Raw genomic sequence first — 56,795 nt, 5'->3', positions numbered from 1 at the left:
CGGTCGACGGCCAGGGGCAGGAATCGGCCCGATTGCTGCGTTTCACAGGGCCGGGGCAGGCCATCGTGACCGGACCCGCGATCGATCTGTCGGGGCCCGACTATTCGAACCTGGCGCTGAGGTTCCGATACCGGTTGGACGCCGGTGACGCTTCGGCACTCCGGATCGGGCTCGGCAACGGATCCGTCCGGCTCTCAGGTGGTCCGGGCTGGCGAACGGCCTTGATCCCCCTGACCTGTTTCGCCTCGGCCGGGGGTAGATTGATCGGGGTCGATCGCGTCTGGATTCTGGAAAGCCAGGCCGCCGCCGTGGTGGCCGTCGAGGACATCCGTCTCGACGCGACGACCGCCGCCGGCTGCCCGGCGGACGACTGAACCGGCATCACTGTCGAGCGGCGGTCGAACCGCGGATCTCCAGCCCGAAAGGCAGCAGATGGTCGGACGGCGTCGCGTCGCCGGTCTTGCTGACGCCGATCAGCAGTTCGGCGGCGCGCGCGGCCATGTCCGAGATCGGCTGCCGGATGCTGGTCAGGCCCGGCACGCTCAGCCTCACGCCCGGGGTATCGTCGAAGCTGACCAGTGACAGGTCCGGCACTCCGATCCCACGCCGCGAAGCGACGTGGAGGGCCGCCAGGGCCATCTCGTCATTGCTGGCCAGAATCGCCGTGGGACGGTCTGGGAGGGCCAGAAGACGTTCGGTCGCCGCCACGCCGCTCTCGAAGGTGAAGTCGCCCGGCGCGATCAGGGCCTCATCGACCGTCAGGCCGGCGGACCTCAACGCGTCGGCATAGCCCTCGCGGCGCTGCCGGCTGGCCTGAAACCGGGGGCTGCCGGCGATGAAGCCGATGCGTGCGTGCCCTAGTCCGATCAGATGTCGCGTCGCCTCTTCGGCCGCCCGGCGATCGTCCATGAACACACCAAAGCCGAGGCCCTCGCCTCGCACCCCCATTCGCGCCACCGGCACCTGGCGGCGCGTCAGCATTTCGACCAGGGCCCGATTTTCAGAGTGCGGCGGCGTGAGGATGATCCCATCGGGCTGGAGCGCCGACAGGATGGCCACGACCTTGCGATCGAGGTCGTCCGAGCCCGCCTCGACCAGCTCGAACAGCATACGGTAGCCATGCGCCTCGCATGTCAGCATGGCCCCGTGCAGCATCTGGTCGATCCAGTCATTGCCGCGACCGCTTCGCCAATTGTTGATCGTGTTCAGGCGGTCGTTCAGCGCCACCAGCAGAAAGGACCGGCTGCCGCCCATGCGACGGGCCGCCATGCTGGGGACATAGCCGAGCGCGTCGACGGCCTTCATCACCCGGTCCTGAAGGTCCCGGGTCACATTCGGTTCGCCGTTCATGACGCGCGACACCGTCTTGACCGCGACGCCGGCGGCTTCGGCCACATGGCGGATGGTGACCTTCGACATCGCACCTCTCGAGAGCCGTCCCCGGCGAGCCCCAGCGCCGACGTCCCTGTGTTGCACCAATCCCACCCAGAGACACCAGTCGAAAACGCGAGGTTGACAACGTTGTCAGATAATGGCGCATTGAAGGCAAGCGGAATGTTCAAAGGTCCGCATCGGGAGGACGATCCAATGCATAACCGGAAGACGGCACTGCTGTGCGGCGCGGCACTGGCCTTCGCGCTACCGGGCCTGGCGATGGCCCAGACGGCGGCCGCCCCCGCGCCGGCGACTCAGCAGGACGAACAGCAAGAGACGGTTCTCGACGACATCGTGGTCACGGTCGAGCGCCGCGAACAAAGCCTGCAGAACTACGCCGGCACCGCCGTTGCCCTGACGGGCGAGGATCTGAAGGCCGTCGGCGTTCAGGACATTTCGGACCTCGAGGGGCGGGTGCCCGGTCTATCCGTCGCCAACAACGGCGGGAATATCGAGATCTACATCCGCGGCGTCGGCTCGTCGAACAACACCGAGCTGGGCGATCCTGCGGCTGCGACCCACTACGACGGTGTCTACCTGCCGCGCCCTGCCGGCATCGGCTCGGCCTTCTTCGACATCCAGCGCGTCGAGGTGAACATCGGCCCGCAAGGCACGCTGCGGGGCCGCAACGCCACGGCGGGCACGGTCAACATCGTCTCGTGGAAGCCTGGGCTGAACATCTGGGACGCCGCCGCCGAGTTCGAGATCGGGAACTACCAGCAGCGCGCCTTCCAGGGCATGGTCAACATCCCCATCGGCGATACCGCCGCCGTGCGCATCGCCGGCTATCACCTGGAGCACGACAGCTACTACGAGGACGTCGGACCGGCGGGCGTCGGCGTGGCGGAGGCCGAGAACAATGATGCGGGCCGCGTCCAGTTTCTGTGGGAACCCACCAGCCGCCTGTCGATCCTGCTGGGAGCCGACTACGTTCGCGAGACGGGCACCGGATACACCGGCACCAACTACGCCAATCCGCTGGGCGAGGGGATCGATCCGGATGACATCGAGGATCCGCGCCGCGTCATCGGCCGGGCCCAGACCCCGGACCTGAACACCCGCCACTGGGGCGCCCGGGCGCACATCACTTATGACGGCGACCTGTTCGATATCGAATACACCGCCAGCTATCGCGACCTGGTTTATGACTACCGGGCCGTGACCCCGCTCTCGCCCTTCTATCCGGGGGTCATCGCCAACCTGACCGGGCCGGGCGGGATCGGCGAGACGCTGGACAATTTCTCGCAGTTCCAGTCGATCACGGACAGCCAGTCCAAGACGCATGAACTGCGCTTCTACGACAACGAAGGGCCGCTGATCTGGAGTCTGGGTGCCTTCTATCTGGAGGAGGACCAGTACGCCTTCCTGGGTTCGACGGGCGATCGAGGGCTGTTCTTCCAGGGCGTCGAGTTCAACATGCCCGACGTCGATACGACGTCGTATGCCGTCTATGGCGACATGACCTACAGCGTGACCGACCGATTCCGGATCACAGCGGGCCTGCGCTACACCGAGGACGAGAAGAGCCGTCGCGGCGTCGCCGCCCGATATGGTTTCGCTCTCGGTGCCGGCGACTTCAACTGCTGCGGCGGCGTGCGGGTGGGCACCGAGGGCTTTGAGTTCGCCGGCCGCGATCGGACCATCATCAACCCGGACACCAACAACAACGGCACGATCTCGGAACAGGAGATCATCGACTTCTATTTCAACGGCGTCAGCCAGTTCGGTGCGCGCGACAACATCGACGACATCTTCGCCAACGGCCCCGTTCCGGGCGGCGCGCCCAACCGGCCGGCGTGCCTGGACACTGTGACGGGGGATTTCTGGAACTGCGCCGCCGATGGCCGGCTGACCTATGCCGTGCCCTTCACCGGCCAGATCTTCCAGCAGGTCGGCGAGAGCCAGATCGACTTCGTCGACTGGCGCCTGCGGGCCGAGTTCGACGTCACGCCCGACAATCTGCTGTATGGTCTGATCGCGACCGGCAACAAGTCCGGGGGGTTCAACGACAACATCGGCAACGCGGGCCTGGCTCCGACCTATGACGCCGAAAAGGTCACCCTGTACGAGCTGGGGTCCAAGAACGAGTTCTACATCGGCGATCTCAGGGCGCGGTTGAACGCCTCGTTGTTCTACAACGACTATGAGGACCAGGTCCTGACGTCCCTGCTGTCGGTGGCCCAGATCGTCGAGTTCCTCGGCGGCCCGCAGCAGGTGCCGGTGCCGGTGGACTCCTCGCTCGCGCTTGTGGTGTCCTACTCCTACAACGCGGCGTCCTCGCGGATCTACGGTGCTCAGTTCGATGGCGGCATCGACCTGCCGTGGAACATCGGCCTGGACTTCAATCTGCTCTATCTGAAGGCCGAGGTCGTCGAGGCCGAAGAGATCCAGGACTTCCGCTTCCAGGCCGACGTGTCACCGACCGAGGCGGTCTTTCAGTCGATCGACGGCAAGACCCTGCCCCGGACGCCCGAGTGGCAGTTCAACATGAACCTCACCCAGGCGTTCCCGACCGAGACCATGGGTCAGTTCGACTATGTGATCTCCGCCGGATACCGCTCAGACTTCTTCACCACCATCTTCAACGGCGAGGACTTCCAGCAGCCCAACAATCCGCGCCGCCGGCTGGACGACCGGGTTGATGGCTACTGGACCTTCGACGCCGGCTTCGGCTGGACCCCGCCGGGCGACGGGCGACTGCGGTTCGAGGCCTACGTCAACAATCTGACCGATGAGATCCACGAAGCGGCGATCATCATCACCCAGTTCGACAACACCCGCTTCTTCACCCGTCCGCGGACCTTCGGTGCCCGCGTGCGTGTGCAGTACTGATCCACTGACGTTCTGAGCAGACTTGGCGGCACCCTCCGGTCGGTGGGTGCCGCTTCTTTTTGCGCGGTGACAAGGGACGGTCGAACGGCCAGTGTCCAGGCGATGCCGTCCGTGCCGTCCTCGCCCGTGCCCCGCCCGTCGACGCCGGTCAGGCCTGGCTTCGTCGCGCTGTATATGGCCGCCCAGGTCGGGGCCTATATCGCGTTCATTCCCCTGTTGACCCTCCTGCTGCCGCTGAAAGCGGAAGCGATCGATCCGGCCGGGCGGACAGAGCTGCTGAGTCAGGTCGCGCTTTGGGGCGCATTGACCGCCGGGCTCGCCGGGGTCCTGGCCGGCGTGATCGGCGACCGGACCCGTCATTGGCGGGGAGGGCGCTCGATCTGGATGATCGCGGGCCTGATCGGCACGGTGGGCAGTTATGGTCTGATCCACGCCGCCGCGACACAAACCACCCTGATGACGGCGATCATCGCGCTCCAGATCAGTCTCAACTTCATGCTTAACCCTCTGGCGGCGACCCTCCCTGAACGGGTGCCGCCGAAACAGCGTGGCATGGTGGCGGGTTTTGCCGGTCTGGCTTTCCCGCTCTCCAGTCTGTTCGGAGCCCTCGCCATCGGCGTGTGGCTGACAGGCGAGGCTGAGCGGCTGGGTCTGGTCGTGGCGGCGACCGTCATTCTGATGGTTCCCTTCATCGCCGTCACCTTGCGGTCGACGCCGATGCCGGAGCAGACCTCCAGCAACGGCTTTTCACTGGTGGCCCTGGCGGACCGGGATTTCCTGATCGCCTTCGGCGCGAGACTGATGGTCCAGACGTCCGTGGCGCTCAATGTGCTGTATCTCCTGTTTTTCCTGGATCAGGAGGCGGATGCGCGGAGAGCGCTCGTGGATGTGCGGATCGAGGTCGTGGTGGGCGGCTTGCTGGCGACCTCTACCGTGATGTCCGTGGTCGCGGGATTGATCGGCGGCAGGGTCTCGGACCGGATCGGGCGCCGCCGTCCGCTGGTCTTCGCCGGAGCGGTGCTCTTGTCTGGCGGCGCGCTTATGATGGCGGCGGTGCCCGCGTGGCCAGGCCCGTGGATCGCTCAAGCCGTGCTGGGCTTGGGCATCGGCCTCTATGGCAGCACGGACGCAGCGCTCGCCGCTGAAGTGCTTCCCAGCCCCCAGGACGCGGGACGAGATCTTGGCTTGCTGAACGTGGCCGTGACCGCGGCCCAGATGCTCGCTCCGGTTCTGGGCCTGTTGGCCCTGACCTGGTTCAGCGGTGATCTCCAGTCCGTGTATGTCATGGCGGGTGCGTTCGCGTTCCTGGGCGGCGCGAGCGTTCTGGGGATTCGCCGTGTGCCCTGAAGATCAATGGCCCTTATCCGACGGTTACCCCAGGCCCCACGACTGGATCCGTGAACGCATGACGGGATTTGCCTCGGTCCTCCGGGCAGGTGGCTCTCCGCGGGGATCGTCGTCGCCCGTGATGCCTCCGGGTGCTCCTCGAAGTACCGCTCGGCCCACGAGAGCCCACCCTGTTCGACGCCGGCGGTGGAGGACGACAGACCCTCCGCGCGAGCCTTGAACTCCAGCAGGCTGATGTCGACGTCGAACCCCTGCGCCTGGGCGACTTCGTTTTCACGCCAGGCATCGATCCGATCGCGCGCGTCGGCCACGCCTCCCGGCTTGTGATCCGCCCGCAGGCTCGCCAGCACCGCCTTCCATTCCCGGATCATCGTCTCGCCGACCGCGCGGGCCTCCTCGGCCTTGCGTCGGCGCGTGGTCCGGACCAGGGCACCCTTGGGGGTCCGGTCCGCACGGACCATCAGGCTCCGTCTCGGATCGGTCTCCGGCAACGTCTCCACGATCTCCCGGACATCCGCCGGGACGATCAGGCGCGCTTTGTGGGTGTAGCCGCCCTTGGGTGGCGCCACGCCGTACCCTTTCGACCTCTTCGCGGCTTTCGCCACCTGCCAATTCCCTCTTCAGTTTGTACAAGTTTTGTACAGGACCTGCGGGGAAAAGCCCGAATTCTCTTAGAGGTTTAGGCGATTCAGGGACTTAAGGGGACGATGGTGGGTGATGTAGGGTTCGAACCTACGACCCGCTGATTAAGAGTCAGCTGCTCTACCAACTGAGCTAATCACCCGAACCATTCGTCGAAGGCGGCCGTGCAAGGGGCGTGCCACCTGCGCGCGTGCCGAAACAGGATCGCGCGGGACGGCGGGAAATAGGCATTCGAGCTTCGCCTTGCAAGCGATTTCGGCCGGCTGTTCCGCATTGTCACAGGGCCGTCTAGCATCGGGTCAGGAATCGCCCCGGACCGGGGTGGGGGAGTGACGAATGGCGTTCTGGAACCGGCGCAAGTCGATCGACGCGATGCACCAGGCATCGGATGGGCCTCGGCTGAAGGCGACGCTCAGCTGGCCGCATCTGCTGGCGCTCGGTGTCGGGGCCATCGTGGGGACCGGCATCCTGACGCTGATCGGCGTGGGGGCAGGGCTCGCGGGGCCAGCGGTGATGATCAGCTTCGCGCTCGCGGGTCTGGTCTGCGCCTGCGCGGCCCTGGCCTATGCCGAATTGTCGACCATGATGCCCCAGGCGGGCAGCGCCTATGCCTATTCCTATGCGGTGCTGGGCGAGCTGATCGCCTGGATCGTTGGCTGGTCGCTGATCCTGGAGTATTCGCTGGTCGTCTCGGCCGTGGCCGTGGGCTGGTCGGGTTATGCCGTCGGCTTCCTGACCGGGTTGGGCATCGACCTGCCGACGGCCCTGACGGTTGGACCCCATGTCGCGGGCGGGATCGTCAACCTGCCGGCCGTCTTTATCATCGCCGTGGTCACCGGCCTGCTGCTGCTCGGCACGCGCGAGAGCGCGACGCTGAACGCCATTCTGGTGGTCATCAAGGTCGCGGCGCTGATCGCCTTCGTGGCCATCGCGCTCCCGGCCTTCGACAGCGCCAACTTCACGCCCTTCATGCCCAACGGCTTCGGGGCACCCTTCGTCCAGACCGGGGTCATGGCGGCGGCCGCCATCATCTTCTTCGCCTTCTACGGCTTCGACGCCATCTCGACGGCGGCGGAGGAGACCAAGAAGCCGGAGCGCGACCTTGCCATCGGCATCATCGGCTCCATGCTGATCTGCACGGCGCTGTATCTGGTCGTCGCCGCCGCCGCGATCGGGGCGCGCCCGGTCGAAAGCTTCGCCGCCAGCCCCGAGCCGCTCGCCTTGATCCTGCGCGAGATGGGGCAGGGGACGGCGGCGCAGTGGATCGCGGCGAGCGCCGTCATCGCCCTGCCCACCGTGCTGCTGGCGTTCCTGTTCGGCCAGAGCCGCATCTTCCTGGGCATGGCGCGGGACGGCCTGTTGCCGACGCGGCTGGCGCGGATCTCGAGCCGAGGTGTCCCTGCGGTGGTGACCGTCTTCACGGCCATCGTGGTGGCGGCCCTGGCAGGCGTGATGCGGCTGGACGAACTGGCGTCGCTGGCCAACGCCGGGACCCTGGCGGCCTTCGCGGCGGTGGGCGTCTGCCTGATTGTGCTGAGGCTGCGCGATCCGGGCCGGGAGCGGAAGTTCCGCGCGCCGCTGTTCTGGCTGGTCGGGGCGATCACCATCGTGGGCTGCGTGGTCTTCTTCCTGAGCCTGCAGGCCCGGACGCAGTTCTGGTTCCTGGTCTGGAACGGCGCGGGACTGCTGGTCTATTTCCTGTGGTCGGCGCGCAATGCACGGCTGGCCAAACACCCCGATCAGGCGGCCTGAATGTCGCGCCGCGACCTGACCGGCGCGGTGGACTTCGGCGTGCTGGATCGCACCACGGGGGGCGACGACGGGGTGGCCGAGGAGGTGCTGGGCCTTTTCGTCCAGCAGGCCGAGGTCTGGGCTCCGTTGCTGGACGTCCGCGAGGACGGCTGGCGAGATGCCGTTCACACCCTCAGAGGTGCCGCGGCCGGGATCGGCGCCCGTGAACTGGCCGAGGCCTGTGCCGATGCGGAGGCTTCCGAGAAGGCGGCCGCCCCGCCGCTGCTGGACCGGGTCCGGGATGCGCTGGACCGGGCCCTGGCCGATGTCGCCGCCTGGCGGCACGAACTGATGCTGAGGTCGCTGAGAGGCTAGCGGCGGGTCCGGTCGTAGACCGAGAACTCATGCGCGATGGAGCGGTCGATCAGGGTCCGCCACACGGGCTCGGCGATCTCGGGCGACAGGTGGTGAGCCTCGGCGGCGGCCAGGATCTTGGTCACCACGTCCTCGATGCGGGCGTCGTCGTGCACGGCGTCGCGGTCCGGCTTGATGCGCGCGGCGGCCTCCATGTACCGCTGCCGCTCGGCCAGCAGGGCGACCAGGGCGCGGTCCAGGGCATCGACCCCATGCCGCACCTCGACCATGGTCCGGCAGGCGGCGGGATCGACGCGAGCGTCGACCGCGACGATCCGGGGACTGTGCGCAGCCTCAGCCGACAAAGGCCCGCTCCAGCACATAGTCGCCGGGCTCGGCGTTGGAGCCCTCCTTCAGGCCGAACCCTTCCAGCAGCTCCGCCGTCTCCTTGATCATGGCCATTGAGCCGCACAGCATGACGCGGTCGCGCTCGGGCGAGAAGCCGGCGGGCAGGCCGAGGTCGGCGAAGATGGCGCCGGACTTGATCCGGTCGGTGATCCGGCCTGGCGTCTCGAACGCCTCGCGCGTCACGGTTGGATAGTAGGTCAGCTGAGCCGCCGCCTCCTCGCCGATCAGGGGATCGTCGTGGATGCCGGAAGTGAAGAAGTCGCGGTAGCCGAGATCGGCGACGTTGCGGACCGTGTGGCAGACGATGACCCGGCCGAAGCGGGCGTAGGTGTCCGGATCGCGCGCGACGCTGAGCCAGGGGGCCAGTCCCGTGCCCGTGCCGATCAGCCACAGGGTGTCGCCGCCTGTCAGGGCGTCCAGCACCAGGGTTCCGGTTGGCTTCTTTCCCATGAGCACGCTATCGCCCGGCTTGATGTTGACCAGCCGGGACGTCAGGGGGCCGTCGGGCACGGCGATCGACAGGAACTCCAGCTGCTCGTCCCAGCAGGGGCTGGCGATCGAATAGGCGCGCAGGACAGGCTTGCCTCCGTCCTCGCCGGGCAGGCCGATCATCACGAACTCGCCGGAGCGGAAGCGGAAGTCGTCGGGACGGGCCACGCGGAAGCTGAACAGCTGCGGCGTCCAGTGGTGGACCCACAGCACCTCCAGCTCGTGGAAGGCGGAAGGGCGGGCCGGGGGCGGGGACAGGGCGGCGTCGGTCATTGCGACCGTCTATTAGGCAAGGCTGGACACGGGTGAAAGGTCGCTGAGGTCGCAAACGGCATGGATTGGACTCGATCAGCACCGAGTCCAACGAGTGCAATCCTAAGACAAAAAACCAGATATCAGTTCTAGAGGACTGTTCAATATTATATAACTGGAACTTTCGAGGGATCGGAGAGCGGGTCGAACATGAACGCGACCTGGTGTTAGAACGGGAAGGCCATGGGTCAGCCGTTAAAGTCGGGGAGGGCAGTATCCCTTGCAGCGCATGGGGTGACGAATGGAAATTCCACCGCTAGCGTGACCGGCATGCGCACAGTCCTCGCCGTCTCCGCCCTCGCCCTGCTTTCCGCCACCGCCCAGGCCCAGACCTCTGACCCGGCGGTGCTGACGCCGGAGCGGGTGTTCGCCAATCCCGCCCTGAACGGGCCGGTCGCCCAGGGCGTGAGCCTGTCGCCGGACGGGGAGCTGGTGGCCTTCCTGCGGGCGCGCGAGGACGACGTCTCGGTTCTGGACCTGTGGGCCGCGCCGACGGGACAGGGCGAGCCGTTCAAGCTGATCGACGCCCGGGCGCTGGTGCCCGACGCCGGCGAACTGTCCGAGGCCGAGAAGGCGCGGCGCGAGCGGATGCGGATTTCGCAGCGTGGCGTCGTCGAATATTCGTGGGACGAGCAGGGCCGCTACATCCTGGCGCCGCTGGAAGGCGACATCTTCCTGGCCAGCCGCGAGGGGCGCGACATCCGTCGACTGACCGAGACCGAAGCCGACGAGATCGACGCCAAGGTCAGCCCCGAGGGCAATTTCGTCAGCTTCGTGCGGGACCAGGACCTGTTCGTCATGGACCTGGCGTCCGGTCAGGAGCGGCCGGTCACGACGGACGGCGAGGGATTGATCACCTGGGCGACCGCCGAGTTCATCGCCCAGGAGGAGATGGATCGGGACACCGGATACTGGTGGAGCCCGGACGAACGCTTCATCGCCCTGCAAAGGACCGACGAGTCGACCGTCGACATCATCCCGCGGCTGGACATCACCGGCGGCGGCGCGACCGTGATCGAGCAGCGCTATCCCCGCGCCGGTCGACCCAATGCCGTGGTCGAGCTGTGGGTCCAGGACGTCGCGGCCGATCGCCGGGTCAAGGTCGATCTGGGCGACAACGCGGACATCTATCTGACGCGGGTGAACTGGGCGACCGATGGCTCGGTTCTTTATGTTCAGCGTCAGTCGCGCGACCAGCAGACACTGGACCTGCTGCGGGTCGATCCGGCGACAGGGGCCTCGCGCGTCATCGCCACCCAGACCTCGGACGCCTGGGTGCCGCTGACCCATGATTTCAAGGCGTTGAGCGACGGCCGCTTTATCTGGTCTGACGAGAGCACCGGCTGGCGGCATCTGTATCTGTACGACGCCGAGGGTCGAAAGATCCGCGCCATCACCTCCGGCGAATGGCCGGTCAAGGCGCTGAACGGTGTGAACGAGGAGACGGGCGAGGTCTTCTTCACCGCCTCCATGCGCGACGGGCGCGAGTATCCGATCGAGCAGCAGTTGTTCCGCACCAGCCTGAGCACGGACGCGGCCCCGGTGGCGGTCACGCCGGACGGCGGCTGGTGGTCGGCCAGCATGAACCGAACGGCGACGGCCTATGTCGGCAACTACAACGACCTGACCACGCCGCCGCGCTCGGGTCTTTATGCGGCGGACGGGACCTTCGTGCGCTGGATCGAGGAAAACGCGCTGGACACCGATCATCCGTTCCAACCCTTCGTCTCGCGCCGGCCGGACGTCGAGTTCGGCACGCTGGAAAGCGACGGCCACACCCTGGTCTGGCAGATGGCGAGGCCGGTCGGGTTCGACCCGTCGCGCACCTATCCGGTGGTGATGCAGGTCTATGGCGGCCCATCGGGCGGCGGCGTCCGCAACGGCTGGCTGCCGGCGACGACCCAGTTGCTGACCGAGGCGGGCTATCTGGTCTTCCGCCTCGACAATCGTGGGGAGGGTGATCGGTCGGCGGCCTTCAAACAGGCGCTGTATCTGCGCATGGGTCAGCCCGAGATCGAGGATCAGGTGCTCGGGGCCAACTATCTGAGATCGTTGCCATACGTTGACGACAGCCGGATCGCGGCGATGGGCTGGAGCTATGGCGGGTTCATGACGCTGCACATGCTGACCGAGCCCGAGATGGGGCTGGCGGCGGCGATCTCGGGCGCTCCGGTCACGGACTGGAGCCTGTACGACACCCACTACACCGAGCGCTTCATGTCGACGCCGGAGGCGAACGCCGAGGGCTATGCCGCGTCCGACGTCGTGGATCAGCTGGACCAACTGACGGGCCGACTGCTGCTGCTGCACGGCATGGCCGACGACAACGTCATCTTCGAGAACGCGACGCGGACGATCGACGCGCTTCAGGCGTCGAGCACGCCTTTCGAAATGATGCTGTATCCCGGCCAACGGCACGGCATTCGCGGCAACGAGCGGCAGTTGCAGCAGTGGCGAACCTATCTCGACTTCCTTGACCGGACGATCGGAACCCGCGCGGCGCGCTAAGTGCGATCGGCGATCTAGGAACTCCCAGCCAAGCGGCGCAGTTTGGGCCGCATGGAAAAGCTGTTCGTTCGGTTCGCGACCCAGACCGCCAAGATCGCGGGCAAGCCATGGACATTCATCGCCTGTCTGGCGGTCGTCCTGACATGGGCAGTCAGCGGGCCGATCTTCGGCTTCAGCGAGACCTGGCAGCTGGTCATCAACACCGGCACGACCATCGTCACCTTTCTGATGGTGTTCCTGATCCAGAACACCCAGAACCGCGACGGGGCGGCCATGCAGGCCAAGCTGGACGAACTGATCTATGCGGTGAAGAAGGCGGATGCGCGCTTCATCGGCATCGAGCATCTGACCGAAGGCGAACTCGACAAAATTCTGGAGGAGGTCGAGCGGCGGGGGCACGAGGTTCACGCCGGCAAGCCCGCCAGGCCGATCAAGGGCGCACCCGCCGTCCGAGCCGAGGATATCGAAGCCGCTCAGCCAACGGCTGCCACCCCGGCCGCAGAGCGCAAGCCCCGTTCGAGCCGGCGCCCCAAGGCTTCGGCATGAGCGATCTGATCGCCAACGCCTTCGGCACCGCCGCCGCCGTGTGCTCGATCACCAGCTTCGCGCCCCAGATGATCAAGATCTGGAAGGAGCGAGACGCCTCATCGGTATCCTTGAAAACCTATTCCCTGACCGTGACGTGTTTCGTGCTGTGGGTCGTCTATGGCGTCCTGACCCAGGCGTGGCCCGTGACCTTTGCGAATGCCGCGGCCCTGGTGATGGCAGCCGGTGTCCTGACCATGAAATGGCGGTTCAAGGACGGCGATCCCGAGGACGGCCGGCGCTCCTAGGTGAAGACCACCTGCACACCGGGTTTGACCGCAGCCGCCAGCTCCTCGGCGCTCCAGTTGGTCAGGCGAACGCAACCGCTGGACTGGGTCTTGGCGATCTTCGAGGGGTCCGGCGTGCCGTGGATGCCGTAGGTGTCGCGTGACAGGTCGATCCAGACCGAGCCCACCGGATTGTTCGGACCAGCGGGGATGACGAGCGCCCGGTCGCCCCGGTCATAGCTCACCCGACTGGGGTCGTAGGTGTAATTCGGCTCCGGCGCGATGCCGACCACGGTCACCGTGCCGGTTGGGGCAGGGCGTTCGGTGCTGCCGACGGTGGCCGGGTAAAAGGCGACCAGCCGGTCCTCGGCGTCGAATGCTCGGAGCGAGCCCGCATCCTTGTCAACGACGATGCGGGTAACCTCGGGCAGGGGCAGGGCCCCGACGCTGGGCACCAGGATGGTCTGCCCCGGCTTCGACAGATCCACCCCGGGGTTCAGGGCGGTGAGCAGGCCTTCGGAGACATGGAACTGTTCCGCCAGGGCTTCCAGCGGCGTGGCGTAGGCCACGGTCTCGAGCTCGGCCATGGCTTCGAGGCTGGCCGGGACGGGGCCGCCGAACGGGCCCTCGATGTCCTCAGCCGTGATCACATGGTCTGTCAGCACCGATCCGGCCGCCTGGGTCAGGCGCTCGAAGACCTCGGCATCCAGCTCTCCGTCGACCGGCAGGTCGTTGGCCTCCTCGAAGGCGGCGACGGCCTGGCGGGTGTTCTCGCCGCCGAACCCGTCGATGATGCCCGGCGAGAATCGGGCGCGGTCCAGCAGGATCTGAGCGCGGATCACCTCCGGCCGGGGTGTCTCGGGGGCCGGCGGGGCCGCTGCGTTCTCGGCGGGTGTCGAGGGTGAGGGGGCGCGGTCCGCGGCGGCCGGGTTCCACACTGCCGATTCGATGCCTTGTCTCGACAGCCCTGAGCCCATTGGAACGGAGGATTGCGAAGCCGGCGTCGGGGTGGCGTCGCGGACCGCAGGTTCTGGATCCCCGCAGGCGGTCAGGGCGGTTGCGGCGAGCAGGCACGACAGCAGGGGCAGGCGAGGCATTCGGAATCCTTTGAACTCGGACCTGACGAACACCTCCTGGCGTTTACCGTTCCGCACAACCGGCAGGGGGTGACGGCTTGCGCGGAACCGCGAACCGGGGCCTACGTTCGTTTCGGACGTTAGGGTTTCGGTAACCAATCGCCATGCGACGCGCACTGCATATCGGCATATTCATAGGCACGCTTCTGGGTGTCTCGGCCTGCGCGACGGCGGACGATGGTCGCAGCGGGGCCTATGGCTCGGTCGAGGCCGGACGGACCGACTGATCCGCCGCGTCAAGGAAATCGTGGCGAAACCGCCCGCATTCCGCTAGGACCAAACAGCGGACGCCGACTGTCGCGCCGCGCCGGTCCTCCTCCCGCTAAATGTTAGCCATCGCCATCGTTGTCGTTCTGCTCCTCGTGGTGCTCAACGGCCTGTTCGCCATGACCGAGCTCGCGGTCGTCTCCTCCCGAAAATCCAAGTTGCAGAGCCGGGCGGAACGCGGAGACCGCGGCGCGCGCGCCGCGCTGAAGCTGTCGGAAGACCCGACCCACTTCCTGTCGGCCGTTCAGGTCGGCATCACCCTGATCGGCATTCTGGCCGGTGCCTATGGTCAGGCGGCCATCGCGGGCGAACTGACGCGCATCATCGAGGCGGCCTTCCCCATGACGGTGGCATGGGCCGAGATCGCGTCCACGGCCCTGGTCGTGGTGTGCATCACCTATGTGTCGCTGATCGTCGGCGAACTGGTGCCGAAGCGGCTGGCGCTGATCTTTCCCGAATCGATCGCGGCCAAGACGGCCGGCCCGATCTCGACCGTGGCGATCGTGCTGCACCCCTTCGTGGCGCTGCTCACGGCCTCGACCTCAGGCATCCTCAAGATCCTGGGCGTCAAGGACCGCGACGGCTCCGACGTCACCCAGGAGGAGGTCGAGACCATGATCGCCGAGGGGACGGCCTCGGGTCTGATCGAGCCTGAAGAGCAGACCATGATCGAGGAGATCCTGCGCCTGGGCGATCGGCCGATCCGCGTCGCCATGACGCCGCGCCACGAGGTCTTCTGGGTCGCCCTGGACGACAGCGAGGAGCAGCTGAGGGAGGAGGTCCGCACCTGTCCCTATTCCCGCATCGTCGTGGCGCGCGAGAACGACGTCGATAATCCGCTGGGCGTCGTCCACAAGAAGGACCTCTTGGACAGCCTGTTGGACAACGGCGAGTTCAACATCGAAAAGCACGTCCAGACCCCGGCCTTCATCCCGCAGTCGACCTCGGTCCTGAAGGCGCTGGAGATCCTGAAGTCGTCCAAGGTCCACATGGCCTTCCTGGTCGACGAGTTCGGGGCCTTCGAGGGCGTGGTGACCGCCACCGACCTGCTGGAAATGATCGCCGGCGACTTCGACGAGGGCCACGACGACAACGACGTCCTGATCCGCCAGCGCGAGGACGGCACCTGGCTGGTCGACGGTCAGACCGATCTGGACGAGCTGGCCGACGAGCTGGGCGAGGACTTCGGCGAGCACGAGGGCTTTCACACCATCGCGGGCCTGGTGCTGCACCAGCTGTCGCGCGTGCCAGACGAGGGCGAGATCCTGCAGCTGGGCCGGTTCGAGGTCGAGGTGATCGACATGGACGACCGCCGCATCGACAAGCTGCTGTTCAAACAGGTCATCAAGCCCGAGGACGAGGCCGAGGCGGTCGCGGCGCACCTGGATCACTGATCCGGCCTTGAAATGGCCGGCGGCGTGGGGCATAGCCCCCGGTCTGGCGAACGGACGCGCCCACGCGGTGTGTCTGTCTTGTCTAGGAGTTTAGCTCAGCTGGTAGAGCACCGGTCTCCAAAACCGGGGGTCGTGGGTTCGAATCCCCCAACTCCTGCCATTTTCCCCTCTGTCGCCGCAGCCTGGGCCTCCCCATCTGCGGGGCCGGATCAAGCGTTAGAGAAGACCCACTAGACGATGGCCAAGTCCAAGTTCCCCGGCGGACGCCGCACCGGCAATCCGGCCGCCGGCGCGCGGCCTCAGACGGCTTCGGCCTCGGCGGCCACGGTGACCGTCGATGACGCTCCGGCCAAGAAGAAGACCAGCCCGGCCCAATTCTTCAGCCAGGTTCGGGCCGAGGGTCGCAAGATCATCTGGCCGAGCCGCAAGGAGACCTGGATCACCTCGGTGATGGTGTTCATCATGGTTCTGCTGGCTGCGGCCTTCTTCTGGATCGTCGACTGGCTGCTCGGCCAGGCCTCGACCATCGTTCTCGCCATCGGCCAATAAAGAAAAAGAAGGAGACGCGCCCATGACGGATGCAGCGCCCGAAACGAAAGTGGCCGCCAACCCGCGCCACAAGTGGTACATCGTCCACGCCTATTCGAACTTCGAGAAGAAGGTCGCCCAGCACATCCGCGACCAGGCCAAGCAGCGCGATCTGGAGGACTGCTTCTCCGAGATCCTGGTGCCGACCGAGGACGTCGTCGAGATCCGCCGGGGCCGCAAGGTCAACTCCGAGCGCAAATTCTTCCCCGGCTATGTGCTGGTGAAGATGGAGCTGACCGACGACGCCTATCACCTGGTCAAGGACACGCCCAAGGTCACGGGCTTCCTGGGCGCGGCGGGCGGCACCAAGCCGCTGCCGGTCAGTGAGCGCGAGGTTCAGAACATCATCGGGGCCGTGGAAGAGGGCGTCGAGCGTCCCAAGCCCACGATCCGCTTCGACATCGGCGAGACCGTCAAGGTCATCGACGGCCCCTTCGCCAGCTTCGACGGCCAGGTCGAGAGCGTCGACGAGGATGCGGCCCGTCTGCGCGTCGCGGTGTCGATCTTCGGCCGTCCGACGCCGGTGGATCTGGAATACAGCCAGGTCGAGAAGACCGGGGGCTGACTTTCTGCGTCTCTCCCCCATCGCCGAAGGGCGATGGGGGAGTGGCTTTTCGCGAACAGCGAAAAGACGAGGGGGGTGACCCCGCCGGTTGGCGTCGAGGCTGCCAGCCCTCACCTGATGCCTCGCATCGCCCCCTCCGTCAGCTCGCCAAGTGGCTCGCTGCCACCTCCCCATCGCCCAAGCGGGCGACAGGGAGGAGACATTGATTGCCACCCCTTCTCGTCCCTGCTACACGCCCGCCTCCCTCGCGTCCGCGCGGGGCAAATCCGTGGGAGGCCGCCATGCCGCACCACGGCTCATCCGTTGGGATTGATTTCCCGACTTCATAGGAGAGACCGATGGCCAAGAAGATTCTGGGCTATATCAAGCTGCAGGTGCCCGCGGGCTCCGCCACCCCTTCGCCGCCGATCGGGCCGGCCCTGGGTCAGCGCGGCGTCAACATCATGGGCTTCGTCAAGGAGTTCAACGCCCGCACCGAGAAGGAAGTGAAGGGCACGCCCCTGCCGACCGTGATCACGGTCTATCAGGACAAGAGCTTCACCTTCGTCACCAAGACCCCGCCGGCCACCCACTACATCAAGCAGGCCGTGGGCATCACCTCGGGCGCCAAGCTGACGGGCCGCGAGACGGTCGGTTCGATCACCCGCACCCAGCTGCGCGAGATCGCCGAGAAGAAGATGAAGGACCTGAACGCCAACGATATCGATGCCGCCGCGCGCATCATCGAAGGTTCCGCCAAGGCCATCGGCCTGAACATCGTGGAGCGCTAAGTCATGACCAAGCAAACCAAGCGCATCAAGGCCTGGGCCGTCGACCGCGAAGCCCTGATGCCGTTCGCCGACGCCATCAAGACCGTCAAGGATCACGCCTCGGCCAAGTTCGACGAGTCAATCGAGATCGCCGTCAACCTGGGCGTCGACCCGCGTCACGCCGACCAGCAGGTCCGCGGCGTCGTCAACCTGCCCAGCGGCACCGGCCGTGACGTTCGCGTCGCCGTCTTCGCCAAGGACGCCAAGGCCGACGAGGCCCGCGCGGCCGGCGCCGAATACGTCGGTGCCGAGGATCTGTACGAACAGATCAACGGCGGCATGATGGACTTCGACCGCGTCATCGCCAGCCCCGACATGATGGCTCTGGTGGGTCGTCTGGGTAAGGTGCTGGGCCCGCGCGGCCTGATGCCGAACCCCAAGGTCGGCACCGTGACGCCGAACGTCGCGCAAGCGGTGAAGGACGCCAAGGGCGGTGCCGTCGAGTTCCGCGTCGAGAAGGCGGGCATCGTCCACGCCGGCATCGGCAAGGCCTCGTTCACCCAGGACGCCCTGGAAGCCAACGTCAAGGCGATCGTCGACGCCCTGGTTCGCGCCAAGCCCTCGGGCGCCAAGGGCACCTATGTGAAGCGCATCAGCCTGTCGTCCACGATGGGCCCGGGCGTGAAGGTCGATCCGGCGTCGCTGAACGCCTGATTGAACGAAATCAGGAGCGGGCGGCGGTCTTCGGATCGCCGCCCGTTGCCTTTTGAGGCGGTGTTCGCTAAAAGCGCCGCTTCCCGTCGTGACCCCGGTCGCGGCGGACCTGTCCGAGAACTTCGGGGCGAGGGGGTCACCTTCGCCATAAATGCTGGAGAGCCCTCCAGCGCCGTGGGGAGATGGGGACGCAGACGACACGACACCGCCCGGCATCCGGGACGGAGGACTGTCAGAGCATCCTTCGGACATTGCTACCCGGCCGAAACGCTTCGCAGCGATGCGAAGGGGTTCGGCTTCTCGCCGTCGGGAATAAGCCCGGCGTCGAACCTCAAGACTGGAGACCGCAATGGATCGCGCACAAAAGGCCGAGTCGATCGAAACGCTGAAAGGCGTCTTCGCCGAGGCCGGCAGCGTGGTCGTGACCCACAACCTGGGTCTGACCGTTGCGGAAATGGAAGACCTGCGGGGCCGTCTGCGCTCCGCCGGCGGAGCGTTCAAGGTGGTCAAGAACCGCCTGGCGCTGAAGGCGCTCGCGGCGAACGACGGCAGCGACTACCACAGCCTGTTCAAGGGCCCCGTGGGCATCGCATACGCCGAGAACCCCGCCACGGCCGCCAAGGTCGCGACCGAGTTCGCCAAGGGCAATGACCGCTTCGTCATCGTCGGTGGCTTCATGGGCGCGACCGTCGTCGATCCGAAGGGCGTGGACAGCCTGTCCAAGCTGCCGACGCTCGACGAAATCCGCGCCTCGCTGCTCGGCCTGCTGAACGCGCCCGCGACCAAGATCGCCGGTGTGGTTCAAGCGCCCGCCGCCCAGCTGGCCCGCGTCTTCAGCGCCTATGGCGCGAAAGAAGCCGCGTAAGCCGACCTTCCATCTCCGCATACCCCTCTCTCTGAACCCCAACTTTTCCCCGAAGGAAATCTGACATGACCGACCTGTCCAAGATCGTCGAAGACCTGTCCAAGCTGACCGTCCTCGAAGCCGCCGAACTGTCCAAGCTGCTGGAAGAAAAGTGGGGCGTCTCCGCCGCCGCCCCGGTCGCCATGGCCATGCCGGCCGGTGGTGGCGGTGCCGCCGCCCCCGCCGAAGCCGCTGAAGAGCAGACCGAGTTCACGGTCATGCTGATCGACGGTGGCGACAAGAAGATCAACGTCATCAAGGAAGTCCGTGGCGTGCGTTCGGACCTGGGCCTGAAGGAAGCCAAGGACCTGGTCGAAGGCGCCCCGACGCCCGTCGTCGAGAACGTCTCCAAGCAGAACGCCGAAGAAGTCGCCAAGAAGCTGACCGAAGCCGGCGCCAAGGTCGAAATCAAGTAAGAGGCTCACGCCTTTCGAGGCTCGAGATCACAGGCCCGTCGGGAAACCGGCGGGCCTGTTCTCGTTCGCGGCGACGATCTCTGCCATCAGGCCGCGCAACCATGCCAAACCTTCGTCGGCCTTGGCATCGACCGACCAGGCCATGGCCATGGTGAAGCTACGGATGCTCAGCGGCGGCTCGGTAACCGAAAGGTCGAATCTGTCGGCCCACCGCAGGGCGAAGCGACGCGGCACGGTGACCACGAGGTCCGCTTCGGCCACCGCGGCCAGGGCGACGAAGAAGTTCGGAGCCGTCGCGGCCACCTTGCGGCGGCGCCCCAGCTTCCTGAGCGTGACGTCCACGATACCGCTGGGCTCACCGTCCGATGAGACCAGCAGGTGCCGGGCGGCCACATAGGCGTCGAGCGAATCCGGCGGCGGCGTGCTGCCGTTCCAGACGACGGCATAGTCCTCCTGCATCAAGGGCTCGACCTGGATGCCAGCGGGTGGGTTCCAGAAATAGCCGACGGCGAGATCGAGATCGCCTCGGCTCAGAGCCGCCAGAGTGGCGTCGCGCGTCACGGCGCGGGTCGTCAGGGTCGCTGACGGCGCGGCGCTGGAGGCCCCGGCCAGCAGATCCGGCAACAGCAGCGAGGCCCCTGCGTCCAGCATGGAAAGCCTGAAGCAACGGTCCGTCGTCGACGGCTCGAACCGCGCCTGGGGTTGCACAAGATCGCGGAGGGCCTCCAAGGCCAAAGCGACGGCTGGGGCGAGGGCATGCGCCCGGACCGTGGGCTGCACCCCATGCGGCAGGCGTCGAAACAGATCGTCCTGGAAGATGTCCCGCAGTCGAACCAGGGCATGGCTGACCGCCGACGGCGTCAGGCCCAGCCGCTCGCCCGCCAGGGACAGTTTTCCGGTGCGATAGGTCTCCTGAAAGATCATCAGCAAGGCGGGGTCCAGGCGGCGGACTGTAGTATCATTCATGTCTGACCTCCTCCGATTTCACTGGTGCGAAAGATAGTCCGGGCCGGATACGGGGTCGAGCAACAAGGGATGACCGCCATGAGCCTGAAGGACGTGAATCCGGTGACGCGTGGTCGCCCCCGGCGGATCGCCATGGTCCTCGCCAATCCGGCGACATCCCCCGTCACAGGCTGGCCGGTGGGCTTCTGGTGGAGCGAGCTTACGCACCCGTGGCTTGCGTTCGCCGAAAGAGGCTACGAGGTCGAGCTGTTCTCGCCGACCGGGGGCGCGGTCGCGCCGGACGCGATGAGCGACCCGCGTGACGCCAGCGGCTATTCCGCGGGTGATCTGATCTCCATGGGCTTCATCGCCACGCCGGCGCTCGCAGCACGGATCGAGACGACGCGACCCGTGAGCGAGATCGATCTCGAGCGTTTCGACGCCATCGTGGTCGCCGGCGGGCAGTCGCCCATGGTCACCTTCGAGGCCGCGACCGGTCTGCACCGGACGTTCGAAGCCTTCCACGCGGCGGGAAAAGTGGCCTGCGCCCTGTGTCACGGCACGGCGGTCCTCGCGTTCGCCAAGGCGCCGGACGGATCGCCGCTGGTGGCGGGCAAGACCGTGACGGGCTTCGCCAATGTGGAGGAGGACTTCGCCGACGAGGCCGTCTGGAGCATGGGGGCGCTACCCAGAGGGCGTCATCTGATGACGTGGCGGATCGAGGACCGGCTGAAGGGCCTCGGCGCGAACTACATCCAGGCAGGCCTGTGGCGCGGGTTCGCCGTGCGGGATGGGAACCTCATCACCGGGCAGCAGAATTTTTCCGGCGGTGAGACGGCCGCCCTGGTGATCGAGGCGCTTGGCGGCTGAGGCCTAAACTCTGATCGAATCGCCTCGCGATTCCGCTGATGCCGTGAATCAGGGTCCAGGATCCAGCGAGAGCGTGATTCACGCTTTCGGCGGACCCACGCAGTGCGTCCACCTTGACCGATCATGCTCTAGCGCCGCCGCGCCGTCAGGATGTCGCCGATCCGGTCACGGGTGCCTTCGATCCGCTCGAGCCGCAGGTAGCGCAGGCCGTCGTGGTATGCGAGCTCGACGGTGCGGATGCGCTGGCCGTTTCTCAGGATCAGCCGGATGGGGTCGGACCCGCCCTTGGCGGCCGTGACCGCCTCGCGCAGGACTTCGGCGGAGGCGACACGGTCACCGACGGCGATCAGGTCCCAGCCGGCGCCGATGCCGGCGCGGTAGATCGGCCCGTCCCACTGGATGGCGGCGATGCGATTGTTCGGGCCCGCGAGCGAGAAGCCGAGCGACCAGCGGAAGTCCGACCCCCAGTTGCGGCTGACCGCCTTTTCGTCGGCGTTCGGCTCCTCGACATAGGTCAGGCGGTATCCGCCGCGTTCGATGCCATCCAGCGGTGCGGTCGCGTCGGGGCCGTCGGCGTCCAGGCGGGTCCGCAGGAAGGTGGACCAGTCATAGGGCTCGACCGTGTTGAGGGCGGCGACCACGTCGTCGAAGGTATAGCCGCGCGGGCTCCAGTCGCCGTCCGTGCCCTCAGGCGAGAAGAAGGTGCGGGCGAAATCGTCGAGCGAGCGGCGATCGCCCGACTGCTCGCGGATCAGGGTGTCGACGTCCAGCCAGATCAGGGCCGCCTCGTCGTAATAGTCCCCCGTGCCGCGCATCCAGGACGTCCATTGCCCGGGCACGCGATAGCCCAGCAGGTTGTGGTTGTTGACGTCCTGAAGGTTCCGCCACCGGCGGCCCGGCTGGTTCTGGTAGAAGGCCGCGCGGTCGGCGAGCAGGACCAGGGCCTGGGCCTTGGTGTGCAGGCCTGTCCGGGCGGACAGCACGTCGCCCCAGTATTCCGTCTGGCCCTCATAGACCCACAAGAGGCTATTCTCGGTCGGGACGTTGTAGTTCGGGGTCAGCTCGTCGGCCGGGCGCATGAACTTGCCGTTCCACGAGTGGACGTATTCGTGCGGGAGCAGGGCGCGACTGCCTGCGGACGCGGCCCAGGAGGTGAAGAAGGTCGGGGCGTGGGTGTTCTCGGACGAGCGATGATGCTCCAGCCCGATCCCGCCCATCTGGTTGGTCAGGCCCAGCAGGAAGTCGTAACGGTCGAAATGGCGCGAGCCAAACAGGCGATCGGCCTGGGTGATCAGGTTCTCGTAATAGCCGATCTGTTCGTCGGTGGCGGCCAGGTTCGCCGCCTCGTCGGCGACCATGTTGATGTAGACGTCGTCACCCTCCGGGTCGATTTCGACCCGGCGATAATGCAGGCCCGCGAACATGGGGCTGTCGGCCAGGGTGTAGAGGTCGGTCGGGGCGAAGGTGGCCAGGCCGTTCTCGAACGAGGTCGTCTCCAGCGACACCCCGTACTGCCAGCCCTCGGGCAGGCGGATCGACGGGGCGAAGGTGATGCCGGTCGAGACATAGCCCGCCGGATACAGCAGCGCCTTCTCCCACTGCAGGTTCAGCATCCGCTGGGTCATGACCACGCGCCAGTTCGAGTTGTCGGACTGGGTCAGCCACTGGAACGACACCTCGAGCTCGGTCGCGCCAGCGGGAATGTCGATGTGGAAGGCATAGGGATCGACGGCGTCGCGGCGCCAGTCGACGGACTGGCCGTTGGCCATCACGGTCAGGCCGGCGATCAGCTGGATCGGGCCGGTGTCGGCGTGGTTGCCGTAGATGTATTTCGGATAGAGCAGGGTGATCCGCGAGCCTGTGACCGGAATGACCTGGCGCACCGAGACGATGTGGCGGTCCAGGTCCGTCGCGTCGACCTCATAGCGGATCACTCCGGGATAGGTCGCATTGGTCGGGGCCGGAATCGCCGGGCTGTCGGGGAAACCGCCGATGTTGGGCGTCTGCGGCGTGGCCGTCTGGGCGAAGGCGGGCCCGGCCGCGAGGACGAGGGCGGCGAGGCAGACGGAGACGGCGAGACGCGACATGGACAGGACCCGGATGGCGACAAGGGAAGGGGAGATCACGACGCCCGGGCCGCGGGGTCAAGGGCTGGACCTGTCGCGCAGCCTCAGACGGGTAGTTGATCCCGTCGCGTCGTCAGGAACAGCGCCTCGGCGGGGGCCGGAGAGAGACTCAGGGCGCGGTCGTATTCGCTCCGGGCCTCGCAGGTTCGACCGAGGCGGGACAGCAGGTCGGCGCGGGCGGCGGCGAGGGGCAGCCAGCGGTCGGCGGCGATGTCGGCGAGCGACGCGAGAGCGGCGGCGGGACCCTCGACCTCGGCCAGGGCGACGGCGCGGTTGACACGGATGACGGGGTCGTCGCGCCGGGCCAGCAGCAGATCGTAGAGGCTGAGGATACCTGGCCAGTCGGTGCGCCCGGTTTGTGCGCGCTCCGCATGGGCTCCATGGATGGCGGCTTGCAGGGCACGGGGGCCAGGAGGCGATCCCCAAGCGCGGGACAGGGTGGCCGAGGCGGCGAGATGACGCTCGGCTTCGGCGATCAGGCGGCCGTCCCACTCGGTCGGGTCCTGGTCGGACAGAGGGATCATGGCCCCGTTCGTATCCAACCGCGCCGGGCGGCGAGCCTCGGCGAAACGCACCGTGGCGGCCAGGGCGCGGACCTCGGCGTCGTCCGGCGCGAGGCGGGCGAGCAGGCCGGTCAGGTTCAGCACCTCGGCGGCGTAGTCGGCGTGCGGCCCGGCCCCGGCGGCGTCGGCGTGGGCCTGGGCGTAGGCGACCTCCAGCGTCGACAGGACCGCGTCCATCCGTTCGGGCCAGCGGTCGGGGGAGGGGACATCATAGGGCACGCCCGCCTCGGCGATCTTGGTCTTGGCGCGGACCAGCCGCTGGGCCAGCGTCGGCTCCGGCACCAGGAAGGCGGCGGCGACCTCGGCCGTCGACAGGCCGCAGACGGTGCGGAGCGTCAGGGCGGCGCGGGCCTCGGGGCCGACCGCCGGGTGGCAGCAGACGAAGATCAGCCGCAGCCGCTCGTCGGGAATGGGCTCGTCCAGAGCCATGACGTGGTCCTCGGGGGATGGCTCCGGCGGGGCGTCGTCCGGGCGGTATGCGGCGGCCGTGGCGCGGCGTCGGAACCGGTCCAGCGCCCAGCGCCGGGCGACGGCAAAGAGCCAGGCGGCGGGATCGGCGGGCGGGGTGTCGCCCCAGCGTTCGACCGCGCGGGCGCAGGCCTCGGCGAAGGCCTCCTCGGCCAGGTCGAGATCGCGGAAGGCGGCGGCGAGGGCGGAGACCACCCGGCCGCCGGCGTCCCGGAACGTCTGATCGAGGAGACGGCTCACCCGAGCCTTAGCCCTGGGGCGGAGGCGGAAGCATCGGCCGGATCTCGATGGACCCCGTCTTGGCGATCGGCAGCTTCTTGGCCCATTCGATGGCGGCGTCGAGGTCCGGCACGTCGATCATGTAGAGGCCGCCCAGCTGCTCGCGCGTCTCGGCGAAGGGGCCGTCGTGGACGGTGCGGCCCGAGGCGCTGACGCGGACGGTGGTGGCGGTGTCGGGGTTCTTCAGGCCCGCCCCGCCCACGATGACGCCGGCGGCGCCCATCTCCTGGCCAAAGGCCGTATGGGCGGCGATGATATCGCGCCAGGCCTGGCCGCTATCGCCGTCGGGATAGGACTCGGCATGGGGCTCGTGGATGAGGAGGGCGTATTGCATGTCGGTCTCCGGTTCGGGATCGCAGCTCGGACGATCCGAACCTTAGCGATATCGGTGAGACGCGCGAGGGGGCCGGGGATCGACAAGCGGGGTCGAAAATCTTGTCGTCGAGTTTGATTGCGCTGATATCACATCGGGCTTATCTTTCGCGGATGGCGCAGATGGTGATCAGGAACATGGGCGACGCCACCTTGGCCGGTGTCAAGCACCGCGCGAAGCGGCATGGCGTCTCTGCCGAGGAAGAGGCGCGTCGGTCTCTGGCGGTGGTGGAGCGCGCGGAGCGTGAGGCCGCCCTGGCCCGCGCCGACGCCATTCGCAAGATGAACGGCCCTCAGGCTGGACCGACCAGTTTGGAGCTGCTTCGGCGCGATCGCGGCCGGGACGAGGAGGCTTGACCGTCGTCGTCGACAGCTCCGTCGCTCTCAAGTGGTATCTCGAAGAAGCGGGCACGCAAGCCGCTCGACAGGTCCTGTTGGAGGAGGACCTCGCCGCTCCGGAGTTCCTGCTGGTGGAATGCGCGAACGTCCTCGCCACCAAGACTCGCAAGGGGCGGATCGACGTGCTGGGGGCGTCGCAAGGCATGGCGGAACTGAGCGGGCGGTTGTCCATCCGCCTCTATCCCGATCGCGCCTATGCCGAGTACGCGCACGCGCTGGCGATCGAGTTGGGGCACTCCGCCTATGACTGCCTGTATCTAGCCGTGGCGCTGCAGGAAGGCATGGTCCTGATCACCGCCGATGACCGGTTCGAGGAGAAGGTTCGACGGCACGGTTCCTACGCCCGCAGCGTGCGTCGGCTGGAAGGCTGAACTTTCTAGCGGAAGGCCTTTATTTCGCCTGTGAAGCGCGTATATAGCGCGGTTCCCGCACCACTCCCCATGAGTCTGCGCGAAAGCGCCGAGGCCCGGTCCGTCGCCCTCCGACCGAGCGAAGGCGTGGCTCCTTTCCCAGGAGCTTCAATGATTTCAGGCTTCCTGACGTCCCCCGACGTCGAGGGTGGAGGCCGAAACCGATTGTCACGGGACGCCGTCCGGCGTCGCGTGCCGCCGCATTTGACGCGCGCCTCCCCCCGGGCTGCGCGAATGGGAAAACAGAATGACTGACGTCCTGAACGGTCTCGCCATCAACGGTCAGATCGCATCGGCCACGACCTTCACCGGCAAGAAGCGCATCCGCAAGTCCTTCGGCCGCATCCCCGAAGCCGTCGCCATGCCCAACCTGATCGAGGTCCAGCGCGCCTCCTACGAGCAGTTCCTGCAGCGCGAGGTCCGTCCCGGCCAGCGCAAGGACGAGGGCATCGAGGCGGTGTTCAAGTCGGTGTTCCCGATCAAGGACTTCAACGAGCGCGCCGTCCTGGAATACGTCTCGTACGAGTTCGAGGACCCCAAGTACGACGTCGAGGAATGCATCCAGCGCGACATGACCTATGCCGCGCCGCTGAAGGTCAAGCTGCGCCTGATCGTGTTCGAGGCGGACGAGGAAACCGGCGCGCGCTCGGTCAAGGACATCAAGGAACAGGACGTCTACATGGGGGACATCCCCCTGATGACGGACAAGGGGACCTTCATCGTCAACGGCACCGAGCGGGTCATCGTCTCGCAGATGCACCGGTCGCCGGGCGTCTTCTTCGACCATGACAAGGGCAAGACCCACTCCTCGGGCAAGCTGCTGTTCGCCGCGCGGGTGATCCCTTATCGCGGCTCGTGGCTGGACTTCGAGTTCGACGCCAAGGACGTGGTGTTCGTGCGCATCGACCGTCGCAGGAAGCTGCCAGCGACCACCTTCCTTTATGCGCTCGGTATGGACGGCGAGGAGATCCTGCGGACCTTCTACGAGACCGTGCCCTACGAGAAGCGCGGCGAAGGCTGGGTCACGCCCTACAAGCCGGAACGCTGGAGAGGCGTTAAGCCCGAGTTCGACCTGATCGACGCCGACACCGGCGAGATCGTCGCCCAGGCCGGCCAGAAGATCAGCGCCCGCGCGGCCAAGAAGCTGGGGGACACGACCAAGTCGCTGTCGCTGGCGGCCGACGCCCTGGTGACCCGCTATCTGGCGGCCGACGCCGTCAACTTCGAGACCGGCGAGATCTACGCCGAGGCCGGCGACGAGCTGGACGCGCCGACGATCGAGCTGCTGGAGTCCAAGGGCTTCACCACCATCGACGTGCTGGACATCGACCACGTCACGGTCGGCGCCTACATGCGCAACACCCTGCGGGTGGACAAGAACACCGGTCGCGAGGACGCGCTGTTCGACGTCTATCGCGTCATGCGCCCGGGCGAGCCGCCGACCCCGGAAGCCGCCGAGGCCATGTTCAACAGCCTGTTCTTCGACTCGGAGCGCTACGACCTGTCGGCCGTGGGCCGGGTCAAGATGAACATGCGTCTGGAAACCCCCGAGGTCTCCGACGAGATCCGCGTGCTCCGCAAGGACGACGTGCTGAAGGTGCTGCAGATCCTGGTCGGGCTGAAGGACGGCCGCGGCGAGATCGACGACATCGACAACCTGGGCAACCGCCGGGTGCGTTCGGTCGGCGAACTGCTGGAGAACCAGTACCGCGTCGGCCTGCTGCGCATGGAGCGGGCGATCAAGGAGCGGATGAGCTCGGTCGATATCGACACGGTGATGCCGCACGACCTGATCAACGCCAAGCCGGCCGCCGCCTCGGTGCGCGAGTTCTTCGGCTCGTCGCAGCTGTCGCAGTTCATGGACCAGACCAATCCGCTGTCGGAGATCACGCACAAGCGTCGCCTGTCGGCGCTGGGGCCGGGCGGTCTGACGCGCGAGCGGGCGGGCTTCGAGGTCCGCGACGTTCACCCGACCCACTATGGCCGCATCTGCCCGATCGAGACGCCGGAAGGTCCGAACATCGGCCTGATCAACTCCCTGGCCACCCACGCCCGGGTCAACAAATACGGCTTCATCGAAAGCCCGTACCGGCGCGTCAAGGACGGCAAGGCCCTGGACGAGGTGGTCTACATCTCGGCCATGGAAGAGGCGAAATACACGATCGCCCAGGCCAACATCGGCCTGAAGGACGGCATGATCATCGACGAACTGGTCCCCGGCCGGATCAACGGTGAATCCCAGCTGCTGATCCGCGCCGACGTCGACATGATGGACGTGTCGCCCAAGCAGGTCGTCTCCGTCGCCGCCGCCCTTATCCCCTTCCTGGAGAACGACGACGCCAACCGGGCCCTGATGGGCGCGAACATGCAGCGTCAGGCCGTGCCGCTGGTCCAGTCCGACGCGCCGCTGGTCGGCACGGGCATGGAAGCCGTGGTCGCCCGTGACTCGGGCGCCGTGGTCGTGGCCCGCCGCGACGGCGTGGTCGAGCAGATCGACGGCACCCGCATCGTGGTGCGCGCCACCAACGAGCTGGATGCCGGCCGTTCGGGCGTCGACATCTATCGCCTGTCGAAGTTCCAGCGTTCGAACCAGTCGACCTGCATCAACCAGCGCCCGATCGTGCGCGTGGGCGATGAAGTGAAGGTCGGCGACGTGATCGCCGACGGTCCCTCGACCGAGCTGGGCGAACTGGCCCTGGGCCGCAACGCCCTCGTCGCCTTCATGCCCTGGAACGGCTACAACTTCGAGGACTCGATCCTGATCTCTGAGCGCATCGTGCGCGACGACGTCTTCACCTCGATCCACCTCGAGGAGTTCGAGGTGATGGCCCGCGACACCAAGCTGGGGCCGGAAGAAATCACCCGCGATATCCCGAATGTCGGCGAGGAGGCCCTGCGCAACCTCGACGAGGCCGGCATCGTGGCGATCGGCGCCGAGGTCCAGCCGGGCGACATCCTGGTCGGCAAGGTGACGCCGAAGGGCGAGAGCCCGATGACCCCGGAAGAGAAGCTGCTGCGCGCCATCTTCGGCGAGAAGGCTTCTGACGTCCGTGACACCTCGCTGCGCCTGCCGCCCGGCGTCGCCGGCACGATCGTCGACGTGCGGGTGTTCAACCGCCACGGCGTCGACAAGGACGAGCGCGCCATGTCGATCGAGCGCGACGAGATCGAGCGCCTCGGCAAGGACCGCGACGACGAGCTCAAGATCCTGGAGCGCAACGTCTACGGCCGCCTGAAGCCGCTGCTGCTGGGCAAGAACGCCGTCTCGGGTCCCAAGGGCCTGGGTCGCGGCGAAGTCACCGAAGCCAAGCTGGGCGAGCTGTCGCGCGGCCTGTGGTGGCAGATCGCGCTCGACGACGAAAAGGCCATGGGCGAGCTCGAGGCTATGAAGAAGTCGTTCGAGGACGCGCGCAAGGCTCTGGACCGTCGTTTCGAGGACAAGGTCGAGAAGCTGCAGCGCGGCGACGAACTGCCCCCCGGTGTGATGAAGATGGTCAAGGTCTTCGTGGCCGTGAAGCGCAAGCTTCAGCCCGGCGACAAGATGGCCGGCCGTCACGGCAACAAGGGCGTCATCTCCAAGATCCTGCCGATCGAGGACATGCCGCACCTGGAAGACGGGACCTCGGTCGACGTCGTTCTGAACCCGCTGGGTGTGCCCTCGCGCATGAACATCGGCCAGATCTTCGAGACGCACCTGGGCTGGGCCGCGGCCGGTCTGGGCAAGCAGATCGCCGGTTTGCTGGACGCCTGGCAACAGGGCGGACAGAAGCAGGCCCTGGTCGAGCGTCTGACGCACATCTACGGCGCCGACACCCCGCTGCCGCAGGACGAGGACGACCTGGTCGAGCTGGCCCGCAACCTGTCGAAGGGGGTTCCGTTCGCGACGCCCGTGTTCGACGGCGCGCACATCTCGGACATCGAGGACCTGCTTGAGGAAGCCGGCCTGGAGCGTTCGGGCCAGTCGATGCTGTACGACGGCCAGACCGGCGAGCAGTTCAAGCGTCCGGTCACGGTCGGCTATATCTACATGCTGAAGCTGCACCACCTGGTCGACGACAAGATCCACGCCCGTTCGATCGGACCCTACTCGCTCGTTACCCAGCAGCCGCTGGGCGGCAAGGCCCAGTTCGGCGGACAGCGCTTCGGCGAGATGGAGGTGTGGGCGCTGGAAGCCTACGGCGCGGCCTACACCCTGCAGGAGATGCTGACGGTGAAGTCCGACGACGTGGCCGGCCGGACCAAGGTCTACGAGGCCATCGTCCGTGGCGACGACAGCTTCGAGGCCGGCATTCCCGAGAGCTTCAACGTGCTCGTCAAGGAAATGCGCTCGCTGGGTCTGAACGTGGAGCTGGAGAACAGCTGACAGCCACCCCACGTTCGTCACCCTCGGACTTGATCAGAGGGCCGGACGTGGGGCGCGGCCGATGCCTCCGTTTCGCAACTTGCTCGCTGAACGTCCGATCCTCGGATCAAGTCCGAGGATGACGGAGTAGGCGGTATAGATTTTATCGCGGCCCCCGCCGCAGAAGGAACTCAAGATGAACCAGGAAGTCCTGAACATCTTCAACGCGGTCCCGGTCACGCCGACCTTCGACCAGATCAAGATCGCCCTGGCCTCGCCCGAAAAGATCCGCTCGTGGTCGTTCGGCGAGATCAAGAAGCCCGAGACCATCAACTACCGGACGTTCAAACCCGAGCGTGACGGCCTGTTCTGCGCCCGCATCTTTGGCCCGACCAAGGATTACGAATGCCTGTGCGGCAAGTACAAGCGCATGAAGTACAAGGGCATCATCTGCGAGAAGTGCGGCGTGGAGGTCACCCTGGCCCGCGTCCGGCGCGAGCGGATGGGCCACATCGAACTGGCCAGCCCGGTCGCCCACATCTGGTTCCTGAAGTCCCTGCCGAGCCGCATCTCGCTGATGCTCGACATGGCGCTCAAGGACGTGGAGCGGGTGCTCTACTTCGAGAACTACATCGTCACCGAGCCGGGCCTGACCCCGCTGAAGCAGAACCAGTTGCTGACGGAGGACGAGTTCTATCGCTACCAGGACGAGTTCGGGGATGACGGCTTCACCGCCGAGATCGGCGCCGAGGCCGTGCGCAACCTCTTGATGGGCATCGACCTGCACGCGGAGGCCGAACGCCACCGTGGCGAATTGGCCGACAGCCCCTCGGAAATGAAGGCCAAGAAGGCCTCCAAGCGCCTGAAGTTGATCGAGGCCTTCCTGGAATCCGGCAACAAGCCGGAGTGGATGGTCCTGACGGTCGTGCCGGTCATCCCGCCGGAACTGCGCCCGCTGGTGCCGTTGGACGGCGGCCGTTTCGCCACCTCCGACCTGAACGACCTGTATCGCCGCGTCATCAACCGCAACAACCGCCTGAAGCGGCTGATGGAGCTGCGCGCCCCCGACATCATCATCCGCAACGAAAAGCGTATGCTGCAGGAATCGGTCGACGCCCTGTTCGACAACGGCCGTCGCGGCCGGGTGATCACGGGCGCCAACAAGCGTCCGCTGAAGTCGCTGGCCGACATGCTGAAGGGCAAGCAGGGCCGCTTCCGCCAGAACCTGCTGGGCAAGCGCGTCGACTACTCGGGCCGTTCGGTCATCGTGGTCGGCCCCGACCTGAAGCTGCACGAGTGCGGCCTGCCCAAGAAGATGGCTCTGGAGCTGTTCAAGCCGTTCATCTACGCGCGCCTCGACGCCAAGGGCCTGTCGGGCACGGTCAAGCAATCCAAGCGGATGGTCGAGCGCGAGCAGCCGCAGGTCTGGGACATCCTGGAAGAGGTGATCCGCGAGCACCCCGTCATGCTGAACCGGGCGCCGACGCTGCACCGTCTGGGCATCCAGGCGTTCGAGCCCAAGCTGATCGAGGGCAAGGCCATCCAGCTGCACCCGCTGGTCTGCGCCGCGTTCAACGCCGACTTCGACGGCGACCAGATGGCCGTCCACGTCCCGCTGAGCCTCGAGGCCCAGCTGGAAGCGCGCGTCCTGATGATGTCGACCAACAACATCCTGTCGCCCGCCAACGGCAAGCCGATCATCGTGCCGTCGCAGGACATCGTGCTGGGCCTGTACTACCTGTCGCTGGTCAAGGACGGCGAGCCGGGCGAGGGCAAGCTGTTCGCCAACATCGGCGAGATCGACGCGGCCCTGGATGCCGGCGTCGTGACCCTGCACACCCGCATCAAGGCGCGGTGGACCGAGCAGGACAAGGACGGCAACGTCGTGACCAAGGTCATCGACTCCACGCCGGGCCGGATGAAGCTGGGGGCCCTGCTGCCGCAGAACCCGAACATCGGCTACCGCCTGCTGGAGAAGAACCTGACCAAGAAGGAGATCGGCAACCTGATCGATCAGGTCTATCGCCACTGTGGTCAGAAGGCGACGGTCATCTTCGCCGACCAGATGATGGGCCTGGGCTTCCGCGAGGCGGCCAAGGCGGGCATCTCCTTCGGCAAGGACGACATCGTCATCCCCAAGAAGAAGACCGAGATCGTCGACGCCACCCGCACCCTGGTCGAGGAGTACGAGCAGCAGTACGCCGACGGCCTGATCACCAAGGGCGAGAAGTACAACAAGGTCGTCGACGCCTGGGCCAAGGCCACGGACCGGGTCGCCGACGAGATGATGGGCGAGATCGCGCAGCCGCGCGTTCTGGCCAGCGGCCGGACCGCCGAGATCAACTCGGTCTATATGATGGCCAACTCCGGTGCCCGCGGTTCGCAGGCCCAGATGAAGCAGCTGGGCGGCATGCGCGGCCTGATGGCCAAGCCGTCGGGCGAGATCATCGAGACGCCGATCGTGTCGAACTTCAAGGAAGGCCTGACCGTCCTTGAGTACTTCAACTCGACCCACGGCGCCCGCAAGGGTCTGGCCGACACCGCGCTGAAGACCGCCAACTCGGGTTATCTGACCCGCCGTCTGGTGGACGTGGCGCAGGACTCTATCGTTACCGAGGACGACTGCGGCTCGACGCGCGGGATCACCCTGCGCGCAGTGGTCGAGGGCGGCGACGTCCTCGTCTCCCTGGGCCAACGGGTCCTGGGTCGCTATGCGGCCGAGGACATCAAGGAGCCGGGGACCGACACCGTCCTGTTCCCCGCCGACACCTATCTCCAGGAAGAGGAGGTCGAGGTCATCGACACCGCGGGCGTCCAGTCGGTCAAGGTCCGTTCGGCCCTGACCTGCGAGGCGGAAGCCGGCATCTGCTCGTACTGCTACGGGCGGGATCTGGCGCGCGGCACCAACGTCAACATGGGCGAGGCCGTGGGCGTCATCGCGGCCCAGTCGATCGGCGAGCCGGGCACCCAGCTGACGATGCGGACCTTCCACATCGGCGGCACCGCCCAGGTGGCCGAGACCAGCTTCTACGAGGCGACCAACGCCGGCACGATCCGCATCGTCGGACCGACCGTCACGGCCGCGCATGGCGATCTGGTCTCCATGAGCCGCAACGTGGTCATCACGGTGCTGGTCGACGGCAAGGACCGCGAATCCTACAAGGCCCCCTACGGCGCGCGCATCCGCGTCAAGGAAGGCGAGACGGTCAAGAAGAGCCAGCGCCTGGCCGAGTGGGACCCCTACACCACGCCGATCATCACCGAAGTGGGCGGCATCGTCCGCTTCGAGGATCTGGCCGAGGGTCTCTCGTTCCGCGAGGAGACCGACGAAGCGACGGGTATCGCCCAGCGCGTCGTCATCGACTGGCGCGCATCGCCGCGCGGTTCGGACCTGCGTCCGGCCATGGGCATCACGTCGCAGGACGCCTACGCCAAGCTCGCCTCGGGTTCGGACGCCCGTTACCTGCTGCCGGTCGGGGCCATTCTGTCGGTCGCCAACGGCGACGAGGTCAAGCCCGGCGAGATCCTGGCCCGTATCCCGACCGAGGGTGCCAAGACGCGCGACATCACCGGCGGTCTGCCGCGGGTGGCCGAGCTGTTCGAGGCCCGTCGTCCCAAGGATTGCGCGGTCATCGCCGAGATGGACGGTCGCGTCGAATTCGGTCGCGACTACAAGAACAAGCGCCGCATCAAGATCACCCCGGAGCCGGACGCGGACGGCAACCAGGGCGAGGCGGTCGAGTTCCTGATCCCCAAGGGCAAGCACATCTCCGTCCACGACGGCGATCTGATCCAGAAGGGCGACTACATCATCGACGGCAACCCCGATCCGCACGACCTGCTGCGCATCCAGGGTGTCGAGGCTCTGGCCGAATACCTGGTGAACGAGGTGCAGGAGGTCTATCGACTGCAGGGCGTGCCGATCAACGACAAGCACATCGAGGTGATCGTTCGCCAGATGCTGCAGAAGGTCGAGATCCTGGATTCGGGCGAGACCACCCTGATCAAGGGCGACACCGTCGAGATCGCCGAGGCCGTGGCCGAGAACGAGAAGGTCGAGAAGCGTGGGGGCCGCCCGGCCACGACCCAGCCCGTCCTGCTCGGCATCACCAAGGCGTCGCTGCAGACCCGCAGCTTCATCTCGGCGGCGTCCTTCCAGGAGACCACCCGCGTCCTCACCGACGCCTCGGTCAACGGCAAGAAGGACACGCTGGAAGGCCTCAAGGAGAACGTCATCGTGGGCCGCCTGATTCCGGCGGGCACGGGGGCCTATCTGCGGGCCCTGCAGAAGATCGCCAACGAACGCGACGCGGTCCTGACCTCGACGCGCGAGGCGGCGGTCGAGCCCCTGCCGGCCGACCTGCAGCTGGAGCTGGCCGAGAGCGAGTGATCGCCTTCGGCGCCTGACATGGAAAAGGCGGCGTCTCGCGACGCCGCCTTTTTCTTTGCCTGAGGAGACCCTTCGTTCGGGCCGCCGATGGGCGTGGGCGCTAGGAAGAGGCCGCCGTCTCCACCGCTCCCGGCTCCAGCGCATAGACCCGGGCGCAGTATTCGCAGGTGACGTGGATCTTGCCGTCGGGCTCGATCATGTCGGCGCGCTCCCCCGGGCTGAAGGAGGCCAGCACCGTCTCGATCCGGTCGGCCGAGCAGCGGCACTGGGCCTTCAGTGGCAGGGCGTTCTCCAGCCGCACGCCGTCCTCGTGGAACAGGCGGAACAGCAGCGTCTCGGGCGCGATCGTCGGATCGACCAGCTCGTCGTCGGCCAATGTGTGGAACAGGGCGCGGGTGCGGTCCCAGACCTCCTCGGTCGAACCCCGCGCCTCGTCGCCCGCGATCAGCTGGATCAGGGCCCCGCCCGCGCGCCAGGTCGTTCCGGCCTCGGTCGTGACCGAGCCGACCGCCAGCCTCACCTTGGTCGGGATCTGCTCGGACTGTTCGAAATAGTGTTCAGCGGCCAGCGACAGGCTCTCGCCCTCGATCGGCGTGATACCCTGGGTCCGCTCGAAGTCGGGGCCGCGGTCCAGGGTCATGACGAACACGCCCTGGCCCAGCAGGCTGCGCGCGCCGGGCCGCGCGAACCCGGTCGAGGCTTCGGCCACCTTGGCCTCGTCGTAGCGGCAATAGCCGCGCAGATAACCTTGCGTGTCGTAGTCGGCGACGACGTAGCGGACCGGGCCGTCACCCTGGGCCTGGACGATCAGCCGGCCCTCGAACTTCAGGCTGGAGCCAACCAGAGCCGCGAGCGCGCAGGCCTCGCCCAGCAGGGCCGCGACCGGCTCAGGGTATGCATGGGCCGACAGGATGGTGTCGATGGCTTCGCCCAGCCGCACCAGGCGGCCGCGCACGGGCCAGCCCTCGATCTGGAAGGCGGCGGCGAGATTGTCGGTGGGCGCGGCGTGCGCCGGCGCGTGATCGGTCACGGCGGTGTCCTGAGAAGCGGAAAATCGGTGAAGGGCGCAAGATAGGAAACCACGGGGGCGATGGTAAGGCCCGGCCGCGATGGCTATCTGTGGGTCAGATCGACGCCAGGCGGCGTCGGTGCCGAGGCCCTTCGCTGCGACGAGATACTGCTCCATGCCCGCAAGACCAACCCTGAAGCCCCTGAGACAGCAGTCGATCGTCGTCACAGGCGCGACCTCGCGGATCGGGCTGGCGACCGTGCAACGGGCGGCGAAGGCGGGGGCCTGTGTGTTTCTGATCGACGACGACGCGGCGGCGCTCGGCCGACTGGTCGAGGGGTTGCAGGCCCAAGGCGCGCGCGCCGCCTATGCGGTCGCGGACGTCGCCGACTACGAGGCCGTTCAGGAGGCCGCGGACAAGTGCGAGCGGCTGTTCGGGGGGTTCGACAGCTGGGTCAATGTGGTCGGTATTTCGACGCCCGACTATCTGGACGAGGCGTCGCCCGATGACCCCGACTGGCTGTTCGACGTGGTCTGCGACCGGTTGATCAACGGATCGGCCGTCGCGTCCGATCACCTGAAGCGGCGCCCCGGCGGCGGCACCATCGTCAATGTCGGCGCCAGCCTGTCGGACATGCCTTCAGCCCTGATCGAGGCCCACGCGGCGTCGAAGTCGATGGTCAAGACCTTCACCAACACCCTGCGGTCGCAGATGGCGGAGGAGGGGGTCCCGGTCCGGGTCTCGCTGGTCAAGCCCGGGCCGATCGTCGGCGCGGGCGGCCCGGCGCCGCGCGTGCCCCAGCCCGTCTATGCACCGCAGGTCGTGGCGGACGCCATCCTGTGGTGCGCGACCCATTCGGTCCATGAGATCACCGTGGGGGGCGCGGGGCGATTGATTGCCATGATCTACGCCGCCGCGCCCGAGATCGCGGAACCTCTGCTGTCCAGATTCGCTCCTGTCTCCGTGCGGGACGGTGGTTCCGACTGGCGCACCGACGCCGACGGTCTCTACGAACCGACCGAAGACGGGTTCGACGAGGAGTTTCAGTATCCCATGGTCCGGAATTTCAGCGCGCTGGCCGAAGTCAGAAAACATCCCGGCATCACTGCCGGAACCCTGGGCCTGATCCTTCTGGCGGCGGCCGGCACGATGCTGTTGACCCAGCGGACGGGGCCGCGCCGCTACGAGCAACTGCGCAGCCGGATCGATCCGCGTGGCTGGATCGACGCCGAGGCCCTGCGCCACCGCTTCGAGGACATCTCGCGCGGTCTGACGGAACGTGCCGAAGAACTGGGAGACCGCGCCGGCGACTTCTCCGACGACGCCCGCCACGGGGCCCGCAAGCTGCTGAGGCGCGGCCAGCGGGCGGTGTCCGACACGCAGCGCCGTAAGTACGCGCACGAGGTCCGTCGCTATGCCGACGAAGCCGGCCGCTATGCCCGCGGGCACGCCCGTGAGGGTGGGGCCCTGCTGGCCGTCGCGACCATCGCGGCGGCGATCGGCGCGGCCGCGTTGGAGAGCCGGCGTCCCGACAGCCAGGTCCGGCGGATCACCGGGCTGTAATCGCCCTCACAAACCCGTTGCTGCATCTGCGAAGGTCGGCGAAAGAGGGGCATGGCCGCCCTTCCGACGCTGATCTTCGACTTCGACTCGACCCTTGTAAGGATCGAGACGCTTGAGGCGCTCGCCGATATCGCCCTGGAGGGCCGTGCGGACGCGCAGGCCGTCAGGGATCAGGTCGGCAGTCTGACCGATCAGGCCATGGCCGGACAGATCGATTTCGGTCAGGCGCTGCGCGCGCGGCTGGCGCTGCTGCCGCTGCAGCGCGAGCACGTCCAGGCGTTGGCCGACCGCATCCTGGACGAGGGCACCCCGTCGGTGCGCCGGAACCTGAAGTTCTTCAACGATCATGCCGACCGGATCGTCATCCTGTCAGGCGGCTTTCGCGAAATCATCGCGCCGATCGCCCAGCGCCTGGGCGTTTCGCCCGAGCGGGTGCTGTGCAACGACCTGGTCTACGACGCCGAGGGTCGGGTCACCGGCGTCGACGACGCCAACCCCTTGTCGCATGAGAACGGCAAGCCCGAGGTGATCAAGGGCCTGGGCCTGAGCGGCCCCGTGGTCATGGTCGGCGACGGCTGGAACGACGCCGAGGTCAAGCTGAAGGGCGCGGCCGACCGGTTCTATGCCTTCACCGAGATCGCCCGGCGCGAGCGGGTGGTCGAGGTCGCCGACGCCGAGGCCCGCTCGATCGACGAACTGCTGCACGCCGAGGGTCTGGCCGGGCGCTGGAGCTATCCGCGCAGCCGCATCCGCATGCTGCTGCTTGAAAACATCCACCCGGCGGCGGTCGAGCGACTGGAAGAGGCGGGATATTCGGTCGAGACGATGAAGGGCGCTCTGGACGAGGACGACCTGATCGACCGGATCAAGGGCGTCCATGTCCTGGGCATCCGGTCCAAGACGAACGTCACCGAACGGGTTCTGGAGACCGCGGATCGCCTGATGGCCGTGGCGGCCTTCTGCATCGGCACAAACCAGATCGATCTGGACGCCGCCGCCGCCCGGGGCGTGGCCGTGTTCAACGCCCCCTATTCCAACACCCGCAGCGTCGTGGAACTGGCCATCGGCCTGACCGTCGCCCTGATGCGCGACGTGGTCGACAAGTCCGCCGCCATGCACGAGGGACGCTGGAACAAGTCGGCGGACGGCTCTCGCGAGCTGCGCGGCAAGACGCTCGGCATCGTCGGCTACGGGGCCATCGGATCCCAGCTGTCGGTGCTGGCCGAGGCCCTGGGCATGCGGGTGGTCTTCCACGACCTGTCCGAGCGGCTGGCGCTCGGTAACGCGCGGCGCATGCGGTCGCTGGACGCCCTGCTGGCCGAGGCGGACGTGGTGTCGCTGCATGTCGATGGGCGCAAGGAGAACACCAACCTGATCGGAGCGGCGCAGTTCCAGGCGATGAAACCGGGGACCCTGTTCCTGAACCTGTCGCGGGGGCACGTCGTCGACATCGGGGCCCTTTCTCAGGCCATCGGCTCGGGCCGGGTCGGAGGGGCGGCCCTCGACGTTTTCCCGGAGGAACCGCGCACCAACGCCGATCCGTTCGACAGCCCGCTGCGAGGCCTGAAGAACGTCATCCTGACGCCCCACATCGGCGGCTCGACCGAAGAGGCGCAGGAAGCCATCGCCGAGTTCGCCGCAGAGCGACTGCTGGGCTATCTGAACCGCGGAGACACGACCTTTTGCGTCAATCTGCCGAACGTGCAGCTGGCCGAGGTCTCGGGCGGGCACCGCATCCTGCACATCCACCGGAACCAGCCGGGCGTCATGGCCGAACTGAACCGCGAGCTGTCGGCGGCGGGGCTGAACATCCTGGGTCAGCACCTGAAGACCGACGAACGGACCGGCTACGTCATCACCGACGTGGACCGGGACTATGATCCGCAGGCGCTTCGGGTGCTGAAGAGTGTTGCCGGAACGCTGCGTTTCCGGCTGCTTCACTAGAAGCTTCCCTGACGGCATCTTGCGTCTGTCCGTGGACGGCGCAGACTGTCGCGGAACGGTCGCACACAGCCGGCCGACGGGAGGACTTCATGAACCGCTTTCTTCGCGGCGCGGCCCTGGCCGCGCTGACGCTCGCTGCATCGACCGCCCTGGCGACAGCCGCATCGGCGCAGTCCTATGGCCGTCTGGTGGTGCTGGGCGATTCGCTCAGCGACAACGGCAACCTGTTCCTGGCCTCGGGCGGCACCCAGCCGCCGTCGCCGCCTTATTTTCAGGGCCGATTCTCGAACGGGCCGGTCTTCGCCGAGCAGCTCGGGTTCAGCGCGGCGCGGTTCAATGGGCCGGTCACGGGCAGCATCAACCTGGCCTATGGCGGATCGCGCACCGACAACGCCGTCGCCTTCCCGCCCGGCATGCGTCAGCAGCTGACGACCTATGTATCGCGGGGCGGGACGTTCGGAGCCAATGATCTGGTCAGCGTCCTGGGCGGAGCCAACAACATCTTCCAGTCGATCGGTGCCTTCGCCGTCCTGCCACCGCAACTGCAAGGCAACCCGACCGGCTTCGTCGATCCGGTGATCCGGGCCGCTGTGACCGACATCAACTTCATCGTCGGCGACATCGCCTCGCGCGGTGCCGGCACCATCCTGGTCACCAACCTGCCGCGGCTCGGCACCACGCCGCAGTTCAGCCCGACGCCGCTGGCCGCCCTCGCCGACTATGCCGGTTCCCAGTTCAACGGCCAGCTGGCGACCTCGCTGCTGACCCTGGCTCCGACCCGGCCGAACACGAACATCATCCTGTTCGACCTCGCCAAGGTATCGGATCCGATCGCCGCCAATCCCGGCCGGTTCGGACTGACGAACGTCACCCAGGCCTGTTTCAACGGCGTGACGGTGTGCGCGGCGCCCGACACCTATCTGTTCTTCGACGGTGTTCATCCCACGGCGGCCGGACACCGGCTGCTGGCGACCCTGTCGGCCGACTATCTTTACTACGGCGACCGCGCGGCCGAAGCGACCTTCCAGGGCGAGACGGCCTTCCGTCACCGCGAGGACGCGCTGGACGCGGCCACGGGACGGTTGTCGGGCCAGGCGGCCTGGGAAGCCGGCACCTCGATCGTCGCCGGGGCGATCTACGACGCCTCGGGCTTCGACCAGCGCGGCTTCGCCTCCCAGGGCAAGGCGTCCAGCTATGGCGCGCAGCTCGGGCTCGAGACCGGCACCGAGACCCTGCGCTTCGGCCTGATGGGCGCCTGGCGCGTGGCGGACGTCGAGGCCGGCCCGTCCGAGTTCGAACTCCAGACCCTGTCGCTGGATCTGTACGGCGGCTGGCGTTCGGGCAATGTGTTCGTGAACGGCGCGGTCGGCGTCGCCAGCGAGGACTTCAACGACATCAGCCGCGTCAGCTCGCTGGCGGCGCTGGTGCAGACGGGCTCCACCCGCGGCTTCTCCTCGGGTGCCAAGGTCCAGGGCGGAATGTGGTTCGACGCCGGCGGCATCGCCGTGTCGCCCCGCGTCGCGGTCACCTGGGCCAGCTCCGAGATCGACGGTTACACCGAGCAGGGCTTCGCGGCCTCGTACCAGTACCGCGACCGCGAAGTGAAGGGCATCACGGGCGAGGTCGCCCTGCGCGCCGAGACGACCATGAGCGGCTTCAACCTCTTCGCCGAGGGCGGCTACCGCGACAGCCTGGACGACAGCTCCCAGGCCGTGCGCGTCGGCATCGCGGGCAATCCGGCCCAGGTGTTGTCGCGTTCGTTCGACGATCCGTTCGGCGGTTCGGTGCTGGCTTCGGCCGGGATCAGCGGCGACATCGGCCCGTTCGACCTGGAGGTCGGCTATCGCGGCCGCTTCGGCGACAACGCCGACAGCCACATGGGCGGCATCACCCTGACCCTGCCGCTCTCGTAAAACAGGCTCAGCTTTGCAGGAAGCGCGTCGGAGATGTCTCCGGCGCGCTTTCGCGTTTCGGTTCCAGGGGTGCGACGACCTGCCACCCCAGGTGCCCCAAAGTGGCCCCACGAAGTCTTAGAACGGCGTCCTGCGTCGATCGCGATCTGTTACGGATCATTGCGGCGACGCTCCTGACAGCTTTCTTCAAAGCGCCGACAGAGCCGACGACTTCATGCGCCGACCCTTGCCGACCCCCCGCTCCTTCCTGCTTCATTCCAGCCAGACGCTCGCCCTCGCGGGCGTCGCCGTCCTGGCCATGGCCATGGCCCCGGCCGTGCCCCAACCCGACATCCAGCCTGGCAGCCTGCCCGAGCTCCCGCCCGTGACGGCGGTGGCGGAGCCCGCCGGGCCCATGACGCGGATGATCGCCTTCGAGGAACCGGTCCGCGGCTTTCCGATCAACTCCCGCTTCGGCATGCGCCGCCTGGGCGGCGAGCGGGGGGTGCGGATGCACAAGGGGGTCGACATCGCCGCCCCGACCGGCACCGCCGTCTACGCCTCGGCCGAGGGCGAGGTGATGCGGATCGGCCGCCAGCCGGACGGCTATGGCAACTTCATCGAGGTTCGGCACCCCAACGGCATGACCACCCTGTACGCCCACCTCAGCCGTATCGACGTGGCCTCCGGCGACCGGGTCCTGGCCGGAGAGCGAGTCGGCCTGGTCGGCTCAACCGGCTATTCCACCGGCCCGCACCTGCATTTCGAGGTTCGCCGCGACGGGACGCAGATCAATCCCAGCCGGGTGGTCGGCGAGACGTTCGAGGTGGAGATCGACGCTCCCGTTCCTTACGCGAGCGTCGCCGCGTCCTGAGCGCGCCAGCGTCCAACATGACGTCGAATACAGTTTGCATGTAAAGCGTCCTTTGCTAGGCCTGTCGGCAGCCAGCAGTGGGGATGACGCATGAACGCCTTGACGCTCGAGGGCGTGAGCAAACGCTACGGTGACTTCCAGGCCGTTCGCGATCTCAGCTTCACCGTGAAGAAGGGCGCGATCTGCGGCTTTCTGGGGCCGAATGGGGCGGGCAAGACCTCGACCATCCGCATGATCCTGGGCCTGCAGCCGGCGACGACTGGCTCGATCCAGATTCTCGGCGCGTCCGACGGCCGTCAGGTCCGAGACCGCATCGGCTTCCTGCCAGAGGAGCGGGGTCTCTACAAAAAGATGACGCCGATCGACGCCATCGCCTTCTTCGGCTCCCTGAAGGGCCTGCCGACGGGGGAGGGGCGAAAGCGCGCGAAGGAGATGCTGGAGGCCCAGGGCCTCGGGGCCTCGAAGAACAAGAAGATGAAGGAGCTGTCCAAGGGGATGGCCCAGAAGGTCCAGCTGATCGCCTCGGTCGTGCATCGGCCCGAGTTCGTGATCCTTGACGAGCCGTTCAGCGGGCTGGACCCGGTCAATCAGCAGGGGCTGGAGACCGTGATCCGCGACCTGGCCGCCAATGGTGCCACGGTCCTGTTCTCGACCCACGTCATGCAGCACGCCGAGCGGCTGTGCGATCAGGTCGTTCTGGTGGCGCGGGGCAGGAAGGCCTTCGACGGCACGGTGGCCGAGGCGCGCGACACCTCGCGCCGGTTCCTCGATCTTGAAGGCGCGATCGCGGTCGAACAGGCTGGGGCCTTGCCGGGCGTGACCGGTGTCGACGTCGTGTCCGAACAGGACGGGGTGCGGGTGCTGAAGGCCGCGCTGGCCCAGGGTGCCGCAGGGCAGGACGCCCTGAAGGCGGCCTTCCTGACCGGGCTGGACGTCCGCCGCTTCGAGCTGAAGGAGCCGACTCTGCATGACGCCTTCATCGACCTGACCGGCGACCATCCCGACCAGGATCAGAGCGTGGCCCGGCCCACGAACGCTCCGGAGACCGTCTGATGAACCGCATCCTGTTGATCGCCCGGCGCGAGTTCATGGCCTATGCGCGGACCGTGGGCTTCTGGCTGTCGCTGCTGGCCTTCCCATTATTCGCCGTGCTGGGGGGGGCGATCCCGATCCTGATGGACAGCGCCGACGAGGTCCGGGCCGTGGTTCTGATCGAGGAGGGGCCCCAGGCCGCCGGTCTCGCCCAGGCGGTCCAGGGCCGTCTCGCCGACGAGGCCGAACGCAGCGCCCAGCGCGCGCGCGAGGCGGCGCAGCAGGCCGCCGAGGCGACAGGCATGCCGCCGGAAGCCACCCAGAACGCCGTGGCCCAGGCCGCGCGCCAGCGGATGCAGATCGTCGACACGCCCGCCGACCTGGCCCAGGCCACGCCTGGAGAGGCGCGTGACGCCCTGGTCCGGCGCTATCTGACCGACGAAACGCCCGAAGATCAGCGGCTGGACGCCGTCGTCTTCCTGGATCGCGCCGCCGAGGGGCCCTCGGCCCGGGTCTGGGCGGCCCGCGCGACCGACGACACGGTCGAGGACTTCGTGCGCGCGGCCTTGCGGGACGCGAACCGCGATCAGGTCTTGACCCAGGCCGGTATCGACCCCGCCGTGGTCGAGGCGACCGACGCCTTCCGGCCCGAGGTCACGCTGTTCTCGCCGCGGGCCTCGGACGGAGGCGAGGTGTCGTTCAAGGACCGGCTGCCCGGCATCATCGGCCTGGCCTTCGCCTTCATCCTCTGGTCGCTCATCATCACCGGGGCCTCGATCCTGCTGAACAGCGTGATGGAGGAGAAGTCGAACAAGATCCTCGAGGTCCTGCTGTCCTCGGCCTCCGCGACCGAGATCCTGACCGGCAAGGTCCTGGGGGTAGCGATGCTGACCCTGTCGGTGCTGCTGGTCTGGGGCGGGATCGGCGCGATCGGCCTCGTGTCCGCCGTGCCAGAGCAGGCCGTCAACATCTGGGAAATCCTGACCGCCAACGGCCTGATCTTCTACTTCCTGGGCTACATCGTCGGTGGCTATCTGATGTACGCGGTGCTGTTCGCCGCCATCGGCGCCTTCTGCGAGACGCCGCGCGACGCCCAGACCCTGATGGGTCCGATCATGATGGTCCTGGTCATCCCCATCCTGCTGGTCCAGTTCGCCCTGGTGAACCCGGACGCGCCCCTGGTGCGGTTCGCCTCCTGGGTGCCCTTCTTCACGCCCTTCCTGATGGCCGCTCGCGCGCCGTCCGGACCGCCCCTGATCGAGGTCATCGGCACCATGGCGGGCATGTTCGCCGTGGCCCTGCTGATGGTCTGGCTGGCCGGCCGGGCGTTCCGCGCCGGCGCCCTGTCGGACGTGAAGCTGAGCTGGAAGAGCTTCGGCCAGGCCATCGCGGGCGGGGGGCGGTAGAAACGTCCCTTCTCCCCTTGCGGGAGAAGGTGGCCCGGAGGGCCGGATGAGGGGTACGGCGAAGCGGATACGCTGACGGATCGGATGCACGCCGGTGAAGCAGAGTGTCACCCCTCATCCGTCAGCCTTCGGCTGCCACCTTCTCCCGCAAGGGAGGAAGGACAATTGAAAAAGGCCGCCCCGGTTGCCCGGGGCGGCCTTTGATCGTTCAGCCCTGATGCGAAATCAGGCGCGCGGGACGCGCGGCTTGGGCGGGGGCAGCAGCCCCTCGCGCTGGGCGCGCTTCCTGGCCAGCTTGCGGGCGCGACGGACGGCCTCGGCCTTCTGGCGGGCGCGCTTCTCCGAGGGCTTCTCGTAATGCACATGGCGTTTCATCTCGCGGAAGCTGCCTTCGCGCTGCATCTTCTTCTTCAGGGCCTTGAGCGCCTGATCGACGTTGTTGTCGCGAACGAAAATCTGAACCAGGTTCAACTCTCCTTTGGCCGCCCGCCGCGTCCTCTGATGTGTTCAGCGAGGCGGGCAGACAAATAAAATCCGATCCCGCAGGCGACAGCCCGGCGAGCGAAGGCGTGCGGATACACCAAGCCCCCCCGACTGTCCAGCCGGAGCGTGCCAATCGTCGCGCCCCCGTGGCGACGCTCGCGATGGTCGCGCGGACGCGGTATCGTTAGGGATGACCGAAACCCCTCATCTGCCGAACGCCGAGCCGGACTGGGCCGACGCCAGGGAGCAGGCGGTCCTGGGCACGGCCCTGAAACTGGCTCCCCGCCTGGGTTGGAACGCCCGGATGGTGCGCGAGGCCTGTGCAGCCGAAGGCTTGTCTGAGGGCGATCAGGAGTTGCTGCTGCCGAACGGCCCGCGCGACCTCGCGGCCCTGTTGTCCCGCCGACACGACGCGCGGGCGCTGGAGGCGCTGGGCTCGGCCGAGGGTCTGAAGATCCGCGAGCGAATCGCGCGGGCGGTCTCGGCGCGGATGGAGGCGGGGGCCGTCGATCTGGAGGCGACGCGCAAATGCGCCGGCTTCCTGGCCCTGCCGACCAACGCCGACCTGGGCCTGTCGCTGGCCTGGGAGAGCGCCGATCATCTGTGGCGCTGGGCCGGCGACACGGCCACGGACTGGAACCACTATTCCAAGCGCACCATCCTGTCGGGCATCCTGATTCCGGCCCTGACCATGCGCTGGTTCGAGGGACGGGACGCGGCCGAGGCATTCGTGTCGCGGCGGATCGACAACGTCATGGCCTTCGAGAAGTGGAAGGCGGGCAAGGACTTCGACGCCCCCCTGCGCCGCGCCACCGAGATGCTGAGCCGCCTGCGCTACGGCACGCGCTGACGGGCCTCAGCCCGGCGAGATCATCTTCTCGGGCCGCACCGCCTCGTCGAACTCCGCATCGGTCAGATAGCCGCCGCCGACGGCTTCCTCGCGCAGGGTCGTGCCGTTCTTGTGCGCCGTCTTGGCGATCCTGGCGCAGGCGTCGTAGCCCAGCTTGCCGTTCAGTGCGGTCACCAGCATCAGTGAGTTGTTCAGCCCGCGCTGGATGTTGTCGATGCGCGGCTCAATCCCGACCACGCAGTTGTCGGTGAAGCTGACCGCCGCGTCGGCCATCAACCGCACCGACTGCAGGAAGTTGTAGGCCATCACCGGGTTGAAGACATTCAGCTCGAAATGCCCCTGCGAGCCCGCGAAGGTGATCGCCGCGTGGTTACCGAACACCTGGACGCAGACCTGGGTCAGGGCCTCGCACTGGGTCGGATTGACCTTGCCCGGCATGATCGACGACCCCGGCTCGTTCTCTGGCAGGGCCAGTTCGCCGAGACCCGAACGGGGGCCGGAGCCCAGGAAGCGGATGTCGTTGGCGATCTTGAACAGCGAGGCGGCGACCGTGTTGATCGCGCCATGGCTCATGACCATGGCGTCGTGGGCGGCCAGGGCCTCGAACTTGTTCGGGGCCGTCGTGAACTTCAGGCCTGTGATCTGGGCGATCTTGTCGGCCACACCTTCCGCGAAACCGACGGGGGCGTTCAGGCCCGTGCCGACCGCCGTGCCGCCCTGGGCCAGCTGCATCAGGTCGGGCAGGGTGCTCTCGATCCGCTCGATGCCCTTGGCGACCTGCTGGACATAGCCGCCGAACTCCTGGCCCAGCGTCAGGGGTGTGGCGTCCTGGGTATGGGTCCGGCCGATCTTGATGATGTCCTTCCATGCCTGGGCCTTGTCGTTCAGGGCATTGTGCAGTGTCTGGAGCGCCGGCAGCAGGCGGTGGACCAACTCCTCGGCGCAGGCGACGTGCATGGCCGTGGGATAGGTGTCGTTGGACGACTGGCTCATGTTGACGTGGTCGTTGGGGTGGACCGGCTTCTTGGACCCCATCTCGCCGGCCAGCATCTCGATCGCCCGGTTCGAGATCACCTCGTTCGCGTTCATGTTCGACTGGGTGCCGGAGCCCGTCTGCCAGACGACCAGCGGAAAATGATCGTTCAGCTTGCCCTCGATCACCTCGTCGGCGGCGCGGACGATGACGTTCCCGATGGCCGGGTCCAGCCGCCCCAGCGCCATGTTTGTCTCGGCGGCGGCGCGCTTGACGATGCCCAGGGCCCGCACGATCGGCAGGGGCTGCTTCTCCCAGCCGATCTTGAAGTTCCCCAGCGACCGCTGCGCCTGGGCCCCCCAGTAGCGATCGGCGGCGACCTCGATGGGGCCGAAGGTGTCAGTTTCAGTGCGGTGTTCGGTCATCGGCGCTTCCATTGTTCGGGCGGGCTGCGCGGGCTATATAGCCAGCGGTCTGGCTAGGTGCGACATGAAACTGGGTGTGCTGGAGGCGAAGAACCGTCTGTCCGAACTGCTCGACAGGGCGGTCGCCGGCGAGGAGGTCGTGATCACCCGCCGGGGCGAGCCCGAGGTGGTTCTGACGCCCCTGCGCAAGACGGTGTCGCGAGAAGAGGCCGAGGCCGAGATGGCGCTCTGGGACGATTTGCGGGCGCGCTATCGCGGGCCGATCGGAACAACCGAGGAGACCAAGGCCGACATAAACTTCGGCCGCCGTTTTTGACGGGCTATGTCATCGATGCCTCGGTCTTCATTGCGGGGCTGGTCGAGGAAGATCAGACCCAGACCGCGAGGGCCCTTCTGATCGACGCTGAGGTCTCGGGCGCGGTCGCACCCGGTCATGTTCTCCTCGAAGTCATGAACGGGCTCTTGATGAAGGAGCGCCGAGGATTCATCGACAGGGCTTACCGTGAGGAAGCGCTGAACCGCTTCCTCGGCTACGGACTGCGGCTCGACACGGCCCGACAACCGGGTGCCGCGCATCGGCGAACCATGGATCTCGCCGATCGACACGGTCTGACGGTGTATGACGCGGCCTATCTGGAGCTGGCGCAACGAGAAGGTCTGGTGCTCGGCTCGCTCGACAAGGCGCTCCGTCGGGCCGCGCTTGCGCTCGGTGTGGACATCGCGCCGCGTTGACCTCCGACTGGGTCGTCTCCGGCAAGGTCCGCGCGCGCGAGGAGGGCGACGCCGTCGTCGTCATGATCGACGGCCTGACCACCCAGGCCAAATACTACAAGCCCCTGGTCTATGAGTTCTTCCGCAAGGAATGGCGCGGGTCGCGGCCGTCCTACGGCGACTTCGTCGTCGAGATCGTCATGGAGCACGTCGGCGATCCGCCGTGGATGGACCTCGACAATCTGGCCAAGGCCCTGCTGGACGCCATCAAGGGCTATCTCTTCCACGACGACGCCCAGGTGGCGCGGCTGCTGGTCGAGCGGCGCGAGGGCGAGCGCGAGCGCATCACCATCCGCGCCTATCCGCGTCAGGGCGCTTCGGGGTAGCGTTCGAACGCTGGCAGCCGATCCAGATGCCCCATCCAGCCGATCCGCTCGGCGATCTGGATCTGACCCTGAAGCGGGATGGCGTCAGGGTCATCCAGCGTGGCGCTCTGGATATCGATCTGCCCGGGGAAGATGACGTCGTTCGTATAGAACAGGCCGGTCCCGCACGCGCCGCAGAAACCCCGCCGCCCGTCCGCCGACGACGCGTACCAGACGGGGTCGCCCGTGATCGACACCTGATCGGCCGGGGCCAGCGCCCAGGCGACCGCGGGGGCTCCGGCGGCCTTCCGGCAATCGATACAGTGGCACAGGGCGTGATGGATCGCCTCGTCCGCCGTCTCGTAGCGGATCGCTCCGCAGTGGCATCCTCCGGTCAGCATCGATGTCTCCGTGTGTTCCCGTCTGTCTGCACGTCCCCTGTTGCCGGGGTGGTGTCAGGAGGGTCGATCGAATCTGAGGGTCGGAGCGAGCAATTGCATGTTGGCGCCGATGAAGACCTGAGGCTCGGACGCGGGGGCGAGGCCTTCCGCCTCCTCGCGGTCCTTGACGCAGGCCCGAACGGCGTTGCCCAGGGCGATGAAATCGGTGGCGGTCGGCAGGCGCTCGATCACGCAGCCGTCGAAATAGGGGTATATCGCATCCTCGCTGCACCCGAACGAGGCGCGGTCCCGGCGCGCGGCCGTCAGGATCATCCGGTTCGGCCCCGCCAGCCCATCGATAAAGGCTCCGGAGAAACAGGCCGACAGCACCAGGACGGTCGGCCGATCGCCGCACCAGCCGCGCACCAGCGTCGCCAGCAGCGTCGGCGTCAGGCTGACGTCCGGCCCGAACACCACGAACTCCGGCGAGCCGTGCGAGGTGATGTAGAGGAAGCATCCGCGCGGCGCCCGCGCGGCGGCCTCTCCGATCCGGGCCACGGCCTGTTCAGCGGTCACGACCGGGTTGGCGTCGGGACGCAGGGTGACGTCGACCATGGCGTCCCGCGAAAAGCCGGCTGCTAGGAAGCCCGCCGTCAGGTCGCGTCTCGCATTGTCGAAGGCCTGGATCGGTTCGCCGGTCGTCGTGCGCCAGTCGGCCGCGACGATCGCCGAGGCCCATCCGTCGAACCGGCTTTGGCCCTGGGCGGCCGAGCCGCTCAGCCAGACGAGGATGACGAGAGCGGCGATGCGGAGCATGGGCGGCTTTCCTGAATCCGGACGGCCCAGCCTAGCGGTCATCGCGCCGTTGCGAAGGCTATTTCTTGCGGAACTGGTCCAGGGAGACGACCTTGGGCCCGTCGTCGCCGGAGGGCGGCGGGTCCGTGCGCTTGGGTGCCGGCAGCTCGGCCACGGTCTGGGCGACCGGCTCGGGCGCCTCGAACTGCAGCAGGAACTGCACGCTGGGATCGTAGAAGCGCGTGACGGCCGTATAGGGCACGGTCAGGACCTTGGGCATGCCGCCGAACTTCAGCATGACCGAGAACAGGTCGTGCTCGACCGCCAGGTCCCAGTACTGGTGCTGAAGGACCACCGTCATCTCGTCCGGATACTTGGCGACCACGTCGGGCGGCACCGACACGCCAGGGGAGCGGGTCTTGAAGGTGATATAGAAATGGTGCGCGCCGGGGATGCCCGAGGGGCTGGCCGCGCGTTCGAGCGCGGAACGGATCACGCCGCGCAGGGCGTCCTGCGCGAGCTTCTCGTACTGCATCTCGTCGATCGGCTGGGCGTCGTCGGCCATCAGTGTCCTCGCTAGCGCGCTGACAGATAGCCGGGCCGGGCGGCGGGCGAAAGGTGGGACGGGCGGGAAAAGTCCCGGGCGTCTGTTGCCAGGCGCGCTGAAGGGAAGTGGGGGCTTCTGTTGCCAGGCGCCCCCGGGCCCCGCCCAGGGATCTGAACCCCTAGGACTTAAGTGTTCGAAGTCTGTCGAACCGCATTACGCGGCGAGACGGACTTCTCCAGCGAAGTTATCGTTCGCAGTTAGAAAATGGCCCGATACGGTGGGCCAGGACGAGCGAAAGCAGTCTTCTTTACACGTCCGTCGATGCTAGTCGGCCCCGCATCTCCCGCGATGACCGGGAGCGATTGGTGGAGCCGCCGGGAATCGCACCCGGGTCCGGTCCGCTTATTACAAGCGCGTTTATCGCCATATCCGGAGCAAGCCCCGGCAAGGACAATATAGGCGCAGGGGCGGTGAATTCCAAGTTCACAACCAAACCCATCCGTGCACCCCGGCGAAGGCCGGGGTCCAGGTCACGGACGCGGGCGGCCGGGATCGCGCGCCGCGTCTTTTGATCAAGCACGGAGCTTGCCATCTGGACCCCGGCCTTCGCCGGGGTGCACGGTGGGGTGGGCAGGGGGATCGGCCATGGACGCGGACGGCAGGCTTCAGATCGCGGCGGGCTTCGCCACGGCGCTCGGGCCGCGCGCGGACAATCAGGATTTCGGCGCGGTCCATATCGGCCCTCCCTCGGAACAGGCCCTTCACGGCGTGGTCGCCCTGGTCGCCGACGGGGTCTCCGGCTCCAAGGCGGGGCGGATCGCGTCGGAGCTCGCCGGCCGCACCTTCATCGACGCCTATGTCGATCAGAACCCTCTGAAGGGCGTCGCCTCCGCCGGCATCGGCGCCCTCGCCGGCTACAACCGCTGGCTCCACGCCAAGGGGCGCTCCGACCCCGACATGGCGGGCGCCGCCACCACCTTCACCGCCCTGGTGCTGCGGGGGCGCGAGGCGACGGCCCTGCATGTTGGCGACAGCCGGGCCTGGCATTTCCGCGACGGCGTCCTGACCCGACTGACCGAGGACCATGTGCTGGCCCAGCCCGGCCTCAGCCACGTCCTGTACCGTGCCATCGGCATCGAGCCGGACCTGCGTTTGGACACCCGCGCCGTCCCGCTGAAGGCCCACGACCGGCTGCTGCTCACGACCGACGGCGTCCACGTCGTGGTGTCGGAGGCGGACCTGACCCGCTTGCTGGCCCGCCGCGCCTCGTCGGAAGCCGACGCCCAGGCCATCGTCGACGCGGCCGCCGCCGCCGAGACCCGGGACAACGCCACCGCCATCGTCATCGACGTCATCCGCATCGGCGCGGTGGACCAGGACGCCATCGGGGCCGAGGCCGCCGACCTGCCGATCCTCCCGGCCCCCAAGGTCGGCGACAACATCGACGGCTTCCGGCTGGAGCGGATGATCTCCGACGGCAAATACACCCGGGTCTTCGTCGCCCGGGACGGGGAGGGCGCACCTCTCGTCGTCCTGAAGTTCCCCAAGCCCAAGCTGCTGTCCGAGGCCGGCGCGCGCGGGGCCTTCCTGCGCGAAAGCTTCATCGGCCGCCGCATCGACAGTCCCTACGTCGGCAAGACCCTGACGCTGGACCCCGGCCGCCAGAGCCGCCTCTACATCGCCCAGCCCCTGTATGTCGGCCGCACCCTGCATGCCCGGATCGCCGACGAGCCGTTCCAGATCCCCGAGGGCATCGACCTGTCCATCCGCCTGTCGCGCGCCGTCGCCGCCCTGCACCGCCTCGGGATCGCTCACCGCGACATCAAGCCCGACAACGTCATCCTCGAAACCAACGGCGGGATGAAGCTGATCGACCTGGGCGTCGCCCGCCTGCCGAGGACCCCGGAGTTTTCCGAGACCGAGGCCCCCGGCACCCCCGGCTACAAGGCGCCCGAGATGTTCGCCGGCAACCCCGGCGATGCCCGCACCGATCAGTACGCCCTGGGCGTCACCCTCTACCGCCTGTTCACCGGCGACTATCCCTCGGGTCAGGAGACCGATTTCAGCCGAATCCGCTTCGACAAGCCGACCCGCCCCACCACCCACCGCCCCGACATGCCCGCCTGGCTCGAAGCCGCCATCCTGCGGACCCTGTCCGTCGACCCCGCCGACCGCTTCGCCGACGTCGAGGAATTGATCCACGTCCTCGAAAGCGGCAGCGCCGCCGCCGTCCCGATGCGGCGCGATCTGTCGCTCATGGAGCGCGAGCCGGTGCGCTTCTGGCAGGCGGTCAGCGCGGGGCTGTTCGTGCTGTTGCTGGTGAGCTGGATGGTGCGGTGACTTGGCGCTTGCCCCCGGGCGTGTGGAGACGCTCTAAGGGTAACGCCGAATTCCCGGCGCGAGGGTTGGCACCGTGAATCCGAACAAGGCTCTTTGGGAAAAGGGTGATTTCACCCGCATCGCTGCATCCATGCGCGAGAGCGGCGAGGCCCTCGTTGACACTCTCGGCATCACGCCGGGCATGGCCGTCCTGGACCTCGGTTGCGGCGACGGCACCACGGCCCTTCCGGCCGCGCGTCTCGGGGCCGAGGTCCTGGGCGTGGACATCGCCGAGAACCTGGTTGCCGCCGGCAACGCCAGGGCTTCGGCCGCGGGTTTGTCCAACCTCCGCTTCCAGCAGGGCGACGCCTCTGACTTGCAGGGCCTGGAAGACGGGCGCTTCGATCTGGTGGTCAGCATCTTCGGTGCGATGTTCGCTCCGCGTCCCTTCGATGTTGCCAAGGAGATGGCACGGGTAACGCGCAGCGGAGGACGCATCGTCATGGGGAACTGGATTCCCGGTGATCCGACCCTCATCGCCCAGGTCCTGAAGATCAGCGCCGCCTATGCACCGCCTCCGCCCGAGGGCTTCATCAGCCCGATGACCTGGGGCGTCGAGACCAACGTTAGAGAGCGTTTCGAGACGGCCGGCGTCCCTGCCGCCAATATCACTTGTGCACCGGCGACCTATGTTTTTGCGGCTCCCCAGCCACCGCGCTGGATGGTCGAGAACATGAAGACCTTCTATGGCCCGACCATGAACGCTTTCGAGGCGGCATCGAACGATGGCAGGGCCGAGGCGCTCGAGGCCGAACTCGTGGACCTGTTCGAGACCCAGAATCAGGCTGGTCCGGAGGCCACCCGAATACCTGCGATTTTCTTGAAGGTCGTGGTCACGAAGTCCTGATGTCTAACGGTCGTGGAGCTTGAGGATTGCGAGCTTTCCCCGGCTACAGTGCCCGCCCCCAATCCCCGCACTGGTTCCTGAACCACGTCAGCTGCCGCTTCGCATAGTTCCGCGTCGCCTGCTGCATCGCGGTCGTCGCCTCGGCCTGGGTCATCTCGCCGGCCAGACCCGCCGTCAGTTCCCGCACCCCGACCGCCTTCATCGCCGGCAGCGCCGGGTCCAGCTCCCGAGCCGCCAGCGCCCGGACCTCGTCCAGCGCGCCGGTCTCCAGCATCGTCAGCACCCGCGCGTCGCAGGCGGCGTACAGCGCCTCGCGCTCCGGCTCGATCACCATTCGGTCATAGGTCCCCGGCGCCAGCAGCGGACGGGTCGAGGCCTGCCAGTCGGACAGCGACCGACCCGTCGCTCGCGCCACGGCCCAGGCCCGCGTCAGCCGCTGGCGATCCCCGCGCTCGATCGCGGCGGCGGCGGGCGGATCGAAGGTGGTCAGCCGCAGGCGGAACGCCGCCTCGCCCTCGGTGTCGTACAGCGCCGTCGCCTCTTCGCGCGCCGCCATCGGCACGTCGGGGATATCAGCCAGTCCCTTGGTCAGGGCCGAGAAATACAGCCCCGTCCCGCCCACGATCAGCACCGGTCGTCCCTGGGCCTGGAACGCCTCCAGCAGCGGCATCACCGCCCGCGTCCACCGCCCGACCGACCAGGCCTCCGAGGCGTCCACCGTGCCGTACAGGTGATGGGGCGCGCGGCCCTCCTCCTCCGGCGACGGTCGGGCGGTCAAGACCCGCAGGTCGGCGTACAGCTGCTGGCTGTCGGCGTTGACGATGGCGGCCCCCATCGCCTCGGCCATCTCCAGCGCGCGTCGCGACTTTCCCGAGGCGGTCGGTCCGGCGATCAGGGTGACGGGGGCGGGTCGGGGCACATCGGGCTCGCTAGCGACAAGGTCTGCGGATAGAACGCGCGTCCATCCCCTGCAACCGAGGCCGTCCCCGTGATCGACCGCGCCGCCGTCGAAGCCGTGTTGAACGCCATTCCCGACCCCGCCACGGGCCGGGGGCTGGTCGAGGCCGGGGTCGCCGAGGGCCTGACCGTGACCGCCGACCGGGCCGGCTTCGTCATCGAGGTTCCCGCCGCCCGGGTCGCCGCCTACGCCCCTGTCCGCGACGCGGCAGAGGCGGCGCTGAAGGCCATGCCGGGCATGAGCCGGGTGTCCGTGATCCTGACGTCCGAGGCCCCCGCGCCCGCGCGAAAGGCCAGCCTGTCGCGCGAGGCGGTGGATCAGGGCCGCCCCCGCGCGCCCGTGCCGACCGACCGACCGTCCCACGTCCGCCGCGTCATCGCCGTGGCCAGCGGCAAGGGTGGGGTGGGCAAGTCGACCGTGTCGGTGAACCTGGCCGCCGCCTTCGCCCGCGCGGGCTGGTCGACCGGCATCCTGGACGCCGACGTTCACGGTCCCAGCCTGCCGACCATGCTGGGTCTGTCCGGCCAGCCCGAATACCGCGACGGGATGATGGAGCCCCGCCGTGCCCACGGCCTGCTGGCCATGTCCGTCGGCCTGCTGACGAGGTCGGACGACGCCATGATCTGGCGCGGACCCATGGCCTCCCAGGCCCTGACCCAGATGCTGACCCAGACCCGCTGGGGCACCGAGGATCAGCCGCTGGACGTGCTGGTCGTCGATCTGCCGCCCGGCACCGGCGACGTGCAGCTGACCCTGATCCAGAAGACGCCGCTGGACGGGGTGGTGATCGTCACGACGCCTCAGGAGGTCGCCCTGGCCGACGCCCGCCGGGCCCATACCCTGTTCCAGCGCGTGGGCGTGCCCACGCTGGGCCTGATCGAGAACATGACCGGCGACGTCTTCGGGCGTGGCGGCGGCGAGGCGGAGGCGGCGCGGATCGGCGCAGCCTTCCTGGGCGATCTGCCGCTGCACGCTGATGTGCGCCGTGCCGGCGACGCGGGTTCGCCCCTGGCCGAGGGCGAGATGGCCGCCCGCTTCGATGCCATCGTCGTGAGGGTGATGGCCGCGGGGTGAGACACGCGCGCGCTTGGAATGCCGACGGCGGCCGGTATGATGACGCACGCCCACCGGTTCCGGAGTTCCGCCTTGTCCCTGTCTCTCGAGCGCGAGCTTGCGGTCGGCCCCGTCCCGGCCGTGGTCGCCCTGCCTGAGGGCTTCGACCCCGGTCGCTATCGGCGCAGCCACCGCGATGTGGCCCAGAGCGGCGTGGATCCGGCCCAGCACTGGCTCACCATCGGGCGGGCCGAGGAACGCGCCGGCCTGCGTCCCAACTGGCGCTATCCCCGGTTCCAGACCGCCTACTATCTGCTGAACAACCCCGACGTCGCCGGCCTGATCCGTGACGGCGTCGTCGACAGCGCCGCCGACCACTGGTTCCGCTTCGGTCGCGACGAGCATCGGCGAGGCCAGCGTCCGCTGGGCCAGGACTTCGACGAGGTCGCCTATCTGGACCGTCGTCACGACATCGCCTCCGCCGTGCGGCGCGGCGGCTACGCCAGCGGCTTCGACCACTGGCTGTGCTGGGGGCGCGGCGAGGACGAGGACGCGGCGACGTCGGTGCTACGGATTCCCCGCACCCGTCCGTCCACCGACGCGCTCAGCGCGGAACAGCAGTCCTTCTGGAAGGAGAACGGCTTCGTCATCCTGCCGGGCGCGATCTCGGCCGAGCGGTGCGACGAGGCCACCCGCCGGATCGACGAGATCTGGGCGACGCGCGCCACGGCCGACCACCCCTTCTGTATCGATGTGAAGCTGGAGACGCCCGAGCAGCGCCGCATCCCCATGGCGGCCGCGCCCGACGAGGCCAAGGCAGCACCCTACAAGATCAACGACAGCTTCATGGCGGACGACTTCTTCGCCGACATCGCCCTGGACCCCGAGGTGACCAAGGTCCTGCAATGGGTGCTGGAGGCCGACCCGTGCGTCGTCGCCTCGCTGAACTTCGAGCGCGGCAGCACCCAGGATTTCCACACCGACACCCTCTTCATGCCGGGCGGCCGCCAGGGCGCCATGACCGCCGCCTGGTTCGCCTTCGAGGATGTCTTCGAGGAGGCGGGGCCGCTGATCTACTATCCCGGCAGCCACCAGATCCCGATCTTCCGCTTCTCGACCGGCTCACCGGCCCATGTGGCATCGGAGTTCCACCTGTATCAGCACCACATGCGCGACAATGTGGATCGCCTGGCCCTGGTGCCGCAGAAATTCCTGCCCAGGAAGGGCGACGTCCTGATCTGGCACGAGTTGCTGTTCCACGGCGGCGCGCCGATCGTCGATCCGTCGCGCACGCGAAAGAGCTTCGTCTGCCACTACTGGAACTCTGACCTGATGCCGGCGGAAGAGCTGTCTCCCTGGAATGGCGTCTATCGTCAGAAGCGGGCCTATCTTGGCTGACACGGCGCTTTTCGGGCCCCCGATGCTCGTCGCGATCCTGGTCTCGACGGTCTGGCTCAGCCTGATCATCGGGGCGCGCTACCTGCTGATCGCCGGGGCCGTCTGGTTGGCCGTCTGGGGGCGGGCCTCGGGCGTCGGCATCCG

General features: G+C 67.4%; 51 protein-coding genes, 2 tRNA genes and 1 other RNA gene (2 of these 54 running past the window's edge). 37 read left to right on the top strand and 17 right to left on the bottom strand.

Going from position 1 to position 56,795, the window contains the following annotated elements; all coding sequences use genetic code 11:
* Positions 1–374: the end of a glycoside hydrolase family 3 protein gene (locus tag ABN401_RS05530; RefSeq protein WP_349683824.1), read on the top strand. It extends 2,098 nt beyond the left edge of the window; the window shows 374 of its 2,472 coding nt (coding positions 2,099–2,472); its start codon lies off the left edge, out of view; it ends in the stop codon at positions 372–374.
* Between the two features lie 7 nt (positions 375–381).
* Here the strand turns inward: ABN401_RS05530 and ABN401_RS05525 are convergent, their stop codons facing one another.
* Positions 382–1,419, bottom strand: coding sequence for a LacI family DNA-binding transcriptional regulator (locus ABN401_RS05525; protein WP_349683823.1), 1,038 nt, complete (start codon positions 1,417–1,419; stop codon positions 382–384).
* 168 nt (positions 1,420–1,587) lie between these two features.
* Between ABN401_RS05525 and ABN401_RS05520 the strand changes: the two genes are divergently transcribed.
* The gene (locus ABN401_RS05520; protein ID WP_349683822.1) at positions 1,588–4,266 is read left to right on the top strand and encodes a TonB-dependent receptor; all 2,679 of its coding nucleotides are present in this window, start codon (positions 1,588–1,590) and stop codon (positions 4,264–4,266) included.
* Positions 4,267–4,377: 111 nt separating this feature from the next.
* A complete protein-coding gene (locus ABN401_RS05515; protein WP_349683821.1) occupies positions 4,378–5,613 on the top strand; it encodes an MFS transporter in 1,236 nt (411 codons plus the stop codon).
* A gap of 708 nt (positions 5,614–6,321) precedes the next feature.
* Here ABN401_RS05515 and ABN401_RS05510 read toward each other — a convergent pair.
* Positions 6,322–6,397, bottom strand: a tRNA-Lys gene (locus ABN401_RS05510).
* Positions 6,398–6,591: 194 nt separating this feature from the next.
* On the opposite strand from ABN401_RS05510, the gene ABN401_RS05505 reads away from it, so the two are divergent.
* Entirely contained in the window at positions 6,592–8,007 is a 1,416-nt protein-coding gene (locus tag ABN401_RS05505; RefSeq protein WP_349683820.1) for an amino acid permease, read from the top strand.
* A complete protein-coding gene (locus ABN401_RS05500; protein ID WP_349683819.1) occupies positions 8,008–8,361 on the top strand; it encodes an Hpt domain-containing protein in 354 nt (117 codons plus the stop codon). It abuts the gene before it with no gap.
* On the opposite strand, the gene ABN401_RS05495 is transcribed toward ABN401_RS05500, so the two are convergent.
* Positions 8,358–8,723, bottom strand: a complete 366-nt coding sequence (locus ABN401_RS05495; RefSeq protein WP_349683818.1) for a chorismate mutase — start codon at positions 8,721–8,723, stop codon at positions 8,358–8,360. The two genes, ABN401_RS05500 and ABN401_RS05495, sit on opposite strands and share 4 nt — an antisense overlap.
* Positions 8,695–9,510 (bottom strand): ferredoxin--NADP reductase, encoded by an 816-nt coding sequence (locus tag ABN401_RS05490; protein ID WP_349683817.1) that lies wholly within the window; start codon positions 9,508–9,510, stop codon positions 8,695–8,697. Before ABN401_RS05490 ends, ABN401_RS05495 begins: the two co-directional genes overlap by 29 nt.
* Positions 9,511–9,819: 309 nt before the next feature.
* On the opposite strand from ABN401_RS05490, the gene ABN401_RS05485 reads away from it, so the two are divergent.
* Genes ABN401_RS05485 through ABN401_RS05475 form a run of 3 tightly spaced genes read left to right on the top strand, consistent with a single transcriptional unit; the run spans position 9,820 to position 12,890 of the window.
* On the top strand, positions 9,820–12,057 hold the full coding sequence (locus tag ABN401_RS05485) for a S9 family peptidase (RefSeq protein ID WP_349683816.1): 2,238 nt from the start codon (positions 9,820–9,822) through the stop codon (positions 12,055–12,057).
* Between the two features lie 51 nt (positions 12,058–12,108).
* The gene (locus tag ABN401_RS05480) at positions 12,109–12,603 is read left to right on the top strand and encodes a low affinity iron permease family protein (RefSeq protein ID WP_349683815.1); all 495 of its coding nucleotides are present in this window, start codon (positions 12,109–12,111) and stop codon (positions 12,601–12,603) included.
* Complete coding sequence (locus ABN401_RS05475; RefSeq protein ID WP_349683814.1) at positions 12,600–12,890, top strand: SemiSWEET family sugar transporter; 291 nt, start codon at positions 12,600–12,602, stop codon at positions 12,888–12,890. Before ABN401_RS05480 ends, ABN401_RS05475 begins: the two co-directional genes overlap by 4 nt.
* On the opposite strand, the gene ABN401_RS05470 is transcribed toward ABN401_RS05475, so the two are convergent.
* Positions 12,887–13,966, bottom strand: a complete 1,080-nt coding sequence (locus tag ABN401_RS05470) for a L,D-transpeptidase family protein (RefSeq protein WP_349683813.1) — start codon at positions 13,964–13,966, stop codon at positions 12,887–12,889. The genes ABN401_RS05475 and ABN401_RS05470 overlap by 4 nt on opposite strands.
* A 143-nt stretch (positions 13,967–14,109) precedes the next feature.
* Here ABN401_RS05470 and ABN401_RS05465 point away from each other — a divergent pair, with 143 nt between their 5' ends.
* The 9 genes from ABN401_RS05465 (at position 14,110) to rplL (ending at position 19,602) form a co-directional block, all read left to right on the top strand.
* On the top strand, positions 14,110–14,232 hold the full coding sequence (locus tag ABN401_RS05465; protein ID WP_349683812.1) for a hypothetical protein: 123 nt from the start codon (positions 14,110–14,112) through the stop codon (positions 14,230–14,232).
* A gap of 99 nt (positions 14,233–14,331) precedes the next feature.
* Positions 14,332–15,666 carry a hemolysin family protein gene (locus ABN401_RS05460; RefSeq protein ID WP_349683811.1) on the top strand — a complete coding sequence of 445 codons (1,335 nt, stop codon included), beginning with the start codon at positions 14,332–14,334 and terminating at the stop codon, positions 15,664–15,666.
* Between the two features lie 84 nt (positions 15,667–15,750).
* Positions 15,751–15,826 (top strand) — tRNA-Trp (locus ABN401_RS05455).
* A 77-nt stretch (positions 15,827–15,903) separates the two neighbouring features.
* Entirely contained in the window at positions 15,904–16,215 is a 312-nt protein-coding gene (gene secE / locus ABN401_RS05450) for a preprotein translocase subunit SecE (RefSeq protein WP_349683810.1), read from the top strand.
* A 22-nt stretch (positions 16,216–16,237) separates the two neighbouring features.
* On the top strand, positions 16,238–16,819 hold the full coding sequence (gene nusG, locus ABN401_RS05445) for a transcription termination/antitermination protein NusG (RefSeq protein WP_349683809.1): 582 nt from the start codon (positions 16,238–16,240) through the stop codon (positions 16,817–16,819).
* 338 nt (positions 16,820–17,157) lie between these two features.
* The gene (rplK, locus tag ABN401_RS05440; protein WP_349683808.1) at positions 17,158–17,589 is read left to right on the top strand and encodes a 50S ribosomal protein L11; all 432 of its coding nucleotides are present in this window, start codon (positions 17,158–17,160) and stop codon (positions 17,587–17,589) included.
* Positions 17,590–17,592: 3 nt separating this feature from the next.
* The gene (gene rplA / locus ABN401_RS05435; RefSeq protein WP_349683807.1) at positions 17,593–18,282 is read left to right on the top strand and encodes a 50S ribosomal protein L1; all 690 of its coding nucleotides are present in this window, start codon (positions 17,593–17,595) and stop codon (positions 18,280–18,282) included.
* A 349-nt stretch (positions 18,283–18,631) separates the two neighbouring features.
* Complete coding sequence (rplJ, locus tag ABN401_RS05430) at positions 18,632–19,147, top strand: 50S ribosomal protein L10 (RefSeq protein ID WP_349683806.1); 516 nt, start codon at positions 18,632–18,634, stop codon at positions 19,145–19,147.
* A 65-nt stretch (positions 19,148–19,212) separates the two neighbouring features.
* Entirely contained in the window at positions 19,213–19,602 is a 390-nt protein-coding gene (rplL, locus tag ABN401_RS05425; RefSeq protein ID WP_349683805.1) for a 50S ribosomal protein L7/L12, read from the top strand.
* Positions 19,603–19,629: 27 nt separating this feature from the next.
* Here rplL and ABN401_RS05420 read toward each other — a convergent pair whose 3' ends face one another.
* Positions 19,630–20,568, bottom strand: coding sequence for a LysR family transcriptional regulator (locus tag ABN401_RS05420; RefSeq protein WP_349683804.1), 939 nt, complete (start codon positions 20,566–20,568; stop codon positions 19,630–19,632).
* Between the two features lie 78 nt (positions 20,569–20,646).
* Between ABN401_RS05420 and ABN401_RS05415 the strand changes: the two genes are divergently transcribed.
* Entirely contained in the window at positions 20,647–21,417 is a 771-nt protein-coding gene (locus ABN401_RS05415; RefSeq protein ID WP_349683803.1) for a type 1 glutamine amidotransferase domain-containing protein, read from the top strand.
* Positions 21,418–21,545: 128 nt separating this feature from the next.
* Here ABN401_RS05415 and ABN401_RS05410 read toward each other — a convergent pair whose 3' ends face one another.
* From ABN401_RS05410 to ABN401_RS05400, 3 genes are all read right to left on the bottom strand, one after another.
* Positions 21,546–23,504, bottom strand: a complete 1,959-nt coding sequence (locus ABN401_RS05410; RefSeq protein ID WP_349683802.1) for a M61 family metallopeptidase — start codon at positions 23,502–23,504, stop codon at positions 21,546–21,548.
* A gap of 83 nt (positions 23,505–23,587) precedes the next feature.
* Complete coding sequence (locus ABN401_RS05405) at positions 23,588–24,814, bottom strand: RNA polymerase sigma factor (RefSeq protein WP_349683801.1); 1,227 nt, start codon at positions 24,812–24,814, stop codon at positions 23,588–23,590.
* Between the two features lie 7 nt (positions 24,815–24,821).
* Positions 24,822–25,187, bottom strand: a complete 366-nt coding sequence (locus ABN401_RS05400) for a YciI family protein (RefSeq protein WP_349683800.1) — start codon at positions 25,185–25,187, stop codon at positions 24,822–24,824.
* 161 nt (positions 25,188–25,348) lie between these two features.
* On the opposite strand from ABN401_RS05400, the gene ABN401_RS05395 reads away from it, so the two are divergent.
* The 4 genes from ABN401_RS05395 (at position 25,349) to rpoC (ending at position 34,766) form a co-directional block, all read left to right on the top strand.
* Positions 25,349–25,582: a FitA-like ribbon-helix-helix domain-containing protein gene (locus ABN401_RS05395; RefSeq protein WP_349683799.1), complete on the top strand. Its 234-nt coding sequence runs from the start codon at positions 25,349–25,351 to the stop codon at positions 25,580–25,582.
* Positions 25,579–25,995, top strand: coding sequence for a type II toxin-antitoxin system VapC family toxin (locus tag ABN401_RS05390; protein WP_349683798.1), 417 nt, complete (start codon positions 25,579–25,581; stop codon positions 25,993–25,995). The genes ABN401_RS05395 and ABN401_RS05390 overlap by 4 nt, the downstream gene beginning before the upstream one ends.
* A 286-nt stretch (positions 25,996–26,281) precedes the next feature.
* The gene (gene rpoB, locus ABN401_RS05385; protein WP_349683797.1) at positions 26,282–30,397 is read left to right on the top strand and encodes a DNA-directed RNA polymerase subunit beta; all 4,116 of its coding nucleotides are present in this window, start codon (positions 26,282–26,284) and stop codon (positions 30,395–30,397) included.
* A 175-nt stretch (positions 30,398–30,572) separates the two neighbouring features.
* Entirely contained in the window at positions 30,573–34,766 is a 4,194-nt protein-coding gene (gene rpoC / locus ABN401_RS05380; protein WP_349683796.1) for a DNA-directed RNA polymerase subunit beta', read from the top strand.
* Between the two features lie 100 nt (positions 34,767–34,866).
* Here the strand turns inward: rpoC and ABN401_RS05375 are convergent, their stop codons facing one another.
* Positions 34,867–35,796 carry an Hsp33 family molecular chaperone gene (locus tag ABN401_RS05375; RefSeq protein ID WP_349683795.1) on the bottom strand — a complete coding sequence of 310 codons (930 nt, stop codon included), beginning with the start codon at positions 35,794–35,796 and terminating at the stop codon, positions 34,867–34,869.
* Positions 35,797–35,950: 154 nt separating this feature from the next.
* On the opposite strand from ABN401_RS05375, the gene ABN401_RS05370 reads away from it, so the two are divergent.
* From ABN401_RS05370 to ABN401_RS05340, 6 genes are all read left to right on the top strand, one after another.
* Positions 35,951–37,339: an SDR family NAD(P)-dependent oxidoreductase gene (locus ABN401_RS05370; RefSeq protein ID WP_349683794.1), complete on the top strand. Its 1,389-nt coding sequence runs from the start codon at positions 35,951–35,953 to the stop codon at positions 37,337–37,339.
* Between the two features lie 51 nt (positions 37,340–37,390).
* Positions 37,391–39,283 (top strand): phosphoglycerate dehydrogenase, encoded by a 1,893-nt coding sequence (serA, locus tag ABN401_RS16340; RefSeq protein ID WP_432763521.1) that lies wholly within the window; start codon positions 37,391–37,393, stop codon positions 39,281–39,283.
* Between the two features lie 89 nt (positions 39,284–39,372).
* Positions 39,373–41,196 carry an autotransporter domain-containing protein gene (locus ABN401_RS05355; RefSeq protein ID WP_349683793.1) on the top strand — a complete coding sequence of 608 codons (1,824 nt, stop codon included), beginning with the start codon at positions 39,373–39,375 and terminating at the stop codon, positions 41,194–41,196.
* 226 nt (positions 41,197–41,422) lie between these two features.
* Positions 41,423–42,049, top strand: coding sequence for a M23 family metallopeptidase (locus tag ABN401_RS05350; RefSeq protein ID WP_349683792.1), 627 nt, complete (start codon positions 41,423–41,425; stop codon positions 42,047–42,049).
* A gap of 90 nt (positions 42,050–42,139) precedes the next feature.
* The gene (locus tag ABN401_RS05345) at positions 42,140–43,102 is read left to right on the top strand and encodes an ABC transporter ATP-binding protein (protein WP_349683791.1); all 963 of its coding nucleotides are present in this window, start codon (positions 42,140–42,142) and stop codon (positions 43,100–43,102) included.
* The gene (locus ABN401_RS05340) at positions 43,102–44,487 is read left to right on the top strand and encodes an ABC transporter permease (protein ID WP_349683790.1); all 1,386 of its coding nucleotides are present in this window, start codon (positions 43,102–43,104) and stop codon (positions 44,485–44,487) included. The genes ABN401_RS05345 and ABN401_RS05340 overlap by 1 nt, the downstream gene beginning before the upstream one ends.
* 225 nt (positions 44,488–44,712) lie before the next feature.
* Here ABN401_RS05340 and rpsU read toward each other — a convergent pair whose 3' ends face one another.
* Entirely contained in the window at positions 44,713–44,952 is a 240-nt protein-coding gene (gene rpsU, locus ABN401_RS05335) for a 30S ribosomal protein S21 (protein WP_349683851.1), read from the bottom strand.
* A gap of 208 nt (positions 44,953–45,160) precedes the next feature.
* Between rpsU and ABN401_RS05330 the strand changes: the two genes are divergently transcribed.
* Entirely contained in the window at positions 45,161–45,820 is a 660-nt protein-coding gene (locus ABN401_RS05330) for a COQ9 family protein (protein WP_349683789.1), read from the top strand.
* Between the two features lie 6 nt (positions 45,821–45,826).
* Here the strand turns inward: ABN401_RS05330 and fumC are convergent, their stop codons facing one another.
* The gene (gene fumC, locus ABN401_RS05325) at positions 45,827–47,218 is read right to left on the bottom strand and encodes a class II fumarate hydratase (protein ID WP_349683788.1); all 1,392 of its coding nucleotides are present in this window, start codon (positions 47,216–47,218) and stop codon (positions 45,827–45,829) included.
* A 64-nt stretch (positions 47,219–47,282) separates the two neighbouring features.
* Between fumC and ABN401_RS05320 the strand changes: the two genes are divergently transcribed.
* From ABN401_RS05320 to ABN401_RS05310, 3 genes are all read left to right on the top strand, one after another.
* On the top strand, positions 47,283–47,534 hold the full coding sequence (locus tag ABN401_RS05320; protein WP_349683787.1) for a type II toxin-antitoxin system Phd/YefM family antitoxin: 252 nt from the start codon (positions 47,283–47,285) through the stop codon (positions 47,532–47,534).
* On the top strand, positions 47,531–47,950 hold the full coding sequence (locus tag ABN401_RS05315; RefSeq protein ID WP_349683786.1) for a type II toxin-antitoxin system VapC family toxin: 420 nt from the start codon (positions 47,531–47,533) through the stop codon (positions 47,948–47,950). The genes ABN401_RS05320 and ABN401_RS05315 overlap by 4 nt, the downstream gene beginning before the upstream one ends.
* A gap of 62 nt (positions 47,951–48,012) precedes the next feature.
* Positions 48,013–48,315, top strand: a complete 303-nt coding sequence (locus ABN401_RS05310) for a RusA family crossover junction endodeoxyribonuclease (protein ID WP_349683850.1) — start codon at positions 48,013–48,015, stop codon at positions 48,313–48,315.
* On the opposite strand, the gene ABN401_RS05305 is transcribed toward ABN401_RS05310, so the two are convergent.
* The 4 genes from ABN401_RS05305 to ssrA all read right to left on the bottom strand — a co-directional run bounded on the left by ABN401_RS05305 (position 48,297) and on the right by ssrA (position 50,501).
* Entirely contained in the window at positions 48,297–48,695 is a 399-nt protein-coding gene (locus ABN401_RS05305) for a GFA family protein (RefSeq protein WP_349683785.1), read from the bottom strand. The two genes, ABN401_RS05310 and ABN401_RS05305, sit on opposite strands and share 19 nt — an antisense overlap.
* Positions 48,696–48,749: 54 nt before the next feature.
* Positions 48,750–49,490, bottom strand: a complete 741-nt coding sequence (locus ABN401_RS05300; RefSeq protein ID WP_349683784.1) for a C13 family peptidase — start codon at positions 49,488–49,490, stop codon at positions 48,750–48,752.
* Positions 49,491–49,548: 58 nt separating this feature from the next.
* Positions 49,549–50,034 (bottom strand): SspB family protein, encoded by a 486-nt coding sequence (locus ABN401_RS05295; RefSeq protein WP_349683783.1) that lies wholly within the window; start codon positions 50,032–50,034, stop codon positions 49,549–49,551.
* A 106-nt stretch (positions 50,035–50,140) separates the two neighbouring features.
* Positions 50,141–50,501, bottom strand: a transfer-messenger RNA (tmRNA) gene (ssrA, locus tag ABN401_RS05290).
* A 160-nt stretch (positions 50,502–50,661) separates the two neighbouring features.
* Here ssrA and ABN401_RS05285 point away from each other — a divergent pair.
* Positions 50,662–52,356, top strand: a complete 1,695-nt coding sequence (locus tag ABN401_RS05285) for a bifunctional protein-serine/threonine kinase/phosphatase (RefSeq protein ID WP_349683782.1) — start codon at positions 50,662–50,664, stop codon at positions 52,354–52,356.
* 73 nt (positions 52,357–52,429) lie between these two features.
* Entirely contained in the window at positions 52,430–53,242 is an 813-nt protein-coding gene (locus ABN401_RS05280) for a class I SAM-dependent methyltransferase (RefSeq protein ID WP_349683781.1), read from the top strand.
* 43 nt (positions 53,243–53,285) lie between these two features.
* Here ABN401_RS05280 and miaA read toward each other — a convergent pair whose 3' ends face one another.
* Positions 53,286–54,161, bottom strand: coding sequence for a tRNA (adenosine(37)-N6)-dimethylallyltransferase MiaA (gene miaA, locus ABN401_RS05275; RefSeq protein ID WP_349683780.1), 876 nt, complete (start codon positions 54,159–54,161; stop codon positions 53,286–53,288).
* A 69-nt stretch (positions 54,162–54,230) separates the two neighbouring features.
* On the opposite strand from miaA, the gene ABN401_RS05270 reads away from it, so the two are divergent.
* From ABN401_RS05270 to ABN401_RS05260, 3 genes are all read left to right on the top strand, one after another.
* Entirely contained in the window at positions 54,231–55,274 is a 1,044-nt protein-coding gene (locus ABN401_RS05270) for an Mrp/NBP35 family ATP-binding protein (RefSeq protein ID WP_349683779.1), read from the top strand.
* Between the two features lie 72 nt (positions 55,275–55,346).
* Complete coding sequence (locus ABN401_RS05265) at positions 55,347–56,651, top strand: phytanoyl-CoA dioxygenase family protein (protein ID WP_349683778.1); 1,305 nt, start codon at positions 55,347–55,349, stop codon at positions 56,649–56,651.
* A 22-nt stretch (positions 56,652–56,673) separates the two neighbouring features.
* Positions 56,674–56,795, top strand: partial view of a sterol desaturase family protein gene (locus ABN401_RS05260; protein ID WP_349683777.1) — the beginning only. Its footprint extends 643 nt past the window's final position; 122 of the gene's 765 nt are visible here — the first part of the coding sequence; it begins with the start codon at positions 56,674–56,676; its stop codon lies beyond the right edge, outside the window.

The sequence above is a fragment of the Brevundimonas aurifodinae genome (assembly GCF_040195595.1).
Lineage (GTDB): Bacteria > Pseudomonadota > Alphaproteobacteria > Caulobacterales > Caulobacteraceae > Brevundimonas > Brevundimonas aurifodinae.
Note: the sequence above shows the minus strand (reverse complement) of the source record. Positions and strands in the feature narration are given on the sequence as shown.

Bases quoted from the DNA above. Each gene is read 5' to 3' on its own strand.
- rplJ (WP_349683806.1), top strand. From the start codon at position 18,632: ATGGATCGCGCACAAAAGGCCGAGTCGATCGAAACGCTGAAAGGCGTC.
- rplK (WP_349683808.1), top strand. From the start codon at position 17,158: ATGGCCAAGAAGATTCTGGGCTATATCAAGCTGCAGGTGCCCGCGGGC.
- ABN401_RS05470 (WP_349683813.1), bottom strand. From the start codon at position 13,966: ATGCCTCGCCTGCCCCTGCTGTCGTGCCTGCTCGCCGCAACCGCCCTG.
- ABN401_RS05330 (WP_349683789.1), top strand. From the start codon at position 45,161: ATGACCGAAACCCCTCATCTGCCGAACGCCGAGCCGGACTGGGCCGAC.
- ABN401_RS05305 (WP_349683785.1), bottom strand. From the start codon at position 48,695: ATGCTGACCGGAGGATGCCACTGCGGAGCGATCCGCTACGAGACGGCG.
- ABN401_RS05345 (WP_349683791.1), top strand. From the start codon at position 42,140: ATGAACGCCTTGACGCTCGAGGGCGTGAGCAAACGCTACGGTGACTTC.
- ABN401_RS05340 (WP_349683790.1), top strand. From the start codon at position 43,102: ATGAACCGCATCCTGTTGATCGCCCGGCGCGAGTTCATGGCCTATGCG.
- ABN401_RS05460 (WP_349683811.1), top strand. From the start codon at position 14,332: ATGTTAGCCATCGCCATCGTTGTCGTTCTGCTCCTCGTGGTGCTCAAC.
- ABN401_RS05355 (WP_349683793.1), top strand. From the start codon at position 39,373: ATGAACCGCTTTCTTCGCGGCGCGGCCCTGGCCGCGCTGACGCTCGCT.
- ABN401_RS05505 (WP_349683820.1), top strand. From the start codon at position 6,592: ATGGCGTTCTGGAACCGGCGCAAGTCGATCGACGCGATGCACCAGGCA.
- rplL (WP_349683805.1), top strand. From the start codon at position 19,213: ATGACCGACCTGTCCAAGATCGTCGAAGACCTGTCCAAGCTGACCGTC.
- ABN401_RS05410 (WP_349683802.1), bottom strand. From the start codon at position 23,504: ATGTCGCGTCTCGCCGTCTCCGTCTGCCTCGCCGCCCTCGTCCTCGCG.
- ABN401_RS05495 (WP_349683818.1), bottom strand. From the start codon at position 8,723: ATGTGCTGGAGCGGGCCTTTGTCGGCTGAGGCTGCGCACAGTCCCCGG.
- ABN401_RS05370 (WP_349683794.1), top strand. From the start codon at position 35,951: ATGCCCGCAAGACCAACCCTGAAGCCCCTGAGACAGCAGTCGATCGTC.
- ABN401_RS05285 (WP_349683782.1), top strand. From the start codon at position 50,662: ATGGACGCGGACGGCAGGCTTCAGATCGCGGCGGGCTTCGCCACGGCG.
- rpoB (WP_349683797.1), top strand. From the start codon at position 26,282: ATGACTGACGTCCTGAACGGTCTCGCCATCAACGGTCAGATCGCATCG.
- ABN401_RS05465 (WP_349683812.1), top strand. From the start codon at position 14,110: ATGCGACGCGCACTGCATATCGGCATATTCATAGGCACGCTTCTGGGT.
- ABN401_RS05310 (WP_349683850.1), top strand. From the start codon at position 48,013: ATGATCGACGGCCTGACCACCCAGGCCAAATACTACAAGCCCCTGGTC.
- nusG (WP_349683809.1), top strand. From the start codon at position 16,238: ATGACGGATGCAGCGCCCGAAACGAAAGTGGCCGCCAACCCGCGCCAC.
- ABN401_RS05480 (WP_349683815.1), top strand. From the start codon at position 12,109: ATGGAAAAGCTGTTCGTTCGGTTCGCGACCCAGACCGCCAAGATCGCG.
- serA (WP_432763521.1), top strand. From the start codon at position 37,391: ATGGCCGCCCTTCCGACGCTGATCTTCGACTTCGACTCGACCCTTGTA.
- secE (WP_349683810.1), top strand. From the start codon at position 15,904: ATGGCCAAGTCCAAGTTCCCCGGCGGACGCCGCACCGGCAATCCGGCC.
- ABN401_RS05420 (WP_349683804.1), bottom strand. From the start codon at position 20,568: ATGAATGATACTACAGTCCGCCGCCTGGACCCCGCCTTGCTGATGATC.
- ABN401_RS05300 (WP_349683784.1), bottom strand. From the start codon at position 49,490: ATGCTCCGCATCGCCGCTCTCGTCATCCTCGTCTGGCTGAGCGGCTCG.
- rpoC (WP_349683796.1), top strand. From the start codon at position 30,573: ATGAACCAGGAAGTCCTGAACATCTTCAACGCGGTCCCGGTCACGCCG.
- ABN401_RS05525 (WP_349683823.1), bottom strand. From the start codon at position 1,419: ATGTCGAAGGTCACCATCCGCCATGTGGCCGAAGCCGCCGGCGTCGCG.
- ABN401_RS05320 (WP_349683787.1), top strand. From the start codon at position 47,283: ATGAAACTGGGTGTGCTGGAGGCGAAGAACCGTCTGTCCGAACTGCTC.
- ABN401_RS05475 (WP_349683814.1), top strand. From the start codon at position 12,600: ATGAGCGATCTGATCGCCAACGCCTTCGGCACCGCCGCCGCCGTGTGC.
- ABN401_RS05415 (WP_349683803.1), top strand. From the start codon at position 20,647: ATGAGCCTGAAGGACGTGAATCCGGTGACGCGTGGTCGCCCCCGGCGG.
- ABN401_RS05490 (WP_349683817.1), bottom strand. From the start codon at position 9,510: ATGACCGACGCCGCCCTGTCCCCGCCCCCGGCCCGCCCTTCCGCCTTC.
- ABN401_RS05400 (WP_349683800.1), bottom strand. From the start codon at position 25,187: ATGCAATACGCCCTCCTCATCCACGAGCCCCATGCCGAGTCCTATCCC.
- ABN401_RS05295 (WP_349683783.1), bottom strand. From the start codon at position 50,034: ATGGCCGACGACGCCCAGCCGATCGACGAGATGCAGTACGAGAAGCTC.
- fumC (WP_349683788.1), bottom strand. From the start codon at position 47,218: ATGACCGAACACCGCACTGAAACTGACACCTTCGGCCCCATCGAGGTC.
- ABN401_RS05500 (WP_349683819.1), top strand. From the start codon at position 8,008: ATGTCGCGCCGCGACCTGACCGGCGCGGTGGACTTCGGCGTGCTGGAT.
- ABN401_RS05395 (WP_349683799.1), top strand. From the start codon at position 25,349: ATGGTGATCAGGAACATGGGCGACGCCACCTTGGCCGGTGTCAAGCAC.
- ABN401_RS05485 (WP_349683816.1), top strand. From the start codon at position 9,820: ATGCGCACAGTCCTCGCCGTCTCCGCCCTCGCCCTGCTTTCCGCCACC.
- rplA (WP_349683807.1), top strand. From the start codon at position 17,593: ATGACCAAGCAAACCAAGCGCATCAAGGCCTGGGCCGTCGACCGCGAA.
- ABN401_RS05520 (WP_349683822.1), top strand. From the start codon at position 1,588: ATGCATAACCGGAAGACGGCACTGCTGTGCGGCGCGGCACTGGCCTTC.